We start from the raw sequence: 42,367 nt of genomic DNA, 5'->3' as shown, positions 1-42,367 counted from the left end.
TTGAAGGAAATGTGGCGTGCCGAATCTTCGGGAAATTCCTGTCGCAGGCGGCCCGCAATTTGCTCCGGGGACCAGTAATTCCTCAATCCCTCCTGCACATAGGCGGTAAGAAAAGCCGTCCGCTTTCCCGCGTTCTTATCTTTTGAGGCACGCCAGTCGGCCCGCCTTTGAGCGGCCTGTGCATCATACCTGCCGTTTTTCTTGGCGTTTCGCCGAACTTCCTTTGAAATGGCCGCTGGGCTGTAGCCGAGGAGATCGACAATGCTCCTGAGGGATTTTTCCCCCAGAAGCCGCTCTATGATTTCTCTGTGAGTTTTGGTAAGGTGTTTTTGCCCCATGACAGTTCCTCGTTGTTGAGGTGTTTGCTTGTAAAACAACTGTCATGGGGCTTTCTTTTTTTGGCAAGCCCTCTGTTAACTTTCAATTTACAATCTGCCGGGATCCCCTTCCCTCCGCACGACGAACGCCGCAGCGGCAGAGACTAGCCGCCGAGGTAGGCTTCGCGCACGCTGGGATCGGCCAGCAGGTTTTGCGCGGTATCGTGCATGACCACGTTGCCCACTTCGAGCACATAGCCGCGTGTGGCCAGCTTGAGGGCGGCACGGGCATTCTGTTCCACGAGGAGGACGGTCACGCCGCTTGCGCTGATATTGCGGACGGTCTCAAAGATAGAGCGGACAAAGAGCGGGGCGAGGCCCAGCGAGGGTTCGTCCAGCAGCAGCAGACGCGGCTGAGCCATGAGGGCGCGCCCGATGGCGAGCATCTGCTGTTCGCCGCCGGAGAGCGTACCGGCCAGTTGTTCGCGCCGTTCAAAGAGGCGGGGAAAGAGATCGAATATCCACTCCAGCGTTGCTTCGGTCTTTTCCCTGTCCCGCACGGAGAACGCTCCGAGGCGAAGATTTTCCAGTACGGTCATGGTCCCGAAGACACGGCGGCCTTCCGGGGACTGGGCGATGCCCTGACGCACCACGTCATGCCCGGGGATGCGCAGCAGCGATCGGCCGTCAAAGAGGACATCTCCGGCGCAGGGGCGCACCAGTCCGCTGATGGTCATAAGCGTCGTGCTCTTGCCTGCGCCGTTGGCCCCGAGCAGGGTGACGATCTCGCCCTCTTCCACATGCAGATCGATGCCGTGCAACGCCTCCACATTGCCGTAGCGGACGCGAATGCCCTTCAGTTCCAGCAGCGCCATTACCAGACCTCCGTTTCCGCGCCCAGATACGCCTCGATGACGGCCGGATCGGCCCGGACGGCCGCCGGTTCGCCCTGCGCGATGAGGCAGCCGTTTTCCAGCACCACCAGTTTTTCGCAAATGCGCATGACCAGCCGCATGTCGTGCTCGATGAGGAGGACGGTCATGCCGCGGTCGCGGATGGCGCCGATAAGGTCGATGAGGGCCACGGTCTCCTGATCGTTCATGCCGCCGGCCGGTTCATCCAGGATGAGCAGACGCGGGTCCGAGGCTAGGGCACGGGCGATCTCCAGCAGGCGCTGATTGCCGTAGGAAAGGCTGCCCGCCTCTTCGGCATGATGGTCGGCCAGGCCCACGAACGCCAGTTCCTCCATGCAGCGCCGCACGGCCTCGCGCTCTTCACGGCGCTGGGACGGCGTATGGAGCATGGAAGCCAGCAGCCCCGCCTTGAGCCGGCAGTGCCGCCCGGCCAGCACATTCTCCAGCACCGGCAATTTGCCGAACAGACGTATGCTCTGGAAGGTACGGGCGATGCCCAGCTCCACCAGCGCGTGCGGACGCAGGCCGGTGACGTCCCGCCCGGCAAAGGAGATACGACCGTGTTCCGGGCGGTAGTTGCCCGTGATGCAGTTGAATACGGTGGTCTTGCCCGCGCCGTTGGGGCCGATGAGCCCCACCACGCTCCCCTCCTCCACGGAGAAGGAAAGTTCGTTGAGCGCCACCAGTCCGCCGAAGATCTTGCTGACCTCATGCAGCTCAAGCAGGTTCATGCCTCACCTCCCGCGGAGGCGCGGCCGGCTCCCGCCACACGGCCTTCCGTCCGGTAACGGCGGGGGCGGGGCGGCAACAGGCCCTGGGGCCGCCAGATCATCATCAGCATCATGGCCAGGCCGAAAATGAGCATGCGGGCATTGGAGAATTCCCGCAGCAGTTCCGGCAGGCCGATGAAGAGAAAGGCGCTGACAAGCACGCCCAGCATGCTGCCGCCGGAAAGGATGACCACGGCAAAGATGATGACCGACTCCATGAAATTGAAGGATTCCGGCGTGATGGTCGTCATTTGCGCCGCATAGAGCGTCCCGGCCATACCGGCCCAGAACGCGCCGAGCACAAAGGCCGTCAGCTTGTAGCCGGAAACATGCACGCCGCAGCCCTCGGCGGCCACGTCATCCTCCTTGATGTAGTTGAGGGCGCGTCCGACGCGGGAGCGCCACAGACCGTAGAACAGCAGGAGGCTCACCGCCACCATGCCCCAGACCAGATAATAGAAATGGATGGTCTTGACGATCTTGAAGCCGAAGAAATTGGGCCGCGCGATGCCGAAAATGCCGTTGGAGCCGCCGGTATAGCCGCCCACATCGTTGAGCAGGGCGATACGCACGATCTCCACGATGCCGATGGTCACGATGAGCAGATAGTCCCCGCGCAGGTGGATGATGGGCCGGGCCACCGCCACGGCCACCAGCGCGGCGACGATGCCGGCAACGGGCATGGCGGCGAAGATGGGCCACTGGTACAGGGTATTCAGAATGGCCGTGGTGTAGGCGCCCACGGCGTAAAAGGCCGCATGCCCCATGTGGAAGATGCCGGCCTGTCCGAGGATGACGTTGAGCGACAGCCCCAGCAGCGCATAGAGCCCGACGTTCACACAGACGGAGATCCAGTACGGCCCGGCCACAAGCGGCAGGAGGGCGAGGCACACGGCCAGCAGAAGACCGGCAAGGGTTCGCAGATTCATAGTTTGTCCGCCGTGCGTTCGCCCAGGATTCCGGTGGGCCGGATGATGAGGATGAGGATGAGCACCAGAAAGGCGATGGCGTCTTTCCAGGCAATGGCGATATAGCCTGCGGCAAGGGCCTCGATGACGCCGAGCAGCAGGCCGCCCAGCATGGCGCCGGGGATATTGCCTATGCCGCCCAGTATGGCGGCGGTAAAGGCCTTGAGCCCGTAGGACCAGCCCATGGTGAAATCGATCTGGCCGTAGTAGATGCCCACCATGAGTCCGGCCGCGCCGCCCAGTCCGGGACCGATGAAGAAAACCAGCGAAATGATGCGGTTCACGTTGATGCCCATGAGGCGGGCCGCGCCCTGGTCGATGGCCACGGCCCGGATGGCCGCGCCGGTGCGGGTGCGCTGGATGAAGGCCCAGAGCGCCAGCATGAGCAGGACGCTGGCGGCGATGACCAGCAGGCGCACGCCGGGCACGGCCATGCCGAAGAGGTTGACCGTGAAGTCCGGGCGCAGATAGTCGGGGTAGACGTAGAAGCGCGCCCCGTAGATGAGCATGACCGCATTCTGGAAGAAGATGGAGGCCCCGAGGGCGGAGACCACGGCGGAAAGCCGGTTGGCCTTGCGCAGGGGGCGATAGGCCGTGCGCTCGAGCAGACAGCCGAGGATGGCCACCAGCAGGGCCACCATGACGAAGACGGCCAGCACGGCGGCCGTGGGCCCGAGGATGCCGGAAAGATTGCAGCTCACGAGCAGGGTCAGGCCCAGGTAGGCGCCGATGGTGAACAGATCGCCGTGGGCGAAGTTGATGAGCTTGAGCACGCCGTAGACCATGGTATAGCCCAGCGCGACCAGCGCATAGATGCCGCCGACGGCGAGTCCGTTGAGCAGTTGCTGAAAAAATTGTTCCATAGGGCACTTGTGCGCCGCGGCTCGTCACCGCTGGGCGGTTCCGGGCACGCGGCGCGTTTTGCGGAAAAGATGTCGGTTACAGGCGGCGGGCCCACAAGGCCCTGGCCTACTGCTGCGGCAGAAGAAGGAACTTCCCCTGCTCGTCCACCATGTAGGAGCGATAGAACTCGCCCACGCGGTCGCCCTTCTCGTCAAAGCCGAGCTTGCCGGTCAGGCCGGACATGTCCTTGAGCTGCTTGAGCCACTGGGCCATTTCTTCGGGGTCGGTCTTGCCGGCGGCAAGGGCGGCCTCGATAACCTTGTAGGCGTCGCCGGCCACGACCGCCCACACGGAGACCGGGACCGCCTGGTAACGGGCCTTGTAGGCTTCCAGGAAATGGCGGGCTTCCGGCGTGTCCATGTCCTGCGGCAGGGGCGGGCTGATGAAGAAATAGCCCTTGGCGGCATCGGCGCCGGCGATCTTGACGAGGTCCTGATGGTTGGCGGCATCGCCGCCCATCATGGGCACGTCCCAGCCCATCTCCTTTTTCTGGCGCAGCAGCATACCGGTCTCGGGGTAGTAACCGGTAAAGAACACCACGTCGGGCGCGGCGGCCTTGAGCTTGGTAAGGATGGCCGTGTAGTCGCGCTCGCCGGGCGTCAGCGCGTCATAAAAAACGATCTCCACGCCGGCCTTTTCCAGCGCCTTACGGCTCTCGTCGGCAAGACCCTTGGCGTAGGAGGACTTGTCATGCAGCAGGGCCACCTTCTTGAAGCCGCCCTTGACGATGGCGGCGGCCGCGGCCTCGCCCTGCGCGTCGTCGCGCGGGCAGGTGCGGAAGAAGAGCGGCAAGCCCTTTTCGGTGAGGCGGATGCTGGTGGAGCCCGTCCCCACATGCACAAGGCCGGCCTCGGCGATGATGTTCTGGCTGGCTTCGGTCACGGCCGAACCGTATGTGCCGATGACGGCCACGACGCCCGCTCCGGCCAGCTTCTGGGCGGCCAGCGCCGCCGTGCGCGGATCGCCGGCATCGTCCTCCACCACGAGCTCGACCTTCTTGCCGTTGATGCCGCCGGCGGCATTGGTCTCATCCACGAGCAGACTGACGATATTCTTCATGTCCTGCCCTTCGGAGGCCCATTTGCCCGTCAGCGGACACATGAGGCCCAGCTTGACGGTCTCGGCACAAGCCGGGGAGGCAAGACCCAGAGCCGCGGCACACAGGAGGCCGCCGGCCAGAATGCGTTTCCAGATGTTCATAGAACCCCCGATGCAGGATAGAAAATTGGCAGAGCGACAGTCTACCTCAAAATGCCGCAAAGGAAAAGCCCCGTCTTCTCAGGCCGAACGGTAGGTCGCCATAGCCACCAGGGTATCGGTCAGCGTCCGGCTGAACCGTCCCAGCAATGCCGCCGTATCCGCCCCGGCGCGGATGCCCATCTCCAGCTCGAACGCCGCCGAGGCCAGGGGCCTCGCCCCCAGATTGGCCGCCGCCCCCTTGAGATCGTGCACCAGCTTCCAGGCGCTTTCCCTGTCGCCGTTGCGCAGGGCGCCTTCCACCTGGACGGCGGTCTCCCGCTCATCCTCCATGAAGGTCCCCAACAGCTTGCGGTACAGCGCGTCGTTCCCGCCGACACGCGGCAGGGCTTCCTTCACGTCCAGAAAAAGTTCTCCCATATCCCCTCCTCGGTCATGGCGAATGTCGCCGTCACAGAAAGATCTCCCGGCCACGGGGGCACGCGCGATATCCCGCCCTAGAAACGCAGCGCTTCCGGCAGGACGCTGAAACAGCCGGGTTGGCCCGGTTCCAGCCGCCCCGCGCGGGACAGCCGCAGGGCCTGCGCCGCATTGACGGTCAGAAGGCGCAGCAGGGCTTCCGGCGACGCGTCGCAGGACTCGCGCAGCGCGACCGCCTCCTGACGGACGTCAAGGTCCGTGTTGGAGCTCAGCCCGTCCGTGCCGAGGCAGCAGAGCACGCCGCTCTCCACCGCGGCCGCCAGTGGCGCTTCCCCCACGCCCAGATGCCGGTTGGAACGCGGGCAGAGGCAGAGCGCCGCGCCGGAAGCCGCCAGCGCCCTCATCTCCCGGGCATCGAGCTGGACGCCGTGCACGGCCAGCGTGCCCTGTCCCAGGAGGCCGAGCTTGCTGGCGAAGGCCAGCGGGCGCAGGCGCGGCGGCCGCCAGCCCTCCGGCAGGACGATGCCCCGATAGAGGTCGGCCAGCGGCCCGCTCCCCTCCAGCAGGAGCTCGGTCTCCTCGGGGGACTCGGCAAGGTGCAGGGCAAAGGGCCTCCCCTTTTCCGCGCACCACTGCCGGGCGTCGCGCAGCACCTCCGGCGCGGTGGAATACAGGGCATGCCCCGCGGGCGCGCAGCGCGCCTCCAGCGGCGCGAAAACCTCCGCCACCGGGCGGTCGTCATCCCGCTCCAGGGCCGCCCGGCAGCGCGGGGGCCAGGGGCGGACGGCGTCGATGAAGGGCGCGGCCATGCCGAACCATTCGCAAAAATGCGTCATGCCCAGCCCGGCCCGCCGGGCCGCGGCATCCACAAGGGCCAGCCCCTCACCGGCAAAGTCGCCCGCATGGCCCGTGCCGCAGGCGACCATATCCGCGCAGGCCCCGGCGACGGCTTCGGCGGAAAGCGGCTCCCGCAAAAGGGGAATGAGGCTTGCCAGCCAGGCGCTGAAGCCCGCCTGCCAGCGCGTCCTGCCGGCCAGATGCGAGAGCTGCACATGGCAGTGGGCGTTGATGACCGCCGGGGCCAGGCAGACCTCCCCCAGATCCCGCACTTCGGCTCCGGCGGGCGGCGAGCAGCGTTTCCAGCTCACGACCTCTTCCACCCGGCCGTCCACTAGGACAAGGGCCGCATCATCCAGCTTGTGCAGAGGCGCGAAAAGCGCTTCGCCGCGCGCGGGCGACTCCCCCGCCATACTCACCAGGCTACGGGCGCGAACGACACGACAGTCGGACATGGAGCCTCCTCCGCAGGCCGGCAGCGGTCAGCCGCGCACTCGAGGCGCGCGGCGGCCCGTGCCCTACCTGTCCCGCCGGGCGAACTGCCCGCCGGACACATAGAACGTATTCTCCACGATGAAGAGCGCGCCGGGATCGATGGTGTACACGAGATTTTCCAGCCGCTTCAGGGCGACGTTGTTGGTCACGGTCAGCAGGATCTCCCTGTCCGCGCCGGAATAGGCCCCCTTGCCGCGCATGAGGGTCACCCCGAAGCGCTCGGTCACCAGGATGGCCTCGCTGATCTCCTCGCCATGCTCGGAAATGACCAGGACGAGCTTGCGCCGGTTGAACATGCCGAGCACATATTCCAGCGTATTGGCCGAAATGAACATCATCAGCACGGAGGCCACGATAAGGTCAAGATTCAGGCTGAAGCCCGCCAGCAGATAGACGACGGCGTTGACCCCGAAGGAGAACTGCCCGATGGGCACGTTCCAGCGCTGCTTGAGGGCCACGGCGATGATGTCCGTACCGCCGCTGCTGCCCAGGGTGCGCAGCATGATCCCCATGCCCGCGCCGTGCAGCACGCCGGCGATCACCGCCGCATAGACTTCCGTCTGCAACGGGATCTGGACATTGACGAACATCCCGAAGACGGTCGTGCAGATGGTCCCGTAGGCCGTATAGAGCAGAAAACGACGTCCCACGAAGAACCAGCCCCACACCCAGATGGGCACGGACAGCAGCAGATACCAGAGCAGCAGGTCCAGCGTGCCCGTCCAGTGCCAGACCAGATAGGCCATGCCGAGGATGCCCCCGGCCACGAAATTGTGCGGCGTGGCCACGGACTGGATGCAGATGGTGACCAGCAGCGCGCCGATGGTGAGCCAGAGCAGGTTCCACCAGACGGATTCGGCCAGCTTGCGGTTATATGTCTGTACAAGTTTCATGAAAACTCCGAAATGACGGGGCAGGCGGCCGGCAGCCGCACAAAAACGCTCCCCGCACGGCGTGGACGCGCAGCCTGACCCTAGTCAAAGGCAGGGGCAGCGTCAACCGGACATTTTCCCCTTTACAAAGCGGCTGCGCCGGTCTAGCGTTGCGGCATGGACCATGCGACCATGCTTTTCCCGCTGCTTTTCCCGTCCCCGCATCCTGACGGAACGCATGGCTTTTGTTTGTCTCTTCCCCGCGCGAGCGGGGCTTTTCCGCGCCGCGCATTTCTTCCGCTCCGGGCGCGGGTCTCTTCCCCGCGCGAGCGGGGCTTTTTTTGACTTCAGCCCCACACTGCCATGAACGACAATCGCTATCAGTGGACGCACAAGGACCTCCTGGACATCTCCCAGCTCAGCCGCGAGGACGTCCTCCATATCCTCGACGTGGCCGCCAGCTTCCAGGAGATCAACCAGCGGCCCGTCAAAAAGGTGCCGACGCTCAAGGGCAAGACCGTCATCCTTTTCTTTGTGGAGAACAGCACCCGCACCAAGACCTCCTTTGACGTGGCGGGCAAGCGCCTCTCGGCGGATACCTATTCGCTCGCCAAATCCGGCTCCAGTCTCAACAAGGGCGAAAGCCTCAAGGATACGGCCCTCACCCTCCAGGCCATGCGCCCGGACGTCATCGTCATCCGCCATCCCAGCAGCGGCGCGGCCCGCTTCCTTGCCGAGCGCCTGCCCTGCGGCATCGTCAACGGCGGCGACGGCTGGCATGCCCATCCCACCCAGGCCCTGCTGGACAGCCTGACCCTGCGCTCCCGCTGGGGCACGGATTTCAGCGGACGCGTGGTGACCATCCTCGGCGACATCGCCCATAGCCGCGTGGCCCGTTCCAATGTGCAGCTGCTGACCCTGCTGGGCGCGCGCGTCCGCCTCTGCGCGCCGCGTACCCTGCTGCCGACGGGCGTCCACAACTGGCCGGCCGAGGTCATTGCCGACCCGGACGCCGCCGTGCGCGACTGCGACGCCGTCATGTGTCTGCGCCTTCAGCTCGAACGCCAGCAAGCCGGGCTCCTGCCGGATCTCACCGAATATTCCCGCCGCTTCTGCCTGACGCCCGCCCGGCTGGAAAAGGCTAAACCCGAGGCCCTGGTGCTCCACCCCGGCCCCATGAACCGGGGCCTGGAGATCGCCGACGCCGTGGCGGACGGCCCGCACAGCCGCGTCCTTGATCAGGTGTCGTCCGGCGTGGCTACCCGTATGGCCGTGCTCTACCTCCTGGCCACCCGCAACGAAGGGGCAGCGGCCCCGCAGCATGGAGACTAAGTCATGACCCTCTGCCTCAAAAATGCCCGCCATCTCGACGCCCCGGTGGATCTCCTCATCCGTGACGGGCGCGTGCTCACCATGACCCCGGCCGGCCATCAGCCGCTCCCCGACGGCTGCGACATCTTCGAGGCCGACGGCCTGCTGCTCATGCCCAGTTTCATCGATGTGCATGCCCATTTCCGGGACCCCGGCTATGAATACAAGGAAGATGTGGTCACCGGCCTTGCCGCCGCCGCGCACGGCGGTTTCGGCGCGGTGATGTGCATGGCCAATACCCGCCCGGTCAACGACACGGCCGCCGTGACCCGCTACATGCTGGAAAAGGCCCGCACCGCCTGGCCGCACGGGCCGCGCCTCTACCCTGTGGCCGCCGCCACCGTGGGACTGGCCGGGCAGGAGATGGCCCCGCTGGGCGAGCTGAAGGAGGCCGGCTGCGTGGCCGTCTCCAACGACGGCTGTCCGGTGAGCAGCGCCGAGATGATGCGCCGCGTCATGGAATACGCCGCCGACCTCGGCATGGTGGTCATGGACCACTGCGAAGACCCGGACCTGGCCCGTGGCTGGGTTATGAACGAGGGCGAGATCAGCGGCGAGCTCGGCGTCAAGGGGCAGCCCGCCGCCGGCGAGGCCGTACAGGTGGCCCGCGATGTCATGCTGTCGGAATATCTGGACATCCCCATCCACATCTCCCATGTTTCCTCGGCCCTTTCCGTGGATGTGCTCCGCTGGGCCCGGGCGCGCGGCGTCAGGGTGACGGCCGAGACCTGCCCGCACTACCTCATGCTCGACGAAAGCGCCCTGCGCGGCTACAACGCCAATGCCAAGGTCAGCCCGCCGCTGCGCCGTCCCGAAGACCGGGAGGCCCTGCGCCAGGCCGTGCGGGACGGCATCCTCGGCGTGCTCAGCACCGACCATGCCCCCCATGCCCTGCATGAGAAGGAACGCCCCCTGGATGAGGCCCCCAAGGGCTTCACCGGCCTCGACCTTGCCCTGCCCCTGACCTGGCGACTTGTGCGGGACGGCATCTGGGACGAAGCCCTCCTGCATCAGCGCTGGTGCTACGGCCCGGCCGAGATCTTTGGCCTGCCCTGCAACCGCTTCGAACCCGGCGACCCGGCGGACTTCTTCCTCTTCGACCCGGATGAGCGCTGGACGGTGGGCCCGGAGACCCTGTACTCCAAGAGCGCCAATACCCCCTTCCTCGGCGAGGAGATGCGGGGCCGCGTCCGGCATCACTGGTGCGGCGGCGTACAGTTGTTTTAGGAGCTGTTGACGCTCTTCGCTGGTTGTTTGGGGGGAAGGGGAACCCCTCCGCCAGCGCGGGAGGGCCCAGCCTTTTCGCAGCGAAGCGAGAAAAGGCGTTCTCGTCATCCTCCCCCCAACCCTTCCCCAGCGCGCTTTTACCGGGGAGGACAGCAGAGCGCGACCGGAAGGCGGCCGCAGGCCGTGCCTGTTAGGCGACGCAGGAGCCTTACAGGCATCGACAGCAGAGCGCGACCGAAACGAAACTTGGAAGCCGTGCAGGATTTTTGCCGCACAGGCGGCACAAGCATAAAGGAGGACTTATGCCCAAACACCTGAAAGACCCCGACCTGCTGCGCCATCAGGCCTACATCGACGGCCAGTGGCGGGATGCCGAGAACGGCGACACGCTGCCAGTCATCAATCCCGCCACCGGTGAAGAGCTGGGGAGCGTGCCGCGCTGTACGGCCAATGACGCCCGCGCCGCCATCGCCGCGGCTGAAGCCGCCTTCGCCGTCTGGCGCAAGGTCCCGCTGCAGGAGCGCGGGGCCAGGCTGCGCCGCTGGGGAGAACTCATCGAGGAACACATCGACGACCTTTGCCGCATCCTCACTCTGGAACAGGGCAAGCCGCTGGCCGAAGCCCGCGGGGAGATCCTGCAGGGAGCCAGCTATTTCCCCTGGTTTGCCGAAGAGATCCGCCGCGCTTATGGCGATGTCGTCCCCGCGCCGCGCGCGGGCGTGCGCCCGCTGACGCAAAAGCAGCCCATCGGCGTCGTGGGCGTCATCACGCCCTGGAACTTCCCCTCCTCCATGCTGCCGCGCAAGGCCGCCCCGGCCATTGCCGCCGGCTGCACCCTGGTGGTCAAGCCCGCCAGCGCCACCCCCTATTGCGCCCTGGCCCTGGCCGAACTTTCCCGCCGGGCGGGCATCCCGGCGGGGGTCATCAACGTCGTGACCGGCGATTCCGGCACCATCGGCCGGGAGATCACGCAAAGCCCCGTGGTCCGCAAGCTGAGCTTCACCGGCTCCACGGCCGTGGGCAAGCAGCTCGCCGCCGACTGCGCCCCCACGCTCAAGCGCCTTTCGCTGGAACTGGGCGGCAACGCCCCCTTCCTCATTTTTGACGACGCCCGGCTGGATGCGGCCGTGGCCGGCGCGGTGGGCAGCAAGTTCCGCAATGCCGGCCAGACCTGCATCTGCGCCAACCGCTTTCTGGTCCAGCGCGGCATCCATGATGCCTTTGTGCGCGGCCTCAAGGAAAAGGTGGAAGGCTTCCGGGTGGGCAACGGGCTGGATGCGGGCGTGACCATCGGCCCCCTCATCAACGAAGAGGCCGTGCGCCGCGTGGATGGCCTCGTGCAGGACGCCCTGAGCAAGGGGGCCACCCTGCTGGCCGGCGGCAAACCGCACAGCATGGGCCCGCGTTTTTACGAACCGACCCTGCTGACGGGCCTGACCCGCGAGATGCGTATCTTCCACGAGGAGATCTTCGGCCCCGTGGCCGCCATCATGCCCTTTGATACGGAAGAGGAAGCCATCACGCTGGCCAACGACACCTGCTTCGGTCTGGCCTCCTACCTCTTCACCCGGGATCTGGGGCGCGTCTGGCGCGTGGCCGAGGCCCTGCAATACGGCATGGTCGGCATCAACGACGTCACCCTTGCCGCGGCGGAAACGCCCTTCGGCGGCGTGAAGTTCAGCGGCACGGGCCGTGAGGGCAGCCGTGAAGGCCTCAACGACTACATGGAGACCCACCTCTTCCTCATGGGAGGCATCGACAGCTAGCGCATTTTGCCGGTGAAAACGACGGAAAGCGAGGCGGAGCACCGCGCCGCCCGGCCGTATCGAGCGGAGAAACGCGTTTCCCCGGAAACGACAGGCCGCAGGTTGGCAAGGTCAAGCGTTCCAACGGCAAGATACGCTCACATATGAACAGCCCGGACAGGGGGCCGAGACCTCCTGCCCGGGCGGCTTTTACCGCACATCCGCCCCGCCGTCCGTTCCGGGCCCCGGCATAAGGAGAGCGCCGTCCGCGCCGACCGCGGGCGCGCCCTCCACCGTCAGGCAGGCCCCCGAACGGCGGCGGGCACATTTTCCGCAGGGAGGTTGCATGCTTATCCGTCACCCGGCGGTCGCCGGACGTTTCTACCCTGATGGGCCCGAAGATCTGCGGCAGGAAGTGCGGCACTTCCTGAACGACGGCGCCCGCGCCCTGCCCGCCCCCCGCAACACCACGCCTGTGGGCCTCATGCTGCCGCATGCCGGGCATGTCTTTTGCGGACACGTCATCGGGGCCACTCTGGCCGGCATGCGCCTGCCGCGCACGCTCATCCTGCTCTGCCCCAACCATACGGGCATGGGCCGCCCCCTGTCCGTCTGGCCGGACGGCGCGTGGCTCACGCCGCTAGGCCCCGTTACCGTGGATGCCGCGCTGGCCGCCGCACTCTGCGACGGCCCCACCGTCTTCGAAGCCGATACCCATGCCCATTTGCGCGAACACGCGCTGGAAGTGATCCTGCCCTTCCTGCAGGTGCATCAGCCGGAGCCCTTCCGCATCGTGCCCATCTGTGTGGGCACGCATCAGCGGGACGTGCTGCACCAGGCCGGACGCGATATGGCCCGCCTGCTGACCGGGCGGCTCCTGCCCAAACCCTCCGGGGTGGCCGGCGGCGATATGCCGCAGGTCGCCTTCGTGGTGAGCTCGGACATGAATCATTACGAAGATCAGCGCCGCACCCTGCAAAAGGACGACATGGCCCTGCGCCATGCCCTGGCCTGCGATCCCGACGGACTGCTGCACATCACGCAGCGGGAGGGTATCAGCATGTGCGGCGCGGCCCCGCTGGCGCTGGTGCTCTATGCGCTCCAGCACCTCACGGGCAAGACGCCGCCGCTGGTGGAACAGACCCTGCACGACACCTCGGGCAGCATCTCCGGCGACATGACGCATGTGGTGGGCTATGCCGGCCTGCGGATATTTCTGCCGTAAGCAAACGGGGACAGGCGCTGAAGCCTGCCCCGTCCCTTTCCGATGACGACCGCTTCGTCGCCATGACGCGGGAGAGATGCGCCCTACAAATACGGGTCGGGCTGCGACAGATAGTTTTGCACGAAATCCGTCACGCCGTCCTCAAGGCTGGTCATCTTGAGGGGACAGCCCACCTTGTCCAGCCAGTTCATGTCCGCCTGGGTGAAGTTCTGGTATTTGCCGTGCAGCATGCGCGGCATATCCACATAGGTGATGCGGCAGGAACGCTGCATGGCGCTGAAGACGGCCCGGCCCAGATCGTTGAAGCTGCGGGCCCGGCCGCTGCCCACGTTGTGGATGCCGTTGACGTGGCGGTTTTCCAGCAGCCAGGCCATGAGCGCCGTGCAGTCCTTGACGTAGACGAAGTCCCGTTTCTGCTCGCCGTCGGAGATGTCCGGGCTGGTGGAGCGGAACAATTCCAGGTCGCCGTGCTTGGTGATCTGCTTGTACGCCTTGCAGGCGACGCTACGCATCTCGCCCTTGTGGTATTCGTTGGGGCCGTAGACGTTGAAGAACTTGAGGCTCACCACCTCCTTGTCCAGCCCGTGGCGCACCAGCCAGAGATCGAGGAGGTGCTTGGAGTAGGCATAGAGGTTGAGCGGCCGCAGCTTCGGCAGCAGATCGGGATCGTCGCTGAAGCCCAGCGAGCCGTCGCCGTAGGTGGCGGCGGAACTGGCATGGATGAAGCGCGCGCCCTTGTCCAGGGCATACCGGCAGATCTCGCGGCTGAACTGGAAATTGTTTTCCATGAGGAAGTCGCCGTCCGCCTCCGTGGTGTCGGAGCAGGCGCCGAGGTGGATGATGGCCTCCACCTTCCACGGCAGGGCATCGCGCTGCAGAAGCTCGCGGAAGCGCTCCCGGTGGATGTAGTCGGCATAGGTCAGCTTGACCAGATTGCGCCACTTGTCGTCCGTGCCCAGATGATCCACCAGCACCACGTCGTCGATGCCCTGCTGGTTGAGCTGCCACAGCATGGCGCTGCCGATGAAGCCCGCGCCCCCGGTAATGATGTACATGAAAAACCTCCTCATGCGCCGGCGGCGCGTTCTCTTGCCGGGGAATAGTAGCCGCTTGCCCGGCCCGGCGCAAGCGCCGCTTCCCGGCGGAAAACTTCCGCCCGGGCTGGACAGCGCGGGGCAAGTCTGCGATTATGCGCCAGCCCGGCGGCCATTCGCGGCCGGCCGGCATCCTCCGGGGCCCGGAATGACGGTCTTCTGCCGTCCTCCGCCCGGGATCAGTCGTTTTCCAGGCGCGTTCCGGCCATGCCGCCGGAATGACAGCCGGCCAACTGCGCCTGCGGGCGCCCGTCTCAAAGCTGAGGATGAACATGCTCGAAATACGAGATCTGCATGTTTCGGTGCACGGCACGCCCGTCCTGCGCGGCATCGACCTGACCATCGAATCCGGCGAAACCTTTATCCTGTTCGGCCCCAACGGCTCGGGAAAGACCACCCTGCTTATGACGCTCATGGGCTTTTCCGGCTATGAAGTGACCCGGGGCAGCATCATTTTTGACGGCAAGGACATCACCCACGCGCCCATGCACGAACGGGCCCGCCTGGGCATCGGCATGTCCTTCCAGCGGCCGCCCACCATCCACGGCCTGCCCACCCGCCGCATGGTGGAGCTCTGCGGCCGCGGGCGGGAGATGGACATTACGGAGATGGCCAGACGCGTCCACTTCGACGCCTTCCTCGACCGGGACGTCAACGCGGGCTTCTCCGGCGGCGAGATCAAACGCTCCGAACTGCTCCAGCTCATGGCCCAGCAGCCGCGGCTTCTGCTCTTTGACGAGCCCGAATCCGGCGTGGATCTGGAAAACATGGCGCTTGTCGGCCATACCGTGCGGGAACTGCTGGACGGCGTGCCCGCCTGCTGTAGCGCCACCCTGCGTGAACGGAACCGCAACCGCACCACCAGCGGGCTCATCATCACCCACACCGGCCACATCCTGGAATACGTCAATGCCGACCGGGGACAGGTCATGTATCACGGCAAGCTCTGCTGTGAAGCCCGGCCGCGCGTCATCCTCGACCACATCGCCAATCACGGCTATCAGGAATGCCTGCGCTGCCTTGCCGACGACAGCTACGGCAAGATAATGGAGGCCCCGCTGATATGAGCACCGTCGACCTTTCCCGCTTCAACTTCACCGGCGGCGAGAACGCCGCCCCCATCCAGGACCTGACGGCTCTGCCCGCTCAGGATCGCGAACGCCTTGTGCTGGCCGGCATCGACGTGCAGGACAAGCACGTCAGCGGCACCTTCATGCAGCTCAACCATGCGGACGTGCATTGCGGCACGCGCCACGAGGGCCTCGAGCTCATGGACATCCGCGCCGCCCTTGCCAAGTATGACGGCCTGCCCCAGCATTTCTGGCGGCTGCTCGACCCCGAGAAGGACGAGTTCACCCGCCTCACCCGCGAGCACTGCAACGGCGGCTACTTCATGCGGGTGGCCAGGGGCGTCAAGCTCGCCGAACCCGTCCAGTCCTGCATGTTCATCAAGGGCCAGAACGCGGGCCAGAGCATCCACAATATCGTCATCGTGGAGGAAGGCGCGGAGCTGCACGTCCTGGGCGGCTGCGCCACGGCCCATGACGCGGAACATTCCGCCCACCTCGGCATCACGGAATATTATGTGGAAAAGGGCGGCAAGCTGACCTTCACCATGATCCACAACTGGGGCGAGAGTACCACCGTGCGGCCGCGCTCCGCCGGCCGTGTGGAGGCCGGGGGCGTCTTCCAGAACAACTACATCCTGCTCAAGCCCGTAGGGGATCTGCAGATGTACCCCGGCATCACCCTGGCCGGAGACGGTGCCGTGGCCCGCTTCGACTCGGTCATCGTGGCTCCTGAAGGCTCCCATGTGGACAGCGGCAACCGCATCGAACTCAACGCCCCGCACACGCGCGGCGAGATCATCTCCCGCGCGGTGACCACAGGCGGCACCATCATCAACCGCGGCTTCATCGGCGCGGGGGCCACGCCCGTCAAGGGCCACCTGGAATGCAAGGGCCTCATCCTCGGCAACGGACGCATGCACGCCATCCCCGAGCTGGACAGCAATCAGGACGGCGTGGAGCTTTCCCACGAGGCGGCCGTGGGCAAGATCGCCCAGGAAGAGATCGAGTACCTCATGGCCCGCGGCCTGGACGAGGACGAAGCGGCGGCCACCATCGTACGCGGCTTCCTCAATGTGGACATCATGGGACTGCCCGCCCCGCTCCGCAAGACCATGGACGATCAGATCCGCCTGCTCCAGTGCGGCAAGGCCATGTAGCCCGGCCTCCCGAAGCCCGCGCTTGACCCGGACGGCCGCTTGCGGCTATAGTGCGCCTCGCGGGCCTATAGCTCAGTTGGTAGAGCCTCCGGCTCATAACCGGCAGGTCCCAGGTTCGAAGCCTGGTGGGCCCACCATGCAAAAAAACGACAGTCGTCAGTCCGACGGCTGTCGTTTTTTCGTTTTCGCACCGGCAGGCGAAACGCCGCACGCAAAAAAAGGAAAGGGAGCGCTCCCCTTCCTTTTTTGCGATCGTCCGTCCGCGAGTTTCGCCGGGAACGCTAGGCGTTCTCCTTCTCGCTCATCCATCGTTCAAGCGCGTCGATGATCTTGCGGGCCTGATCGGCGCTGGAGATGGTGAACTTGGACTGCATGCGATACTCGCCGCCGACCTTCTTGTAGCGACGGATGGTATACTTGTCCGGGCCGAAGTCATCCACCTGCGGCCGCCATTCCTGATAGCGGAAGAGGATGGTCGTCCATGCCCCCTTGCTCAGGATCACCTTATCCAGCTCCCGGAGGACGGTCTTGCCGTCCTCTTCATACTGAACGGTCAATTCATCAATGGATTCGTTCAATGTCATGCTCTCCGTCAGGCGGCATCATCCGCGCGCAGGTTAAGGATTCAAATCCCGGAGTAGTTGGCCAGAACGCCCTTGACCGTCTCCGGCAGCTCGGGGCGCTCCAGCTGCATGTCGGCCGGAGTAGGCCCATAATCCTGGCGCAGCTCCTTGGCTGAAGCCGTCATGGCCATAAAGTCTTCCATCATGGTCAGCTCCTGCCCGCTTCCCAGCTTGCGCCCCAGGAAACCCAGTACGACCTGATTGGCATCCATGACCGGTATGGACAGTTCAGGAATAGCCATAACCCCTCCTTGTTTTTTTTACAGGTATAGCCTTTTCGCTGCTCGTCTGCAAGCAAGGGGGATTCCGGCGGATCAGCGCCGCTGGGCATCCAGCAGCATGAGCGCATAGCGCTCCACCGGGGCGAAGTCGTCCCGCAGGGGAGGAATGGCCGGGTCGGGCGGTACGTCCATGCGGGCGGACAGCAGCGCGGCCATTTCGGGAGTGGGAGCCGCCTCTTCGTCCTGCCAGCCCGGCGCGCGCTTTTCGGGGAAGGCCAGCAGCATGAGGTTTTGCAGGCTCTCCGGCCGGTAGGGATTGCCCGCGCCAAAGACATGCACCTCGGCAAAGGCCGTCCGCAGGGCCTTGTAGATGCTCTGGAAGAGCTCCGCATCCCCGCCCTGCGCCGCGCCGATGACGTTCATAATCAGCGCCCCTCCCGGCGCCACCGCGGCCCGCATGCGGGCCGCCGCCTCGCATGTGCCCATGTGGAACGGAACGGAATAGCAGGAATTGAAGACATCCACGAACACGAGGTCATACCGTTCGCGCTGCCGCTCCAGAAAGGCGCGGGCGTCGGCATGGATGATGCGCAGACGCGGGTCGTCCGCGGGCAGGGCAAAATACTCCCGGGCGACCTGGGTCATGGCCGGGTCCAGCTCCACCACCGTGCAGCGCAGCCGCTCGTCAGCCAGTCCCGCACGGCCGGACAGCAGCCATTTGGGCACGGAATAGCCGCCGCCCCCCAGCATGAGGACACGGCTCGCCTGCGGCACGAGCAGCGGGCCCAGCGCATAATACCGGGTATAGGGGGCGTAGAGCTCGGCCGGATCATCCCGGTACATGCCGGACTGATGGAAGCCGGGGTCCGTGGCCACCAGCCGCACGGGACGCTCGCCGTCCTCGCCGTCCATGATGCGGATGCTGTTGTAAGGGCTCTCCACCAGCCGCCACGCGCCCTGCTGCGCCCGGCCCCCGCTCCAGAGAGCCAGCGCCGCCAGCAGGAGGAACAGGAGCAGACGTTTGACCGGACGGGACCGGTCCGCCAGCAGGGAGAGCACGCCCATGCCCAGCGCCACGCCCCAGAGGATGACGCTGCCCGGCCACCAGGAGATGAGGATGAAGCCGCCCAGAAAGGTCCCGGCGATGCTGCCCGCCGTGGACAGCGCATAGAGCCGCCCCACCGTCGCCCCGGCCGTTTCCAGCGAGGCCATGCGCAGACGGATGACGTAGGGGCCCACCATGCCGAGGCAGAAGCCCGGCAGGGCGAATATCCCCAGGGCGGCGGCCACGGCGGCCCATTGCAGACTGCGGATATGCCGTCCCGCCGCTTCTCCCACCGGCTGGTGAAAAAGGGCCGTCAGGGCGCAGCTGACGGCGCAGCAGGCCAGCAGCCCCGCCAGCGTCCGCCGGGAAAGCCGTCTGTCCGCCAGCCGCCCGCCCAGATAGCCGCCCACGGCCAGACAGGCCAGCACCACGCCGATGAGGCTCGTCCAGACCACGGCCGACGTGCCTACATGGGGCGCGAGCACACGGGCCCCCACCATTTCCAGCACCATGATCAGCGCACCGGAGCAAAAGATGATGATCTCAAGCATGGCCGCTCTCCCCCTGACGGCGGGTATCTTCCTCTCCGCCGCCGGAAGGTCGCCGAGCGGCAAAGAAGTCGCGCAGCACGGCGGCGCAGGCCTCCGAACATATGCCGCCCATATGCCAGACACGGTGGTTGAAAAACGGCGCATCCAGCAGCTCCGCGCAGGAGGACACCGCCCCGGCCAGCCGGTCCGCCGCCCCGTAGACCACGCCGGCCAGCCGGGCATGCGCCAGCGCGGCGGCGCACATGGCGCAGGGCTCCAGCGTCACCACCAGCACGCAGCCCCCCAGCCGGTAATTGCCCAGGGCGACGCCGGCCCGGCGCAGAGCCAGCACCTCGGCATGCGCCGTGGGATCATGCCGCCGCAGAGGCGCATTGTGGGCTTCGGCCAGCAGCCGTCCGTCGGGCGCGGCCAGCACCGCCCCCACGGGCACTTCGCCCGCCTCCGCCGCCCGGCGTGCCTGCTCGAGGGCCCGCCGCATGAGGCCCTCCCACGTCCAGCCGGGAGGCGGGTCGGGCCGGGGGCCAAGACAGGGCATGGGGCGCGGATCGGGGGCGGCCTCTCCGGCCGTCGGGCGGTACGCTACAGGATGACGATCTTGCACAGGTGGTCGACGACCTCTTCCGGCGTGTTGCAGACGGTCAGCAGCCTGTCCACCTCTTCGACGCTGATGTACCCGCCTTCGGTCATGGCGCCGCGCAGCCAGTCCAGCAGTCCGTTCCAGTAGGCGCCGTCATACAGGATCATGGGGAAGGGCCGGATGCGCTGGGTCTGGGCCAGCACGAAGGCCTCGGAAAGTTCGTCGATGGTGCCCATGCCGCCGGGCATGACCACATAGGCCATGGCGTACTTGACGAACATGAACTTGCGGATGAAAAAATAATTGAAATTGCAGCGCGTCTCCACATAGGCGTTGCAGCCCTGCTCGTGCGGCAATTCGATATGCAGGCCGACGGATTCCCCGCCCGCCTCGCTGGCGCCCTTGTTGGCCGCCTCCATGATGCCCGGTCCGCCGCCGGTGATGATGCCGAAGCCCTTCTTCACCAGCATGCCGGCGATCTTTTCCGCATCCTTGTACACCTGCATATCCGGCGTGGCGCGGGCCGAACCGAAAATGGAGATGCAGTTCATGGAAAGATGATTGAGCTTTTCCAGAGCTTCCACCATTTCGGCCATGATGCGGAAGGTCCGCCAGGATTCCGACGTGACGGAGGTCATGTCGTCCAGGATGTTCTGTCGCACTTCGGGCATGATCTTCTCCTTTGACCGGCGATAACGTGCGCCGGGTTTGCGGACAGCATATATGACAAGCCCCCCCTGCGTCAAAGTCCGCTTTCGGGCGGAGCCTTGCGCTTGCGCCGGAAGCCGGGCATAGTAGAGAATGATTTCATGCGGCGCGAGCCGCTGTATCCATCCTTACAAGGAGCACCTCATGAAGGTACAATTTCTGGGGGCGGCGCAGACCGTCACCGGTTCCTGCTATGTCATCGAGGCCTGCGGCAAGCGCTTCTGTGTGGATTGCGGCATGCATCAGGGCAACAAGGCCATTGAAGAACGCAACCGGGATGCGTCGGTCTACCGCCCCGAGACGCTGGACTTCATCCTCGTGACGCATGCCCATATCGACCATTCGGGCCTGCTGCCGCTCATGGTCAGGGAGGGCTACGCCAGACCCATCTACTGCACCCGCGCCACGGGCGAACTGCTGGAACTCATGCTGCAGGACAGCGCCCACATCCAGGAGATGGAAGCCCAGTGGGAAGCCAAGAAGTTCAGCCGCCGCGGGCTCGCCAACCCGCCGGAAGCCCTTTACACCACCGAGGACGCTCTCAAGACCAATGACCTGCTGCACACCGTGGAGTATCACAGCGAATTCGAGCCCGCCCCCGGCATCAAGGTCACCTATTACGACGCCGGGCATATCCTCGGTTCCGGCACGCTGCGCATCGAGGCCCACGAGGACGGCAAGACCACGAGCCTCATCTTTTCCGGCGACATCGGCCGCCCCCAGGCCCTCATCGTGCGCGACCCGGAAACCCCGCCCCAGGCCGACTACATCTTCATGGAATCGACCTACGGCGACCGCAACCACAAAAACGAGAGCAGCAGCGACGCCGAACTGGCCGACGCCATCGCCTACAGCTACGGCAAGGGGGAAAAGGTCATCATCCCGGCCTTCGCTGTGGAGCGCACCCAGGAGATCCTCTATTGCCTGCATGTGCTCCGCAGTCAGGGCAAACTGCCCGACGACATGCCCGTCTTCGTGGACAGCCCGCTGGCCATCCGCGCCACGGAAGTCTTCAAGCGCAACCGGGACCTCTTCGATGAGGACGCCACCCGCCTGCTGAACAAGGGCGAGGACCCCTTCGAGCTGCCCAATCTACGCTATACCCTCAATGTGGCGGAATCCCAGGCCATCAACGACTACCGGGGCCCGGCCATCGTCATCTCCGCCAGCGGCATGTGCAACGCCGGGCGCATCAAGCATCATCTCAAGCACAACATCTGGCGGCCGGGCGCGAGCATCGTCTTCGTGGGCTATCAGGCCGTGGGCACGCCGGGCCGCAAGATCGTGGACAAGGCCAGGACCATCACCCTCTTCGGCGAGGACATGGAAGTGGCGGCCCGCATCTACACCATCGGCGGATTTTCCGCCCATGCCGGTCAGTCCCAGCTGCTGGACTGGCTCAAGCCGCTGGCGGTCAAGGGCAGCCAGGTGGTGCTGGTGCATGGCGAAGAGAAGGCCCAGGGCATCCTTGCCGGCCTCATCAGGGAACAGTTCGGCATCACGCCCCTCATCCCCGCCTACCTCGAAGAGATGATGCTGGAAGGCAGCGAGGTACGCCAGACCGTGATGCACGAGGCCAAGGCCCATCCCCGCGTGGACTGGGACTTCCTCACCGGCGAGGTGGAACGCAAGTGGGCCATGTTCAAGGACCGGCTGGCCGATCTCGAACAGCGGCCGTGGGTGGAACAGACCGACATGCAGGACGCGCTGGAAAAGATGGATTACGCCCTCACCCGCCTCATCTCGCGCATGTAGGCGGCACATATCGTCACCGGCCGGGCGGGAAAGGGCGGCGCGGCTCCCCGACAGGGTGCGCCGTCCGCCCGTCCGCGCTCCGGCCCCTGCCGCGACCGCCGCGCGACGAACAGACGGCACTCCGCCGGAACGGAAGACATCACTATGCGAATCATTGCCGGAACACTGGGCGGACGCCGCCTGAAAACCGTGGAGGGCGAAGGCTACCGCCCGGCTATGGGCAAGACGCGCGAGGCGCTCTTCTCCATGCTGGAGGCGCGCGGCCTTGTCTGGGACGGCCTGCGGGTGCTGGATCTCTTTGCCGGCAGCGGCAGCCTGGCCTTCGAATGCCTGAGCCGGGGCGCTCAGGAGGCGCTGCTGGTGGAACAGTCCGCCGCGGCCGCCCGCTGCCTTGCCCGCAATATCGACGATCTCGGCCTTGGCGAGCGCGCCCGCCTGGTGCGGGAAGACGTACGGAAGACCCTGCTCCGCCCCCCGCGCTTCCCTTTCGGCCTCGTCTTTCTGGATCCCCCCTATCACAAGAACCTGTGCAACATGGCGCTGAGCGGCCTGGTGGAGCGCGGCTGGCTGACGCCCGGGGCCTTCATCACCGCCGAGGTCGAACTGGAGGCCGAGGTCCGAACGCCTGACGGACTGGAGCTGCTGACGGAACGCCATTTCGGCCAGACCCGCATCCTCATCTGGACAAACGCATGAAAACCGCCCTTTATCCCGGAACCTTCGATCCCCTGACCAACGGTCACATGGGGCTCATCCGCCGCGGCCTGGAAGTCTTCGATCAGATCATCGTCGCCGTGGCCGACAACACGCCCAAAAAACCGCTCTTCTCGCAGGAAGAGCGTGTGGAGATGGCCCGCGAGGCCCTTGCCGACGAAAGCCGCGTCCTGGTGGAGCCCTTTTCCGGGCTCACGGTGGAATACGCCTCCCAGCGCGGCGCCTGCGCCATCCTGCGCGGCCTGCGGGCGGTCAGCGACTTCGAGTACGAGTTCCAGCTCGCGCTTATGAACCGCCGCCTCCAGCGCCACATCCAGACGGTTTTCCTTATGACCGACTACCAGTGGCTGTTCATCAGCTCCACCATCGTCAAGGCCGCCGCCAGCCACGGCGCGGACATCCAGGGCCTCGTGCCGGAAAACGTCCGCCTGCGCCTCGAGGAAAAAAGCGCCCGCGGCGAAGTGCGGCAGGGCACGCCCTGTCTCTCGGCCCCCTTTGGCGGCTTTCGCCTGCCGGACAAGGCATGAGCGCGCCCCTGCCCGTCATCTGCCTTGCCGGGCCCACGGGCTGCGGCAAGACGGCGGCCGCCATCGAACTGGCCGCGGCCCTGGATGCGGAGATCGTCAATGCCGACTCCCGGCAGGTCTATGCCGACTTTCCCTGCATCACCGCCCAGCCCTCGGCCGAGGAGCGTGCGGCCTGTCCGCATCATCTGTACGGCTTCCTGCCCACGGAAGCCAGGATCAGCGCCGGGCGCTGGGCCGACATGGCCGTGGAGACCATCCGCCGGCTGCGGGACAGCGGCAAGCGCGCCCTGCTCGTGGGCGGCACGGGGCTCTATTTCCAGACGCTTTTACGCGGCATCGCCGACATCCCGCCCATCGCGCCGGAGATCAGCGCCCGCTGGACGCTGCGCCTTGCCCAGGAGGGGCCGGAGCGCCTGCATGCCGAACTCGGCCGCGGCGACCCGGCCTACGCGGCCCGCATCCATCCCCGGGACCGGCAACGCATCGTGCGGGCCCTCGAAGTGCTGGAGGCCACGGGCAGGCCCTTCAGCTGGTGGCATGAGCACGCCATGAGCGCGCCGCTCTGCGCCGGCCCCCTGTTCTATCTGGCTCCCACGCTGGACTGGCTGGAGCCCCGCCTTGCCCGCCGCATCGACCAGATGCTGGCGGCGGGCGCGCTCGAAGAAGCCCGCGCCGCCCGCCGCCGCAACGACGACCCCGCCGCGCCGGGCTGGTCCGGCATCGGCTGCGCCGAAGTGCTGGCCCATCTGCGCGGCGAGCTTTCCCTCGAGGATTGCCGCGCCCTCTGGCTGCGCCATACGCGCGCCTACGCCAAGCGCCAGCTCACCTGGTTTCGCGGACGACAGGAGGCCGTCGCCGTGCCGCCCGGCGAGACGGCGGCGCTCCTGCGCCGCCTGCGCAAGGCCGTGGACTGTGCCGCCTTCGTGCAGATGCGCACGCTCTCCTCTCTCTTGCCTTGACGCCCTCGCAGCCTGCGCGTACCCTAGGAATGCGTCATGCCGTGAAACGCATGGCGCGGCGGCGCAGGGCTCCCTTTCCGCCGCCGCACGCTCCGGGAGCAACTCTTACCGCAGGCCGTCGCCGGATGGAGAGAAGACACGCGGCAAGGCCACAAGGAACCGCTTATGAGGCACATTCTTTTCCCCCTGACAGGCCTGCTCCTGCTGTGTCTGGCCTGTCTCCTGCCTGCCGGAGCGCAGGCGGCCGCCGTCGATGAACTGGAAGCGACGGACAGCGGCGCACCCACGGCCATTATGATGCTGCCCGCCGGTGACAAGAACGTCGTGGGCAGCATGAAGCCCGTGGTCTTCAACCATCTGATCCACGAACGCAAGGTCGAGGACTGCACCGTCTGCCACCATACGGGCGACCCGCAGAAATGCAGCGACTGCCACACGCTCACCGGCGCGGCGGAAGGCAAGTACATCACCCTCGAACGGGCCATGCACGCCACCAATATCGCGCCGCGCACCGACGGCCCCACGCCGCAGAGCTGTGTGAGCTGCCATGAGCAGCAGCTCAAACGGCGCGAATGCGCGGGCTGCCACAGCATCGCCAAGCCGGCTCGCGATGACCGCTGGTGCGGCGTCTGTCACAGCGTGACGCCCGCCATGAGCGACACGCAGCTGCGGCAGGCGGCTGCCGGGACCCTGCCCGACGACGAGCGGGAGGAACTGGCCGCCCGTACCGTCCTGGAAAAGCGGTACGCCACCCCGCTGCGCCCGGAACTGCTGCCCAGCCGCATCCGTCTCGACAGCCTGTCCGACAAGTTCGACCCCAACTACTTCAATCACCGGCGCCATGTGGCTTCGCTCATGCGCCGCATCCAGGACGACAAGCTGGCCGCCGCCTTCCACAAGGACCCGGCCTCCCTCTGCACCGCCTGTCACCACAACAGCCCGGCATCGGCCACGCCTCCGCCCTGCGCCAGTTGCCACGCCGCCCGCATCGACCCGGCCAATCCCGGCAAGCCCAGCCTCAAGGCCGCCTATCATCTGCAATGCATGGGCTGCCATGACGGCATGAAGGTCGCCCGGCCGCTCAAGACATCCTGCGCCAGCTGTCACAAGCCGCGCACCGGCGAAGGGCAATAGGAGGACGCACGCATGAACCGCAGAAAATTCCTTGCCCTGCTGGGTACGGCAGGCGTCGGCGGGGCGCTTGCCGCGCCGGGCATGGCCGCGGCCAGGGCCCATGTCTTCCCGGGCTATGAAAACAGCTACGGCGTCCTGCACGACGTGACGCGCTGCATCGGCTGTCGTCAGTGCGAAGAGGCCTGCAATGCCGTCAACTCGCTGCCGCAGCCCAGGGAAGCCTTCGACGATCTGGACGTGCTGGGCGTACGCCGGCGCACCTCGGCCTATCAGTGGACGGTCGTCAATCAGTACACCATCGACGACAAGCCCTACTTCCGCAAGTTGCAGTGCTTCCACTGCAACGAGCCGGCCTGCGCCTCGGCCTGCTTTGCCAAATGCTTCACCAAGAATCCTGACGGCAGCGTTACCTACAACGGCAATCAGTGCGTGGGCTGCCGCTACTGCATGATCGCCTGTCCGTTCTATATCCCGGGCTTCCAGTATGACGAACCCTTCGACCCGCTGGTGCAGAAGTGCACCTTCTGCAAGCCACGCCTTGACAAGGGCCTGCTGCCCGGCTGCGTGGAGGCCTGCCCCATGGACGCCCTGACCTTCGGGCGACGCACCGACCTCATCCGTCTGGCCCGCAAGCGCATCGAAGAAAATCCCGGTCGCTACACGGACTACATCTACGGCGAATGGGACGCCGGCGGCACCGCCTGGATGGTGCTTGCGCCAGCCTCGAAGGAGACCGCCGGAAAGCCCGATGTGGGCCCGGCCGGCGCTACGGACGTCATGCATGCCATCGGCCTGGACACGCACCTCGGCTCCCAGCCCATGGGCGAACTGACCTATGGCGCGCTGGGCACGGTCCCGCTTATCGTCGCCTTCTGGCCCATCCTCTTCGGAGGGCTCTACGGCATCAGCAAAAGCCGCGAGGCCCGTAACGAGATGCGCAACAAGATCATGCGCGCCGCCGTGCGGCAGGATATGGCCGCCGCCATGGATGACGCCGTGCGCCGCATCGAACGTCAGCAGGGTTGCGAAGCGGCCGAGGTCGCCCGCCAGGCCCTCGAGGACGCCGTGGAAGAACGCCGCCAGGCCGCACTGGACGCCGGCCGCTTTGCCCGCAAGGAGGATCACTAATGGCCGAACATTACGACATCCCCATGCCCACAAGGGATCAGATGCTCAATCTGGCCCCGTTCTTCCGGCTGACGCCGGGGAACATCATCACCTACATCATCCTTGCCGTGGGGCTGGTGGTGACGGTCATGCGCTTCACCCTGGGCATCGGCGCGGTCTCCAACCTTGACGACAACTACCCCTGGGGCATCTGGATCGGCTTCGACCTGCTCTGCGGGGTGGCGCTGGCCGCCGGGGGCTACTTCACGACGGTCGCCTGCTATGTGCTCGGCCTCAAACGCTTCCATTCGGCCGTGCGTCCGGCGGTCACCACGGCCTTTCTCGGCTACTTCTTCGTGGTGGTGGCCCTGCATTACGACCTCGGTCATCCCCTGCGCCTGCCCTACGCCTTCTTCTACCCCGGCACGACGTCCGTCCTCTTCGAAGTGGGCCTGTGCGTGGCGACCTATGTGACGGTGCTCTTCTGCGAATTCTCCGTCATGCCCATCGAATGGCTGGCGCACCGCTTCCCGGTGCTGCGGTTCTTCCACAAGCTCATCTCGAAGACCGTCATCCTGCTGACCATCTTCGGGGTGACGCTCTCCACCCTGCACCAGTCCTCCCTGGGCTCGCTCTTCCTCATCGCGCCCGGCAAGCTGCATCCGCTCTGGTACTCGCCCTTCATGCCCATGTTCTTCTTCGTAAGCTCCATGGCCGCCGGGGCGTCCATGGTCATCTTTGAAGGCATGCTGACCCACAAGGGCCTGCAATTCTACATGGACACCAACCATGCCAAGGACGCCAAGCTCGTCACCCTGAGCTTCGGCCGGGCCGCCTCCTTCATCCTGATGGGCTATTTCATGCTCAAGCTCATCGACATGATCGTCCAGAACAACTTTGCCTATCTCTTCTCGGGCTACGGCATCCTCTGGCTGGTGGAGATGTTCGGTTTCGTCCTGCTGCCAGCCCTCATCTACGCCAAGGGGGCCCGCGACGGCAGCGAACACACCTGCCAGATCGCGTCCGCCATCACGGTGCTGGGCATCATCTTCAACCGCTTCAACGTGAGCATCATTGCCTTCAACTGGCATCTGCCCGCGGCCGAGCGCTATTTCCCGAGCTGGCAGGAGATCACGGTGTCCGTCTTCATCGTCACCCTGATCGTCACGGTCTACCGCTTCATCGTCTACCACATGCCGGTGCTCTACGAGCATCCCAACTTCCGGCATCACGGCTAGGGGGACCTCATGGAATTCCAGACCTTTTATCAGTACTTCCTGCACACCAAGGAATGGGCCTATCTGCTCATGTTCGTGACCCTGCCCCTCTATGTGCTGTTCTGGAACCTCGTCCTCTACCGCCCGGGCGAAAGCGACCGGCGACGGAGAAAAAAGTAAATGCCTCGCCGGGGGCGCGGACGACCGCGCCCCCTTGTCAGGAGGATACGCCATGTGCCTTGCCATCCCGGCCCAGATAGTGGAATTGCAGGATGCCGGCATGGCCCGCGTGCGGGTCGGCTCCAGCGAAACCTATCTCACGGCCTCCATGATGCTGCTGCCCGAAGAACCGCAGGTCGGCGACTACGTCATCGTCCATGCGGGCTTTGCCCTGCATTCTCTGACGCCCGAAGAAGCCCAGGAAAACCTCCGCGCCCTGCGCGAACTGGTGGAAGCCGACGAGGGCCGCCCAGCCCCGTTTTAGCGGCTGTCGGCCACTATTGTGATTTGCTTTGGGGAAGGGGAACCCCTAAGGCGGCCCGCAGAGCCGTGCCCGTCAGGCGGCGAGCCTAACGGGCATCAACAGCAGCGCGAGGGCTTCCCCTTCCCCCCAGCGAACTCTCAAATAAACGAACGCCCACCGGAAACACCGGCGGGCGTTTGCTGTCTTTTGCGGGTGGCTGTCCGAATATCATGCTGGCTTACGATGCGGCGGGCGGCCTGGGGCATCGCGATCCGGGCGGCGTCCAGGCTCCTGCCGCGCATGGCGGGGGGCATGCGACGCCCGCCGGGCAGAAGAATACGGACGGCCTTCGCGGGGGCTGCGCTGTGGAGCCGTGTCCTGCGTGTCCCGGGAGACATGCTTGCCGGCCCCCAGCCCGTGCCTGATGCGCGGCGTGATAACTCACCAACCAGCGGCGTGATAACTCCTTTCAAAAGTCTGCTGCATATTCGTCAACAAAATTACAAAAACCGAAGGGCGGGGATTTCCCCGCCCTCTCTGTTGGTGGTCTATTCGACCACACTCCCACATTCCGCTTGGACGCTTTCGAGCCGCTTCCGACTGATATCGTAATACTCTTGCGACAGCTCAATCCCAACATAGCTGCGTCCCGTCCTGACACACGCCTCGCCCACGCTGCCGCCTCCCATGAAGGGATCAAGCACGATCGCGCCAGGAGGCGTCACCGCGAGCAAGTCCTCAATCAGCGCCACGGGTTTGCTGGTCAGGTGCACCTTTTGCGAGGATATCACAGGGTGGGCGTACACGCCCGGCAGACAGGCCCGCGTATGGGCGATGAAGCGCCCCTTGACGGCGAACAGCACATACTCGCACTGCTGCCTGAATTTGCCTATCTGCGGGCGTGCACTCCGCTTGTCCCACGGGACGATGCCCAGCCATTTCCAGCCAGCCGCCTGCACAGCATCACTCAGGGACGGGAGCTGCCGCCAGTCCGTAAAGACCATGAGCGGCGCTCCGTCGCGGGCGACGCGCCAGCATTCCCCCAGCCAGAGCGTGCACCACATGATCCAGCTTCGCTGATCCTTGGCATCGCCCAGCATGGGCGGATACTGGCGTTTTGTGCCGCTGCTCTGATACTTTTGAGACGGGTCGGCCTGCCGCGCGCCCAGGGTGATGCCGCCGCTGGAATAGGGCGGATCGGTGAGGACGGCGTCCACGCTTGCCACGGGCAGGGTCGTGAGGACGCGCAGGGCATCCCCCTGATAGAGCGAGATGCCGTCCGTTTGAAAGCGAGAATCCATATATTTCCTCTCCAAACGGGGCTCGCGGCCCTCATCGCTGGAACTCTGGGTTCTCAGGAGTCAAACGGCATGGGCGGAACGGGCAAGCCTTCGCGCTCCATGATGCAGGCCCCTACGGCATACGCCTGCCGGGGCAGGATACCATTTCCCAGCGCCTTCAGGCGTCTGTGCCATTCGGGAAGGACCCGCCGAGGAACGGACGGGACATTCACGGGATGGTCCATCCTTCCGGCACGCCCATCATCCACTCGATGAAGGACGGGCCGGGATATGCGTGCCGGACGGCTTCGCGGCTTTGCCCGACAATCCGTATTCCAGGCCAATCAAGTACGCCGAAAGGCTGCTCGACTTCTCCCACGATTCTTTGGAGCGGAGATAGAAGCCGATACTCTGGGTCAGGGTAGTTACCGTGGGGGAAGGCAACAACAAACACGCGTTCGCGCCTGTGAGGGGCACCAAGGGCGGCTGCGGAAAGCACTTCCCATTCCGCATCATACCCGATCTCGGCCAAATCTTGCAGGACGATCTCAATCCCTCTGGCGAGCAGTCCGCGCACGTTTTCGATGATGACGTACCGGGGACGCATTTCCCCGATGAGCCGTGCGTATTCGAGCCACAGGCCGCTGCGCGTCCCTTCCTTGATTCCCGCATGTTTTCCTCCCTGGGATACATCCTGACAGGGGAAGCCGCCGCAGAACACGTCCACGGGCGGCAGTTCGTCGCCTTTCAGCGTCCGCACATCCTCATATATGGGGATGCCCGGCCAGTGCCTGGCGAGTACCGACCGGCAAAACTGGTCTACCTCGCAGAACCACCGATGCTCAAAACCCGCCCAGTGAAGGCCGAGGTCACAGAGTCCGGCCCCGCTAAACAGGCTGCCTACTTTCAGCATGAAACCGCTCCTGTGGACGTTCTGGACGCTCCGCACCGGGGCGCGTGCCCCGCAGGATGAAAAAGGTTTTGCAACGTCCGCACTTGAACTCCATGTCCAGGGCTTCCCCACGGGCAATGAGTTTGTTGCAATGCGGGCATCTGATTTCCGGCAAATCTCTCTTGTTCATAGCGGTAAAAGTGTTGCGCCCCGCTGAGAATCCACCTATTCTGCGTTTCGTCTCACCCCGAGACACAGAAACAGGCGGATACTCCGCAAACGGCTGGCTTCCGTTTGTGGGGCCGTGGTGCGACGCCCCTGCGCCGCGCCGGTGGGGGAGCCTTCAACTCCCCCGCCTCTGTCAAATCCCGTCCAGTTTCAGACCGGGTGCGGCGTTGACCGCCTTTTTCTTCAGCCTGTAGCGCGTGTGCTGATAGACGCGCAGCAGCATGGTCGGGTCCGCGTGTCCCATAACCTCGGCCACCGCCTTCACATCCGCGCCGTGTTCCAGCGCCTCCGTCGGCATGGCATGGCGCAGGCTGTATGGCGTGATGTGCCGCGTAATGCCCGCCGCCTTGCGGGCCTGGTGCCAGGCATGACCTATGCACCGAACCGGTCGCCCCCGCCAGTGGATGACCCACGGGCAGTCCCGCTGCTCGTCTTCCTCTTTCCACGCCCGCAACAGGGGTAGGATGTCGTCCCGGATGGGGACAATCCTGCTGTCCTCCTTCGCTCCCTTGGCGGCATTGGGCATTCTCATGTAGCCCGCCGCCAGCTCGACATCCGTCCAGACAAGCCGGAAAAGCTCGCTGGGGCCTATGCGCGGCCAGCCGCCATGCCCAGAACGATCACGCGCCGGATATGCGGCGCGGCCACTTTGTACATCCGTGCGGCCTCCGCCCGCGTGGGCGGATCGATGCGCCGCGCCCTTGGCCGGTGCAGGCGGAAACACGCCAGGGGCGACACAGGCAGACGCCCTGTTTCTACCGCCCAGGCCAATACCGTCCGCCATAGACGTACCCGGTGATGAGCCGTACTTGCCATGACGCCGCGGGCTTTCTGGGCCGCCAGAAACTCCCGCATCTGATCCGCGCCCACTCGGCGAGCCTGCCAGCCACCGAACAACGCGAGAATCTGATTAAGGTGATATCGTGTGCTGGTTCGCGTTACCTCCCGCGTTATCTGATGCGACAGATAGTCCTCTGCCAGTTGCCGGGCTGTCATGGCCGCCCGTTTGCGAGATGTTGTTGCCATATGACCTCCTTAAGGAGACATACGGCAGTTTGTCCGCCAACTCGTCTATAAGCGCCTGGGCTTCCGCACGGCTCATGCGCGGGCCGTGGTGCCCTTCCAGCCGTATCCACCAGCGGGTGGCTCGGCAGTTCTCGGCCCTGACGTGCCCGCCCGCCGTGGCGGTCAGCCCTCGGCAAACGCCGGGCAACCAGTTGGCTGGGCGCAGCAGGCCGCACAGGCCCTCGTCGTTCCAGGCTTGGCCCAGATGAGCCAGCCAGTCCCGCGCCATGAGCCGCCAGCCGCGCCAGAAACGGGGCTGATCGAACACGCAGCTCTCGACCTCGATGCGACCGCCGTGATGCGCCCAGGCGGCAAAGGCCCGCACGTCAAAGCGCTCCGGTTCCCCCCAATTGCGGATCAGACAGCGCCGCAGGATGACCCGCATACAGGACTGTACTTCCGGGCCGCGCCGCCCGAAGTCCTCAAGGATGCAGTCCTCGAAAATGACGGTCTTACCGCGCTCCACAGCCAGCTTGTCCGCATCCCCTGAGCCGCAGAGGAGCAGCTTGCCCGCGCCCCGGATGCGGCAGCGCCGGAAGATCGCGCGGCTTCCTCACGTCACGCCTACCGCCTCGTCCAGCCCTTCCAGCGGGCAGGCGGACAGGTCGATGAGGCAATCTTCGACAAGCCAAGATTGCCCGTCGCTCATGCCCAGGCCGTCACCGCCCGCGCCTGGGGCGGTGATGCGCTGATGTCTCACTTCCCGCATGGTTCCACCACCCCGCACAGCGGGCAAACCCAGCGCGGGCCGTCGGGGCCGAAGACGCAGCGCAGGGCGCGGCCACAGATCGGGCAGCAGGAAGGGACGAGGGGGCGGGCATGGCCACAGACCGGGCATGTCCGCCCAGGCAGTCTACACCGCATAGCTCACCTCCACGGCCCGCACGGCTTCCACCGTCTCGGCGGCGGCCACGGCGGCCAGCAGTTCGTCCCGGCGGGCGGTGTGGGTCTCGCGGACGAAGGCCAGCCCTTCGGCGTCCTCCACGGCAAAGAGGGCCGCGCCCACGGCCACGTCCTGCGCCGTCGGATTTTCCGCCGGCATGGTGAGGCTGGCGGCCAGGGCGGCGTCATAGCCAGACAGGATCTCGGCGGTTTTGACGGCGCGGGCTTCCTCCGGCGTCGGCCCGGCGGGCGGGCTGAACGTGATGCGGCCATCGGGGCCGACGGATGTATTCAACGGACTGACCAGATGCTCGAAACCGGCCATGCCCGCCTCGGCGATCTCCGTCGCCGTGAGTTCGCGCGCTCCCAGCGCGAGCAGGGCCCCGGCGTCGGCCTCGTTGTCGACATTGCGGATGCTGCCGTCATGGACAAGTATGTGCATGCGTTCTTCTCCTATTGATAGGCGCGAAGGGTCATGGCGCCCTGCATGTTGGTCAGGCCGATGACGACCGTCGCCGCCGTGGGGATGGTGATGAAGGTATTGGTGCTGGAGTTCTCCATCCCGCAGCCGATAAAGAAATATCTGGCGTAGACAGTGCTTGCCGAGGTCCCGGCGACGGCTCCCGAGAGGACCTTCAGGAAAACATAGGAGTAATCCCCGGTGGTATTGGTGTTGGAAGCCAGGATATAGAGCGGCTTGCCCACGGTCAGGCCGCTGAGGGTCCAGTTGCCGATCGTAGAGCGCGATCCCTTCAGGGTGACGCCCCCGGCTGTGGCGACAGCCTGATCAGCCTTGTTCAGGGCGCTGTTCGCCGTGCTCGTCGCCGTGCTGGCCGCCGTCGCCGCGGCGACGGCCTTGTCATATGCCGTCTTGACCGCCGTGTCCGAGGCGGCCAGCCGGCTTGTGGCGCTGTTCACGGCATCGGTGAGCGGCAGGTTTGCCGCCAGCACCTTGCCGCTGCCGTCAAAGCGGCCCGCCAGCGTGGCCAGTGCCTCCTGGAGCGCGGCAAGCTCCTCGGCGCTTACGCCGCCCAGCGCCGTGATGTCGATAGGGTCGCCCCCCTTCGCCCCGTGGGTATCGGCATGGGGCGGGATGATCTCCTTGCGCAGCAGGGGGCCCGCGCCCTCCTTCTGAAAAAGTCGTCGAAAAATGGCGGGAAAAGACATACAGCCTCCTATTTGCTGCGGACAAGGATGTCGCGGTCCGTGGCGATGGGGATATTCCAGACAATGGCGGACGACAGCGTGCCGGGCTCGCCGGATTCGGCATACTCCTGCCCGGCCGCGCAGGCCACGCCGTCAAGGTAGACTTCGAGTTGCGCGCCGCCGACGGCATACGGCGGCACGGTATACGACTGCCCCGCCGTGATGGCGGCGGAACGGCTCCCGGCGGGGGAATGCCGCTCCACAGCCTGCCCCACGGCGCGGAGGGAGTCCGGCAGCATACCCAGCGCGTTGCCTCTGGCATCCCTGATGATGTACGACATGGGACTCCCTCCCTGCAGTTAGGCCGCCGGACCGGCGGCCACCTTTTCAAACACGATGCCGGCGGAGTTCATGTCGGCGGGGATTTCGCCGCCCGCCTCGATGACGGCCACCATACGGCCGGAATAGTAGGTCTTGCCGTTGATGGTGACGGTTTCGCCGTCGGCGGAGATGCCGTCCAGCAGGGCGGCATTGGCGTGCTGGTGCCGTTTGGTCACGGCGTCGGACACGTCGGAAAGCGCAACGCCGCTGTCTTTGGCCACCGTGCCGGACGCGCCGTCAAAGGCCATGAGATTGCCGTCGGCGGCGGATGCCGGGCCGGTCACGGCGCGGTCAATGTTGTTCTGGATGACGGTCCAGTCGGTATCGGCGGCCCCTTCTTCGGCATGATCCTTGATGCACAGGATCAGGTCGCCCGGTTCGCAGACCTGACCGGCGTAGGTTCCGCCGGTTTTGACCACATACAGGTCGCCCAGCTTGTAGCTGTCGGCGGGCAGGGCCTCCACCGTGCCGCCCGTGCCCACGGTGCCGCACGGCCGGACGCCGGAGGCAAACGCGGCCTGCAAAGACGCGATCTTCGCCTCGACGTTGCCGCCGTCAGCCGTTTTGACCTGATCCGCCGTGGTTTCGGGAAGAATGGGGTTTTTCTGCGCATCCAGAAGTTTGACCTTGATAGGTTCAGCCATGATGTTCTTCTCCATTTTGAGGTTGTTAAGGTTCGACAAAAGCGGCCTCGCTCACGCGCTGTTCCAGCGCCGCGAGGCGATCCTCCACATCCGCCGGGACGGGTTGTCCCGACAACTTCGGCTGGAGGCTGTAAGGCCGCACCAGCACGCGCATTTCGCTCCCGGCCGGTACGGCGAAAAGCATGCGGATGGCGTCCGATGTCGGTTTCTCCGCCGAAGAAATTTCTTCAAACTGCTCTCCCGGATAGCAGGCCACGCCGTCCCAGAAGACATCCAGCAGATGTTTTCCCGGCGCATAGGTCAGTCCTTCCGGCAGGGGCAGCGTGCCGCCTTCCTCCACAGGCGCGTCCAGCGTCCAGACGGCCTCCCGGTTGCGGCGCAGGTCTTCCACCACGCCCGCGATCTGGAGCAGTTCCAGCCGCGAGGCGTAGCCCGCCTCGCTGACCACGATCTCCACGTCCGCCGTGCCGGACATGATGATGGGCACGGACAGCTCGTGCGTGGTGGCCTGCCCCAGCACGGATTTCAACTTGTAGAACGGGGCATGGTTGCCGTAGGCGTAGAGCACGGGCTCGCCGTCGTCCTCCAGCGGTTCGGCCCAGACGCCGAACTCGCGTATCCAGAAGCCGCCCTCCGTGGTCGGAATGACGATGTGCGCCCAGCAGATGTTGGGGTCTTCCTCGTCCTGCGACAGACTGTCGATGGGGCGGCGGTAGACCTCATGCACCAGCGCCACGGCATCATCAGTCGGCACGGGGACGTCGCCGTCACCGTCGCCCACGGCGATGACGCTGAGACGGACGGGCTTGCCCGCGGCATGGGCGGCGGCTTCCAGCGCCGCGCCGGCACGGGTGAGCAGGCAAAAATATTCGGGCTTGTCAGTGGCGACGCCGCCCACATCGGGCAGGTCGTCCGTGCCGCCGGGAACGACGGCTCTTACGGTTGCGGACATACGCGACTCCGGGTCATGGTCAACAGGGCAAGGGCAATGTAGCCGCGCCCGGCGGGCACGGGCCGCGGCGGCGTAAAGGGACGGAGGCGGCCGCGCGAGCGGATCAGGCTCGTGACGGCGATACGCGGGCGCGCGGGGGCCGCCGGCTCCGGCGGAAAAAGCAGACGCACGCGGCTCAGGGTACGCATGATGCCGGCCGTCGCCACATGAACGCGGGCGGGCGGCACGGGACGCGGCGGGAACCACAGGCGCACGCGGTTCAGGGTGCGCATGACGCCCGCCGTGGCCACGGCTATGGGTAGGGGCCTGCGGGTGAAGGTCTCAAGGTATTCAAGCCAGCTGCGCACGTTCTTGTAGTCAAAGATCAGCCGCACGGCGCTGGTCATGCCCGACTCGTCCAGGCCAAGCTCGCTCACGTCCAGACGCACGCGGAAGAAGAAGGGATCGCCGCCATAGGCGAACCACTCTTTTATGCTCGCCTCGGTGGGCAGCGCTGTTTCCAGCGCCGTGCGGACGGCCCAGGGCGTGCCCTTGTGCCGGTGCAGCTCAATGGCTCTTTTCAGCAGCGCCCGCCGGGCGGATTCCGTCCCCGCAAGGTTCCAGCCCTCATCGCCCATGACATGGAACTGTTCGGCAAGCGATGCCAGTGCCGAGGCGTCCACACGATCAAAAAGATTGACGATGGGCACGGAAACGGGCAGGGCGGAGAGTCTGGCGATGAGCCGCGCAAGGTTCTCCATCCGGCTGTCGCCCTGAAGCGACGGCTGGAGAAGTTCGTCCCCTCCATGACGCTCACCCGCACGCTCCGCTCTCGATTCCCGTAAGGGCTCGAAGACTCGCCCAACGGGAACGCTTCGCGCCTTTCGGTCGGCTCCTGTGCGGGATTCGCTGTCGCTCGCGATTGGCGCGGCAATCGCTTCGCTCCCGCTGCGCGGCGGGCCGCCTTCCGTGGCGGCCCCGAATATGACTGTCGGGTTCCGGCGCTTATCCATCTTTTCGCTCCCTGGCGGCACTGATGGTCATGTTGCGCCACAGCGCCCACTGTCCGCCGTCCAGCTCGCGATCTTCCGCCGGGGAGACGAGCCTGACGCGGTAGACGCCATAGACGGACAGGGCGGCGATGAGCTGCGTCCGCACGACATCCTTTCCGAGCGTCAGCCTGTAGTCGTCGGCCAGCGAGGCAAACGCGGCCCGCGCAAGGCGCAGGGTTTCCTCTTTGTCGGCCCAGGTGTACAGGGTCAGCTCGGCTTCAAGGTCAAGTTCGATCTTTTCCGGCCCGGAAACCTGAACGGTGTCCGTCAGCGGCCTGATCTTCTCGCCGCTGAGATAGGCCTCGACGACGGCCAGGAGCGCGGGGTTGGGCATGCCGTCTTCCGTCAGCACGACGAGACTCGCGACGCCCGGTTCAGGGGACCAGACATGCACATCCACGATGGAGGGCGAAGCGGACAGCGCGTGATAGCGGTAGGCCAGCTTGCTGCCCGCGACGGAAAAAGCCTCCGGGGCCAGCATGATGCGCTCCCGCAGATGCTCGTCGTCTTCGGCGTCCGAGCCGCCGCCCGTGGTATCCACGTTGGCCGCGCTCACATCCGCATCGGCAAGCGGATCGGCGAGCTGACACACGCCGCCGGGCAGGATGCCGTTGGCGGCTTCGCCCGCTTCCGCCGCATAGGCATGGACTTCGACGGACAGCTCGCCGGCCCTGATCAGGCACGCTTCCGCCGTGTCGAACCGGGCGGAGCCGTCCTGGCTGTAGACCTTCACGCCCGCCGGGATGTCCAGATCGGCGGCAAGGGCCTCTTTGAGCGCAAAGCGGATCGTGCAGGAAGCCGGTTCCGCCGCAAGCCGCGTCACGCCGACCAGCTCCCCCAGCATATCCAGCATGGGGGCCTGGGCGTAGCGCACGAGGTTCTGTTTCGCGGCCTCCTGAATGCCCACGCGGACAAGGTGTTCGCGATAGGCGATCAGATTGATGAGCAGCCGCTCGGCCTGCGCCGGGTACAGGGTACGACCGGCAAGCTCCTCGTACTCGCGGATACAGGACTCCAGCACGGCCTGCTGATCCGTCTCGATGAAGCGCGGTTCGGGAAGCTGACTCACAGGCCCACCTCCGTCACGCCGCCTTCCCCCAGGCCGGGAAGCGACCAGGTTATGCGGACGACGGCATGGCCGCCGCTCTGCTCCTTCCCCTGGCTAACCGTCACGCCGGAAACCGTGACGCGCGGCTCCCAGGCAAGAGCCTCCCGTACTTCCCGCACGATATGCGGCCGGGCCGCGTCCAGCGGCAGATCGAGATAGTTGCCCGCGTCGCAGCCGAACTCCGGCCGCAGAGGGTCGGAGCCTTTGGGCGTGGTCAGGATGATGCGGATGGACTGGCGCACATCCGCGATCTGCTGGACAACGCCATTGTCCGGGCCGTCGCCCCCCAGGGCAAGCTGCCAGTGGGGCGTGTCCGGCGTGGCGCGGTATGAGGTGGAAGCAAGCAGGTTCGCCATGCCCCCGTTATAGAAGGAGAGAAGGGGCCGCGTCTTCGAAAGGGCTTTCAAAAAAACGAAAGGCCCCGCCGGAGCGGGGCCTGTGATCGAAGGGCCATGTCATGCCGACGGGCGGCCGGTTGCCTTCCCGCACGGCGCGGGTTAGAAAACGTCCGTTGCGCGGTTTCCTCCATGCGCCCGGCACGGCGCAAACTCTCGCTTCTGCGGGTAGAGGAGGTTGGCCGCATGAGACGCCTTGTTGTCTTGGCGCTGCTGACGATCCTCTGTCTGATGCTCCGGGCCTCTTCCCGGATGTAGCATAAACAAAGGCCCCGTCCTGGCGGCAACCGGGACGGGGCGTAAACAAAGTGGCAAAAACCGCGTAACACTTAGGGGGCGCGCATGCGCCGTGCCTGCCGGGAGGGTGTCTCACCACCTTCCCGGCACCTTTTTTATAGTCATTTTCCCGGCGCGGCGCAAGCCTACCCCGCGGGCGGGCCGCTGGTTCCGCCGCCGGGCATGACGCCGCCGTGCACATGGCCTTGCAGGGAGACGCCGCCGGCCTTCACATCGTTGTCCGGCACGGTCACGTCCCCGCGCTTCACGGTCAGGGGGCCGTCGATCTCCGCCGTGGTGGGGCCGCCGCCCGCATAGCTTTGCATGGTCAGCGTGCCCTTCAGGGTGATGACCGGCGCGGCCAGGGTGAGGCCCGCTTTTGACTCCACGCGCGCGGGGCCGTCCGCCGTCACGTCCGCCCTGCCCGTGCAGGCGACGGAAATTTCCCCCTGTACCTCCGCCGTCAGTTTGTGTGCCGCGCGGTCATAGCGCAGCACCGTGCCGTCGGCATAGCGCCGCACGTCCACGTCCGGGCCTTCGGGCTGCGGCACGGGGTCGGCGTCCGACCAGACCGCGCCCAGGATGACGCCGTCTTCCCCCCGCAGGTCAAGCATCAGCGCCACCTGCTCCCCCACGTCCGGCAGATCGAGCGCCTTGTCCCTGTGCGTGCGGCGCTGGAGCACCGGCAGGAAGGCTGTTTCGAGATTGTCGTATTCCGGGAGGCTGACCCGCGCCCAGCCCCGCCCGGCGTCCACCGCCGTAACGATGCCGAAGGCGAACGTCGCCCCGGCTTCCTCCCGCGTATCGTGCCTCGCCCGGCTCATGCCTTCTTCTCCGGGGCCGCCGTCCGCGACAGCGTCAACGTCGTCACATAGCCGCTCCGGCTTATCTCGTGCCGGGAGCAGGTGACGAGATACTTGCCCGCCGGCGCGCCGAAGTCCTCCGCAAGCTCCACGGACACCCCGGCCCGCAGGGAAGGGTCGCCGAACAGGGAAAGCTCCGCCTGGCAGCGTTCCAGCTCCGCGTCCTGAAGGGCCGCGTTACCCTTGGCCTCAAGCTGGGCCTGGCTGCCGCGCCCCACGATGCGCAGCTCGTCCCCGCTGGACGTTTTCGCCTCCTTCTTTTTCCGCTTCTTTTGCGCCTGCGCCGTGGTCCCCACCACGGCGAGGCTGTCGTCGCTCCCCTTGCCGTAGACCTTGAGCCCCTTCTTGCCCGCGTCCTGCTTCTTGATCTTCACTTTCGAGGGGATGTCCTTCAGCTTGTCCCGGAAGCGGCAGGAACTCACGTCCTCGCGGTTGAACGTCCGCACGCTTTCCGCAGCCAGCACGCCGTCCTTGCGCTGGAAGATCATCTTCTTGCCGCTGATCTTGAAGGTGTGCCCGTACTCCCCGGCAAGCCGGGTCAGGAAGGCGAGGTCGCTTTCGTGATACTGCGTCACCCGGTCGATGGGAATGTCCGCCACTTCCCCAGCGGGCGTCAGGCCCAGCCGTCCGCAGACCACGCGGACGACGCCCGCAAGCGTGGTCTTCTCGTAACCCTTGCTCTTGCGCGTCCGGCACGAGACGCTGATGCCCGTGGCCAGGGCGCGGATGGAGACCTCGTCCGGCGGAAAGGACAGCTCGATCTCGTCAATCTCGAAAGAGCCGCAGGCGACAAGCTCCTGACCGGCGTAGCCGATGGACACCGCGAGGGAGTCCCCCTTGCCGGGATACCAGTCCCCGCGCCAGCGCCCGTCCGTATCCTCAAGCCGCAGCTCCAGCTCGTCCGACTCCCCGGACAGCTTGTCCGTATAGCCCACGCTGACGAGGTACGGACTGATGTCCGCGGAGATGTCCTTCCCCTCGTACACGATCCGCGCCTGGGGCGCGGGAACGTCCACAGCCCCGATCATGATGCTTCTCCTTCGGCCCCGGCGCACCAGGGCGGCAGATCCGTATGTTCCAGCTCCGCGGGCCTGATGACCGGGATGAATATCCGCACGCCGCCCGGAAGGACAGGCCGGATCGGCATGTGGGGGTTGGCCGCGATGATGCGCTCCACTTCCGAAACGTCCCCGTAGTAGCGCCAGGCCAGCGTATCCCAGCGCTCGCCCTCGCTTGTGATGTGCACCAGCCTGTCCATCATGTCTTTCCTCATGACGCCCGCCCGCACGTCCTGTGCGGGACGGGCTCTCGCTCGCGTTTTACGCGGAAAACGCTTCGCTCGCGCTGCGCGGCGGCCGCCATCCCTGACGGCGCGGCTATCGCCCCGCCGTCACGTTGAAGGTCTCGCGGGCGGCGATGCCCGCGGAAAAGCTCTGGAGGACGGGGGCGCAGCGATCAAGAGCCACCTTGCCCTCAAAGAGACAGGCGTCGATCTGTCCCAGCGTCCGCCCGATGTCGCCCGTATCCGCGCCCAGGGCGGAGGCCAGGGCCGCGCCGTCCCGCATGAGACCGGTCAGCTCCCCGGCGGCGCGCACGGCCTCCCGGATGTCCTCCGCCGGCAGGGCGGAAGCGCACGCGCCCAAGGCTCCCGCAAGGCCGGACGACAGGCCCCCGGCCCTGCCGAAAAGTCCGGCCAGTCTGTCCGTGCCGCCCAGCGCCAGCGCGACGACTTCAAAGGGACTGCCCGCGTTCGCCACGTCCCGCGCCAGCCCCACAATATTTGTAACATCGTTGACGATTCCCCGCGCCTGTTGCGCGCAGGAGACCGCCGTGCGCATGGTGTCCCACATGCCGCCGGCCAGAGGCGCGGCCAGGGAAAGCAGGGAGGTCGAACCGGGGTACACGGCCAGGGACGGCGCGCCGTTACTCACCGCCGGACGCTCCGGCGGCTTTGCCGGGTCGCCCGTGTATTCCTTCAGCTCCGCCTGCATGGAGATGAGCCAGGGTGTCCCCGTGGGGCCGCACTGCTCAAGCGTGGTCGAAAGCCGCTCCAGAACGAAATACCCCCACCAGGAGCCGTCCCCGAACACCAGCGGGTGCGCCTGATGCTCCCGGAGCATGGTCTCCAGCTTCTTTTTCTCCTCGACCGGGGTGCAGAAGCTGAAATGCAGGTCAAAGGTCAGGCTCAGCGTGTCCAGCTCCCGTCCCGTGTATTGCAGGCGCGGGGCGCGGGAGAACAGGGCATGTTCCGCGTAGGCCGCGCCCTGCTGTACGTCAAGCCCGGAAGGGGAAAGCCGGGGGGAAAAGAGCGCGTCCCCCAGCGTGGCGAAGACGCTAAACATAGGCTCGTCGCTCCCTGTCGTGCATGAGCCGGCGGATCATGCGCTCCAGCTCCGGCAGCGTCATGGCAAGCGCGCCCCGCACGTCCTTTTCCGTCGCGCTCCCCTGAATGGTGATGGTCGGGGAGAACTGGACGGACACGCCCGCCTGGCCGAAGCCCTCCCGCCCGCCGTCCCGCGAGGCCGCGGCGATCTTCGCCGGGCCGTCCGGGGATGTCAGCAAATCCGGGGCCCGCCAGCCGGTCCCCGGCCGCCCGACGGAGGGAAGTTCGGGGGCGGCCAGCTTCGGGGCCGTCCACCCCCTTGCCGCCGCCGAGGCAAGCCCGGCGGACGCGGATGCCGCCGCATCCTCCCCCGCCTTTATGCCCAGCGCCGCGCCCTGCGCCACGTTCAGGCCGTACCCGGCGAAGACCCTGCTCGGACTGGCGATGCCGAGCCAGCCCTTGAATTTGTTCTTCACGCTTTCGGCCATGCCGGCAACGGCGTCGCCCGCCGCGGCAATGCCGGATTTGATGCCTTCCACCAGCCCGGAAGCCAGGTTCTTTCCCATTTCAAGAAACTTTCCGGGCAGGCTTCCGAGGTAGACGATGCCCTTTTGAAACGACGCTTTGACGGCGTTCCAGCCGGCCTCAAGGGCCGCGCTTACGCCCCCCTCCGGGAAAATGGAAGCGGCAAGATTTCTGCCCCATTGCAGAAGGCGCG

Annotated in this window: 49 protein-coding genes and 1 tRNA gene; 16 read left to right on the top strand and 34 right to left on the bottom strand. The window is 65.9% G+C overall.

Features of this window, described 5'->3' with window-relative positions:
- The 9 genes from Q0J54_RS07275 to Q0J54_RS07235 all read right to left on the bottom strand — a co-directional run.
- Positions 1 to 338 (bottom strand): helix-turn-helix domain-containing protein (locus tag Q0J54_RS07275; protein ID WP_296304799.1); only part of this gene is annotated, 338 nt, incomplete at its 3' end.
- Between the two features lie 143 nt (positions 339 to 481).
- Complete coding sequence (locus Q0J54_RS07270; RefSeq protein WP_296304798.1) at positions 482 to 1,192, bottom strand: ABC transporter ATP-binding protein; 711 nt, start codon at positions 1,190 to 1,192, stop codon at positions 482 to 484.
- A complete protein-coding gene (locus Q0J54_RS07265) occupies positions 1,192 to 1,962 on the bottom strand; it encodes an ABC transporter ATP-binding protein (RefSeq protein ID WP_296304797.1) in 771 nt (256 codons plus the stop codon). The genes Q0J54_RS07270 and Q0J54_RS07265 overlap by 1 nt, the downstream gene beginning before the upstream one ends.
- A complete protein-coding gene (locus tag Q0J54_RS07260) occupies positions 1,959 to 2,930 on the bottom strand; it encodes a branched-chain amino acid ABC transporter permease (protein WP_296304796.1) in 972 nt (323 codons plus the stop codon). Before Q0J54_RS07260 ends, Q0J54_RS07265 begins: the two co-directional genes overlap by 4 nt.
- Positions 2,927 to 3,832, bottom strand: coding sequence for a branched-chain amino acid ABC transporter permease (locus tag Q0J54_RS07255; RefSeq protein ID WP_296304795.1), 906 nt, complete (start codon positions 3,830 to 3,832; stop codon positions 2,927 to 2,929). The genes Q0J54_RS07260 and Q0J54_RS07255 overlap by 4 nt, the downstream gene beginning before the upstream one ends.
- Before the next feature lie 106 nt (positions 3,833 to 3,938).
- Positions 3,939 to 5,072, bottom strand: a complete 1,134-nt coding sequence (locus tag Q0J54_RS07250) for a branched-chain amino acid ABC transporter substrate-binding protein (protein WP_296304794.1) — start codon at positions 5,070 to 5,072, stop codon at positions 3,939 to 3,941.
- Positions 5,073 to 5,150: 78 nt separating this feature from the next.
- Positions 5,151 to 5,489 carry an Hpt domain-containing protein gene (locus Q0J54_RS07245; RefSeq protein WP_296304793.1) on the bottom strand — a complete coding sequence of 113 codons (339 nt, stop codon included), beginning with the start codon at positions 5,487 to 5,489 and terminating at the stop codon, positions 5,151 to 5,153.
- A 77-nt stretch (positions 5,490 to 5,566) separates the two neighbouring features.
- On the bottom strand, positions 5,567 to 6,781 hold the full coding sequence (locus Q0J54_RS07240; RefSeq protein ID WP_296304792.1) for an amidohydrolase family protein: 1,215 nt from the start codon (positions 6,779 to 6,781) through the stop codon (positions 5,567 to 5,569).
- A gap of 63 nt (positions 6,782 to 6,844) precedes the next feature.
- Positions 6,845 to 7,714: a YitT family protein gene (locus tag Q0J54_RS07235; protein ID WP_296304791.1), complete on the bottom strand. Its 870-nt coding sequence runs from the start codon at positions 7,712 to 7,714 to the stop codon at positions 6,845 to 6,847.
- 342 nt (positions 7,715 to 8,056) lie between these two features.
- Here Q0J54_RS07235 and Q0J54_RS07230 point away from each other — a divergent pair, with 342 nt between their 5' ends.
- From Q0J54_RS07230 to amrB, 4 genes are all read left to right on the top strand, one after another.
- The gene (locus tag Q0J54_RS07230; RefSeq protein ID WP_296304790.1) at positions 8,057 to 9,025 is read left to right on the top strand and encodes an aspartate carbamoyltransferase catalytic subunit; all 969 of its coding nucleotides are present in this window, start codon (positions 8,057 to 8,059) and stop codon (positions 9,023 to 9,025) included.
- A gap of 3 nt (positions 9,026 to 9,028) precedes the next feature.
- A complete protein-coding gene (locus Q0J54_RS07225) occupies positions 9,029 to 10,291 on the top strand; it encodes a dihydroorotase (protein ID WP_296304789.1) in 1,263 nt (420 codons plus the stop codon).
- Positions 10,292 to 10,593: 302 nt separating this feature from the next.
- Complete coding sequence (locus Q0J54_RS07220; protein WP_296304788.1) at positions 10,594 to 12,057, top strand: NAD-dependent succinate-semialdehyde dehydrogenase; 1,464 nt, start codon at positions 10,594 to 10,596, stop codon at positions 12,055 to 12,057.
- Positions 12,058 to 12,382: 325 nt separating this feature from the next.
- Positions 12,383 to 13,261 carry an AmmeMemoRadiSam system protein B gene (amrB, locus tag Q0J54_RS07215; RefSeq protein ID WP_296304787.1) on the top strand — a complete coding sequence of 293 codons (879 nt, stop codon included), beginning with the start codon at positions 12,383 to 12,385 and terminating at the stop codon, positions 13,259 to 13,261.
- An 83-nt stretch (positions 13,262 to 13,344) separates the two neighbouring features.
- Here amrB and rfaD read toward each other — a convergent pair whose 3' ends face one another.
- Positions 13,345 to 14,316 (bottom strand): ADP-glyceromanno-heptose 6-epimerase, encoded by a 972-nt coding sequence (rfaD, locus tag Q0J54_RS07210; protein ID WP_296304786.1) that lies wholly within the window; start codon positions 14,314 to 14,316, stop codon positions 13,345 to 13,347.
- Between the two features lie 311 nt (positions 14,317 to 14,627).
- Between rfaD and Q0J54_RS07205 the strand changes: the two genes are divergently transcribed.
- From Q0J54_RS07205 to Q0J54_RS07195, 3 genes are all read left to right on the top strand, one after another.
- Entirely contained in the window at positions 14,628 to 15,422 is a 795-nt protein-coding gene (locus Q0J54_RS07205) for an ABC transporter ATP-binding protein (protein WP_296304785.1), read from the top strand.
- Positions 15,419 to 16,582, top strand: coding sequence for a SufD family Fe-S cluster assembly protein (locus Q0J54_RS07200; RefSeq protein ID WP_296304784.1), 1,164 nt, complete (start codon positions 15,419 to 15,421; stop codon positions 16,580 to 16,582). Before Q0J54_RS07205 ends, Q0J54_RS07200 begins: the two co-directional genes overlap by 4 nt.
- Positions 16,583 to 16,643: 61 nt before the next feature.
- Positions 16,644 to 16,719, top strand: a tRNA-Ile gene (locus Q0J54_RS07195).
- Positions 16,720 to 16,863: 144 nt separating this feature from the next.
- Here the strand turns inward: Q0J54_RS07195 and Q0J54_RS07190 are convergent.
- The 5 genes from Q0J54_RS07190 to Q0J54_RS07170 all read right to left on the bottom strand — a co-directional run bounded on the left by Q0J54_RS07190 (position 16,864) and on the right by Q0J54_RS07170 (position 20,270).
- Positions 16,864 to 17,160, bottom strand: a complete 297-nt coding sequence (locus Q0J54_RS07190) for a hypothetical protein (RefSeq protein ID WP_296304801.1) — start codon at positions 17,158 to 17,160, stop codon at positions 16,864 to 16,866.
- Positions 17,161 to 17,207: 47 nt separating this feature from the next.
- On the bottom strand, positions 17,208 to 17,447 hold the full coding sequence (locus Q0J54_RS07185) for a hypothetical protein (protein ID WP_296304783.1): 240 nt from the start codon (positions 17,445 to 17,447) through the stop codon (positions 17,208 to 17,210).
- Positions 17,448 to 17,519: 72 nt separating this feature from the next.
- A complete protein-coding gene (locus Q0J54_RS07180) occupies positions 17,520 to 19,022 on the bottom strand; it encodes a fused MFS/spermidine synthase (protein WP_296304782.1) in 1,503 nt (500 codons plus the stop codon).
- Positions 19,015 to 19,500: a tRNA adenosine(34) deaminase TadA gene (gene tadA / locus Q0J54_RS07175; RefSeq protein ID WP_296304781.1), complete on the bottom strand. Its 486-nt coding sequence runs from the start codon at positions 19,498 to 19,500 to the stop codon at positions 19,015 to 19,017. The genes Q0J54_RS07180 and tadA overlap by 8 nt, the downstream gene beginning before the upstream one ends.
- 101 nt (positions 19,501 to 19,601) lie before the next feature.
- The gene (locus Q0J54_RS07170) at positions 19,602 to 20,270 is read right to left on the bottom strand and encodes a TIGR00730 family Rossman fold protein (protein WP_296304780.1); all 669 of its coding nucleotides are present in this window, start codon (positions 20,268 to 20,270) and stop codon (positions 19,602 to 19,604) included.
- A gap of 181 nt (positions 20,271 to 20,451) precedes the next feature.
- Here Q0J54_RS07170 and Q0J54_RS07165 point away from each other — a divergent pair, with 181 nt between their 5' ends.
- The 9 genes from Q0J54_RS07165 (at position 20,452) to Q0J54_RS07125 (ending at position 28,204) form a co-directional block, all read left to right on the top strand.
- Positions 20,452 to 22,062 (top strand): MBL fold metallo-hydrolase, encoded by a 1,611-nt coding sequence (locus Q0J54_RS07165; protein ID WP_296304779.1) that lies wholly within the window; start codon positions 20,452 to 20,454, stop codon positions 22,060 to 22,062.
- 144 nt (positions 22,063 to 22,206) lie between these two features.
- A complete protein-coding gene (gene rsmD / locus Q0J54_RS07160; RefSeq protein WP_296304778.1) occupies positions 22,207 to 22,758 on the top strand; it encodes a 16S rRNA (guanine(966)-N(2))-methyltransferase RsmD in 552 nt (183 codons plus the stop codon).
- Entirely contained in the window at positions 22,755 to 23,303 is a 549-nt protein-coding gene (gene coaD, locus Q0J54_RS07155; RefSeq protein ID WP_296304777.1) for a pantetheine-phosphate adenylyltransferase, read from the top strand. The genes rsmD and coaD overlap by 4 nt, the downstream gene beginning before the upstream one ends.
- Positions 23,300 to 24,262, top strand: coding sequence for a tRNA (adenosine(37)-N6)-dimethylallyltransferase MiaA (miaA, locus tag Q0J54_RS07150; RefSeq protein WP_296304776.1), 963 nt, complete (start codon positions 23,300 to 23,302; stop codon positions 24,260 to 24,262). The genes coaD and miaA overlap by 4 nt, the downstream gene beginning before the upstream one ends.
- A gap of 165 nt (positions 24,263 to 24,427) precedes the next feature.
- Positions 24,428 to 25,396, top strand: coding sequence for a cytochrome c3 family protein (locus Q0J54_RS07145; RefSeq protein WP_296304775.1), 969 nt, complete (start codon positions 24,428 to 24,430; stop codon positions 25,394 to 25,396).
- Between the two features lie 12 nt (positions 25,397 to 25,408).
- Positions 25,409 to 26,524 carry a 4Fe-4S dicluster domain-containing protein gene (locus Q0J54_RS07140; RefSeq protein ID WP_296304774.1) on the top strand — a complete coding sequence of 372 codons (1,116 nt, stop codon included), beginning with the start codon at positions 25,409 to 25,411 and terminating at the stop codon, positions 26,522 to 26,524.
- A gap of 41 nt (positions 26,525 to 26,565) precedes the next feature.
- Positions 26,566 to 27,741 (top strand): sulfate respiration complex protein HmcC, encoded by a 1,176-nt coding sequence (gene hmcC / locus Q0J54_RS07135; protein WP_296304800.1) that lies wholly within the window; start codon positions 26,566 to 26,568, stop codon positions 27,739 to 27,741.
- A gap of 9 nt (positions 27,742 to 27,750) precedes the next feature.
- Positions 27,751 to 27,900, top strand: coding sequence for a hypothetical protein (locus Q0J54_RS07130; RefSeq protein ID WP_296304773.1), 150 nt, complete (start codon positions 27,751 to 27,753; stop codon positions 27,898 to 27,900).
- Positions 27,901 to 27,952: 52 nt separating this feature from the next.
- Positions 27,953 to 28,204 carry a HypC/HybG/HupF family hydrogenase formation chaperone gene (locus Q0J54_RS07125; protein WP_296304772.1) on the top strand — a complete coding sequence of 84 codons (252 nt, stop codon included), beginning with the start codon at positions 27,953 to 27,955 and terminating at the stop codon, positions 28,202 to 28,204.
- 527 nt (positions 28,205 to 28,731) lie between these two features.
- Here the strand turns inward: Q0J54_RS07125 and Q0J54_RS07120 are convergent.
- The 19 genes from Q0J54_RS07120 to Q0J54_RS07030 all read right to left on the bottom strand — a co-directional run.
- Positions 28,732 to 29,484 carry a site-specific DNA-methyltransferase gene (locus tag Q0J54_RS07120; RefSeq protein ID WP_296304771.1) on the bottom strand — a complete coding sequence of 251 codons (753 nt, stop codon included), beginning with the start codon at positions 29,482 to 29,484 and terminating at the stop codon, positions 28,732 to 28,734.
- A gap of 208 nt (positions 29,485 to 29,692) precedes the next feature.
- Positions 29,693 to 30,376: a DNA cytosine methyltransferase gene (locus tag Q0J54_RS07115; protein ID WP_296304770.1), complete on the bottom strand. Its 684-nt coding sequence runs from the start codon at positions 30,374 to 30,376 to the stop codon at positions 29,693 to 29,695.
- Positions 30,351 to 30,545 (bottom strand): Com family DNA-binding transcriptional regulator, encoded by a 195-nt coding sequence (locus tag Q0J54_RS07110; protein WP_296304769.1) that lies wholly within the window; start codon positions 30,543 to 30,545, stop codon positions 30,351 to 30,353. The genes Q0J54_RS07115 and Q0J54_RS07110 overlap by 26 nt, the downstream gene beginning before the upstream one ends.
- 171 nt (positions 30,546 to 30,716) lie before the next feature.
- Complete coding sequence (locus Q0J54_RS07105; RefSeq protein WP_296304768.1) at positions 30,717 to 31,115, bottom strand: tyrosine-type recombinase/integrase; 399 nt, start codon at positions 31,113 to 31,115, stop codon at positions 30,717 to 30,719.
- A gap of 378 nt (positions 31,116 to 31,493) precedes the next feature.
- Entirely contained in the window at positions 31,494 to 32,114 is a 621-nt protein-coding gene (locus Q0J54_RS07100; protein WP_296304767.1) for a hypothetical protein, read from the bottom strand.
- Between the two features lie 87 nt (positions 32,115 to 32,201).
- The gene (locus Q0J54_RS07095) at positions 32,202 to 32,357 is read right to left on the bottom strand and encodes a hypothetical protein (protein ID WP_296304766.1); all 156 of its coding nucleotides are present in this window, start codon (positions 32,355 to 32,357) and stop codon (positions 32,202 to 32,204) included.
- 144 nt (positions 32,358 to 32,501) lie between these two features.
- Positions 32,502 to 32,972 carry a phage tail protein gene (locus tag Q0J54_RS07090; protein WP_296304765.1) on the bottom strand — a complete coding sequence of 157 codons (471 nt, stop codon included), beginning with the start codon at positions 32,970 to 32,972 and terminating at the stop codon, positions 32,502 to 32,504.
- Between the two features lie 11 nt (positions 32,973 to 32,983).
- The gene (locus Q0J54_RS07085) at positions 32,984 to 33,697 is read right to left on the bottom strand and encodes a tail fiber protein (protein ID WP_296304764.1); all 714 of its coding nucleotides are present in this window, start codon (positions 33,695 to 33,697) and stop codon (positions 32,984 to 32,986) included.
- A gap of 8 nt (positions 33,698 to 33,705) precedes the next feature.
- The gene (locus Q0J54_RS07080) at positions 33,706 to 34,017 is read right to left on the bottom strand and encodes a hypothetical protein (RefSeq protein ID WP_296304763.1); all 312 of its coding nucleotides are present in this window, start codon (positions 34,015 to 34,017) and stop codon (positions 33,706 to 33,708) included.
- Between the two features lie 18 nt (positions 34,018 to 34,035).
- Entirely contained in the window at positions 34,036 to 34,701 is a 666-nt protein-coding gene (locus tag Q0J54_RS07075; RefSeq protein ID WP_296304762.1) for a hypothetical protein, read from the bottom strand.
- Between the two features lie 25 nt (positions 34,702 to 34,726).
- A complete protein-coding gene (locus Q0J54_RS07070) occupies positions 34,727 to 35,653 on the bottom strand; it encodes a phage tail protein (protein ID WP_296304761.1) in 927 nt (308 codons plus the stop codon).
- A complete protein-coding gene (locus Q0J54_RS07065; RefSeq protein WP_296304760.1) occupies positions 35,638 to 36,393 on the bottom strand; it encodes a phage tail protein I in 756 nt (251 codons plus the stop codon). Before Q0J54_RS07065 ends, Q0J54_RS07070 begins: the two co-directional genes overlap by 16 nt.
- Positions 36,394 to 36,637: 244 nt before the next feature.
- Complete coding sequence (locus Q0J54_RS07060) at positions 36,638 to 37,753, bottom strand: baseplate J/gp47 family protein (protein WP_296304759.1); 1,116 nt, start codon at positions 37,751 to 37,753, stop codon at positions 36,638 to 36,640.
- On the bottom strand, positions 37,750 to 38,148 hold the full coding sequence (locus Q0J54_RS07055; protein WP_296304758.1) for a GPW/gp25 family protein: 399 nt from the start codon (positions 38,146 to 38,148) through the stop codon (positions 37,750 to 37,752). Before Q0J54_RS07055 ends, Q0J54_RS07060 begins: the two co-directional genes overlap by 4 nt.
- 461 nt (positions 38,149 to 38,609) lie before the next feature.
- A complete protein-coding gene (locus Q0J54_RS07050; RefSeq protein WP_296304757.1) occupies positions 38,610 to 39,287 on the bottom strand; it encodes a phage baseplate assembly protein V in 678 nt (225 codons plus the stop codon).
- Positions 39,284 to 40,354: a phage late control D family protein gene (locus Q0J54_RS07045; RefSeq protein ID WP_296304756.1), complete on the bottom strand. Its 1,071-nt coding sequence runs from the start codon at positions 40,352 to 40,354 to the stop codon at positions 39,284 to 39,286. Before Q0J54_RS07045 ends, Q0J54_RS07050 begins: the two co-directional genes overlap by 4 nt.
- Complete coding sequence (locus tag Q0J54_RS07040; protein WP_296304755.1) at positions 40,351 to 40,587, bottom strand: tail protein X; 237 nt, start codon at positions 40,585 to 40,587, stop codon at positions 40,351 to 40,353. The genes Q0J54_RS07045 and Q0J54_RS07040 overlap by 4 nt, the downstream gene beginning before the upstream one ends.
- Positions 40,588 to 40,702: 115 nt before the next feature.
- Complete coding sequence (locus tag Q0J54_RS07035; RefSeq protein ID WP_296304754.1) at positions 40,703 to 41,668, bottom strand: phage tail protein; 966 nt, start codon at positions 41,666 to 41,668, stop codon at positions 40,703 to 40,705.
- Positions 41,661 to 42,367 (bottom strand): hypothetical protein (locus tag Q0J54_RS07030; RefSeq protein WP_296304753.1); only part of this gene is annotated, 707 nt, incomplete at its 5' end. The genes Q0J54_RS07035 and Q0J54_RS07030, both read right to left, overlap by 8 nt.

The organism is uncultured Desulfovibrio sp. (assembly GCF_944324935.1).
In the GTDB taxonomy this organism is placed as follows: domain Bacteria; phylum Desulfobacterota; class Desulfovibrionia; order Desulfovibrionales; family Desulfovibrionaceae; genus Desulfovibrio.
Note: the sequence above shows the minus strand (reverse complement) of the source record. Positions and strands in the feature narration are given on the sequence as shown.

Coding starts and splice junctions, on each gene's coding strand:
- Q0J54_RS07270 (WP_296304798.1), bottom strand. CDS start 1,192: ATGGCGCTGCTGGAACTGAAGGGCATTCGCGTCCGCTACGGCAATGTG.
- Q0J54_RS07265 (WP_296304797.1), bottom strand. CDS start 1,962: ATGAACCTGCTTGAGCTGCATGAGGTCAGCAAGATCTTCGGCGGACTG.
- Q0J54_RS07260 (WP_296304796.1), bottom strand. CDS start 2,930: ATGAATCTGCGAACCCTTGCCGGTCTTCTGCTGGCCGTGTGCCTCGCC.
- Q0J54_RS07255 (WP_296304795.1), bottom strand. CDS start 3,832: ATGGAACAATTTTTTCAGCAACTGCTCAACGGACTCGCCGTCGGCGGC.
- Q0J54_RS07250 (WP_296304794.1), bottom strand. CDS start 5,072: ATGAACATCTGGAAACGCATTCTGGCCGGCGGCCTCCTGTGTGCCGCG.
- Q0J54_RS07245 (WP_296304793.1), bottom strand. CDS start 5,489: ATGGGAGAACTTTTTCTGGACGTGAAGGAAGCCCTGCCGCGTGTCGGC.
- Q0J54_RS07240 (WP_296304792.1), bottom strand. CDS start 6,781: ATGTCCGACTGTCGTGTCGTTCGCGCCCGTAGCCTGGTGAGTATGGCG.
- Q0J54_RS07235 (WP_296304791.1), bottom strand. CDS start 7,714: ATGAAACTTGTACAGACATATAACCGCAAGCTGGCCGAATCCGTCTGG.
- Q0J54_RS07230 (WP_296304790.1), top strand. CDS start 8,057: ATGAACGACAATCGCTATCAGTGGACGCACAAGGACCTCCTGGACATC.
- Q0J54_RS07225 (WP_296304789.1), top strand. CDS start 9,029: ATGACCCTCTGCCTCAAAAATGCCCGCCATCTCGACGCCCCGGTGGAT.
- Q0J54_RS07220 (WP_296304788.1), top strand. CDS start 10,594: ATGCCCAAACACCTGAAAGACCCCGACCTGCTGCGCCATCAGGCCTAC.
- amrB (WP_296304787.1), top strand. CDS start 12,383: ATGCTTATCCGTCACCCGGCGGTCGCCGGACGTTTCTACCCTGATGGG.
- rfaD (WP_296304786.1), bottom strand. CDS start 14,316: ATGTACATCATTACCGGGGGCGCGGGCTTCATCGGCAGCGCCATGCTG.
- Q0J54_RS07205 (WP_296304785.1), top strand. CDS start 14,628: ATGCTCGAAATACGAGATCTGCATGTTTCGGTGCACGGCACGCCCGTC.
- Q0J54_RS07200 (WP_296304784.1), top strand. CDS start 15,419: ATGAGCACCGTCGACCTTTCCCGCTTCAACTTCACCGGCGGCGAGAAC.
- Q0J54_RS07185 (WP_296304783.1), bottom strand. CDS start 17,447: ATGGCTATTCCTGAACTGTCCATACCGGTCATGGATGCCAATCAGGTC.
- Q0J54_RS07180 (WP_296304782.1), bottom strand. CDS start 19,022: ATGCTTGAGATCATCATCTTTTGCTCCGGTGCGCTGATCATGGTGCTG.
- tadA (WP_296304781.1), bottom strand. CDS start 19,500: ATGCGGCGGGCCCTCGAGCAGGCACGCCGGGCGGCGGAGGCGGGCGAA.
- Q0J54_RS07170 (WP_296304780.1), bottom strand. CDS start 20,270: ATGCCCGAAGTGCGACAGAACATCCTGGACGACATGACCTCCGTCACG.
- Q0J54_RS07165 (WP_296304779.1), top strand. CDS start 20,452: ATGAAGGTACAATTTCTGGGGGCGGCGCAGACCGTCACCGGTTCCTGC.
- rsmD (WP_296304778.1), top strand. CDS start 22,207: ATGCGAATCATTGCCGGAACACTGGGCGGACGCCGCCTGAAAACCGTG.
- coaD (WP_296304777.1), top strand. CDS start 22,755: ATGAAAACCGCCCTTTATCCCGGAACCTTCGATCCCCTGACCAACGGT.
- miaA (WP_296304776.1), top strand. CDS start 23,300: ATGAGCGCGCCCCTGCCCGTCATCTGCCTTGCCGGGCCCACGGGCTGC.
- Q0J54_RS07145 (WP_296304775.1), top strand. CDS start 24,428: ATGAGGCACATTCTTTTCCCCCTGACAGGCCTGCTCCTGCTGTGTCTG.
- Q0J54_RS07140 (WP_296304774.1), top strand. CDS start 25,409: ATGAACCGCAGAAAATTCCTTGCCCTGCTGGGTACGGCAGGCGTCGGC.
- hmcC (WP_296304800.1), top strand. CDS start 26,566: ATGCTCAATCTGGCCCCGTTCTTCCGGCTGACGCCGGGGAACATCATC.
- Q0J54_RS07130 (WP_296304773.1), top strand. CDS start 27,751: ATGGAATTCCAGACCTTTTATCAGTACTTCCTGCACACCAAGGAATGG.
- Q0J54_RS07125 (WP_296304772.1), top strand. CDS start 27,953: ATGTGCCTTGCCATCCCGGCCCAGATAGTGGAATTGCAGGATGCCGGC.
- Q0J54_RS07120 (WP_296304771.1), bottom strand. CDS start 29,484: ATGGATTCTCGCTTTCAAACGGACGGCATCTCGCTCTATCAGGGGGAT.
- Q0J54_RS07115 (WP_296304770.1), bottom strand. CDS start 30,376: ATGCTGAAAGTAGGCAGCCTGTTTAGCGGGGCCGGACTCTGTGACCTC.
- Q0J54_RS07110 (WP_296304769.1), bottom strand. CDS start 30,545: ATGAACAAGAGAGATTTGCCGGAAATCAGATGCCCGCATTGCAACAAA.
- Q0J54_RS07105 (WP_296304768.1), bottom strand. CDS start 31,115: ATGAGAATGCCCAATGCCGCCAAGGGAGCGAAGGAGGACAGCAGGATT.
- Q0J54_RS07095 (WP_296304766.1), bottom strand. CDS start 32,357: ATGCGGGAAGTGAGACATCAGCGCATCACCGCCCCAGGCGCGGGCGGT.
- Q0J54_RS07090 (WP_296304765.1), bottom strand. CDS start 32,972: ATGCACATACTTGTCCATGACGGCAGCATCCGCAATGTCGACAACGAG.
- Q0J54_RS07085 (WP_296304764.1), bottom strand. CDS start 33,697: ATGTCTTTTCCCGCCATTTTTCGACGACTTTTTCAGAAGGAGGGCGCG.
- Q0J54_RS07080 (WP_296304763.1), bottom strand. CDS start 34,017: ATGTCGTACATCATCAGGGATGCCAGAGGCAACGCGCTGGGTATGCTG.
- Q0J54_RS07075 (WP_296304762.1), bottom strand. CDS start 34,701: ATGGCTGAACCTATCAAGGTCAAACTTCTGGATGCGCAGAAAAACCCC.
- Q0J54_RS07070 (WP_296304761.1), bottom strand. CDS start 35,653: ATGTCCGCAACCGTAAGAGCCGTCGTTCCCGGCGGCACGGACGACCTG.
- Q0J54_RS07065 (WP_296304760.1), bottom strand. CDS start 36,393: ATGGAGAACCTTGCGCGGCTCATCGCCAGACTCTCCGCCCTGCCCGTT.
- Q0J54_RS07055 (WP_296304758.1), bottom strand. CDS start 38,148: ATGGCGAACCTGCTTGCTTCCACCTCATACCGCGCCACGCCGGACACG.
- Q0J54_RS07050 (WP_296304757.1), bottom strand. CDS start 39,287: ATGAGCCGGGCGAGGCACGATACGCGGGAGGAAGCCGGGGCGACGTTC.
- Q0J54_RS07045 (WP_296304756.1), bottom strand. CDS start 40,354: ATGATCGGGGCTGTGGACGTTCCCGCGCCCCAGGCGCGGATCGTGTAC.
- Q0J54_RS07040 (WP_296304755.1), bottom strand. CDS start 40,587: ATGATGGACAGGCTGGTGCACATCACAAGCGAGGGCGAGCGCTGGGAT.
- Q0J54_RS07035 (WP_296304754.1), bottom strand. CDS start 41,668: ATGTTTAGCGTCTTCGCCACGCTGGGGGACGCGCTCTTTTCCCCCCGG.